The following is a 55924-nucleotide window of genomic DNA, read 5'->3' on the forward strand; positions in this document are numbered from 1 at the left end:
GAACAAGATCGCAATCGCCACCACCTGCAACAGCACGAAGGGCAGGATGCCTTTGTAGATCGCGCTGGTGGGCAGGTCCGCCGGGGCGACGCCGCGCAGGTAAAAGAGCGCGAAGCCAAAGGGCGGCGTCAGGAACGAGGTTTGCAGGTTCACGCCGACAAGCACGCCCAGCCAGATCGGATCGACATCCAGCATCAGCAGCACCGGTGCGGTGATCGGGATCACGATAAAGATGATCTCGAACGTGTCGAGGATGAAGCCCAGGAAGAACATGATCAGCATAACGACTGCAACAGCGGCGAGCGTGCCACCGGGCAGATTGCTGAGGAATTCATGCACCAGATTGTCGCCCCCCATCATGCGGAACACGACAGAGAAAACCGACGCCCCGAGCAGGATCACAAAGACCATGCTGGTGATCGTTGCCGTCGCGATCATGGTTTCCTTGAGCACCCCAAAGGACAATCGCCAACGCAGCGCTGCTAGGATCATGGCACCCACAGCCCCTACGGATGCTGCCTCTGTCGGGGTGGCGATGCCGCCCAGAATAGAGCCTAAAACGGCCATAATCAGAGCCAAAGGCGGTACCAATGCGACAAAGACCTCGCGCAGCAGGGCCGATTTTTCATCTGCCGGAACCGGTGTCGCGGGGCAGGATTCTGGATCGGTTGCGGCTTTGAACAAAACGTATCCAAGGTACAACGATACGAGCAGCAGACCGGGCAGCAAGGCGCCGGCAAAAAGATCGCCGACAGACACGGGCGTCGGGGCATAATTGCCCTTGGCCATCTGCACCTGCGAGTTAATGCCCGACAGCATATCGCCCATGAAGATCAAGACGGTAGAGGGGGGGATGATTTGCCCCAGGGTACCGCTGGCACAGATAACGCCAGTCGCCAGTTTCGGGTCATACCCCGCGCGTAGCATCGCGGGCAGCGAGATCAGCCCCATAGTCACCACTGTCGCGCCCACAACCCCGGTAGAGGCCGCAAGCATGGCACCGACCAGCACGACAGAGATACCAAGCCCGCCACGCATATTGCCGAACATCTTGCCCATCGTAAGCAACAGCTGTTCAGCGATCTGGCTGCGTTCAAGCATCACGCCCATAAAGATGAACAGGGGCACGGCCACAAGGACCTCGTTTGTCATGAAGCCGATATAGCGGTTTGGCAAAGACCCGAAATTCGACGGATCGAACACGCCCAAAGCCATGCCTACACCGCAGAATAGTAACGATGTACCGGCGAGGGTGAAGGCAACCGGAAAGCCCAGAAGCAAAAAGCCGATGACCCCAAAGAACATCAGCGCGGCGAGCATCTCGCCAATCATTATCGGGTCCATCAGGCGGCTCCCTTAGTGGCGGCGGGTTTGATGGCATCGGGGCTGTACTGCATCGCGGCGGGGACAAGATCGACCCTGCCCCGCAACACCAGAATCGACCGGATCGCCATCGCAATACCTTGCGCCGCGATCAGGGCGGCAAAGACGATGATAAAGGTTTTGAGAATATAGAGCCCCGGCATCCCACCAACGTTGGCGGAGCCTTCATGATAGCTCCAGGCGCGCTGCACGAAGGGCATGGAATAGATGTAGACGATCCACGTAAAGGGCAGCAGAAATATAACCACACCGATCAGATCGGTAATGGCACGGGTGCGCAGTTTGGCGGGGCGGTAGAAAATATCGACCCGCACGTGATCGTCGCGCAACAGCGCAAAACCGGCGACGGCGGTAAACATTGCGCCATTGAGCCAGATATACAGGTCCTGCATCCAGACATAGCTGATGGCAAAGAGGTATCTTTGTACCACTACGGTGAAGCAGACAATGACAATGGCCAGCGCGAGCCAGGAAAAGACTTTCCCGATAATCAAGTTAACAGCGCATATGAGTGAGGCTACTCCAGCGAGAAAACGCACATTCCACCCTTTTCTATGGTTTCTATCGTTCTTAACGCACGTCAATCAAAGTGCCACGGGGGAATGTCAAGCGGCGACGGATTCTTGACGGTGTTAAAAGCTGGCAGGTGACGCGGGTGAAGGATCCTTCTAAGGATAGCTTTTGACATTTCGTGCAACTTTAGGTTACAGATTCGCCGTCGTGTGTTTCCGTTGATAAGTTCCCGTAGTTAAAGATAATTTATGAATATGCCAAAATCAGCCCAAGTGCTCCAGTTGAATACAGGCGCTCTGCTTAGAAGAGAGCAAGGGAGGGCGGTGTTCGCGGTGAATGGTGCCGGCGATCTGGTCGCGAAAGTGCCGATCGGGGCGGATGTGTCGGCGCGCAAGCGGCGTGTGAGGCCGTTGGTACACACGCAATTCCCAGTGACGCTGCACCGCGCTTTGGTGCGTGAGGTGTCGCATGAAATGGAAGTGCGCATGCGCAGCTTTGGCACCGCCTTTGTCTCTCCGCTGGCGACGACGCATGGGATGACGCGCACGGACATGGGACTGGGTCTATTGATGCAGCGTGTCGGGCCAAAAGCTGGCGGACTGGGGCTGACGCTGGATGAGTTTATCGCGCGTGACATGCTGGATACCGCCGCGCTGAAGGCTTTGAATGATTTCGCGCGATCGGTTTTTGCGCTCGGTGTCGTTGTGCCAAAGGCAGATTGCCGGAGCATCGTGTGGGGGCAGGAAGACGGTATCTGCCGACCTTTCATTGTAGACGGGTTCGGCGACCCGAGTGTCATCAGGCTGCGTGCGTGGTTCCCATTTCTGCGCAGATATGAATTGCACCGTGGGATGGAGCGTATGGCCGGCGAAATTGGACTGCACTGGTCACGGCGCAAGAAGATGTTTTTGCGCAGCAGGCCCGGTGCCCACCTATAAAGGAATTATTGCTGCGTCAGATTCGATGAAACTGACAGAATTTCAATCTTATTGGAACTTTGTCAAAGTATCTGTGGATTTATCAATAAAATAAGGGGAAACGAGCCGTAGCGTTTTGGGTGCGGGCGGTCTAGTTTACCCCTGTCGAAACAAACTCACACGGCCATGTGACTGGTTCTTGGGAACAGAGGCGCGTTATCGGGGGTTACTTCTTCAAGCACTAACTAAATAGGAGCGTGTCCGCATGCTGACCAAACGACATTTCATCACCAGCACCGCTGCCGCGTTGTTTTCCGCCCCTCTGGCCCCGAACCTTGCCGCTGCTGCCACGACTAACCGGTCGATGTGGGATGCGTGGGACGCACAAGTGACGCCCGCCGGCTTTGACCCTGCAACGACAAACCCGTGGGGTGTCGCACCACGCTTCCTGCCGCGTCTTGTCGAATCGAACCCCGGATTGATACCGGGTGACATTCACGTTGATGCGGTGGCCCGCTATCTTTACCACATTCAGGACAACGGTACGGCCATGAGATATGGTGTGGCGATTGCCCGTGGCGATCTGTACGAACCCGGCACCTATTCGATCAAGCGCAAGGCGAAATGGCCGACGTGGACGCCGACCCAGAATATGATCCGTCGCGATCCTGAGCTTTACGCTCAACACGCTGACGGTATGGATGCCGGACCGCAGAACCCCTTGGGGTCGCGTGCGCTGTATCTGTTTGTGGGCAACCGCGACACCTATCTGCGCATTCACGGCTCGCCGAACCCGCAGTCGATCGGGGGGCGTGCGAGCTCTGGTTGCGTACGGATGATCATGCCGCACATCAACGCCTTATATGAAAACGTGAACACCGGTTCGCGCGCTATTCTTTATCCACCCGAAGAGCGCATCACCGCAACGAGCTAAGCGGAGTTACGGCTTGTAGATACAAAAGGCCGCCGGAAGCATCGAGCTTCCGGCGGCCTTTTTACGTCACGATGCGGGGCGCATTAGCCCGCCGCAGCTGCCGCGATCGTTTGGGTACAGATCGGACGGCCATTGTCGGCGCGCAGGGGCAGGAAGGTCGTTTCGACCGGCCCGCGGTAGCGGTAGACGTAGCATCCGTTGCTGGGGTCGATCTTAACCGCGGTCAGGTCCTGGTTCTTGGCAGCCACCAGGCGCACATTTTCGGGCAGTTCGGTGAAAAACCCTTGGTCGTTGGTCATTTTGTCAGTGGTAGTTGGCACTTCCGCACAAGCAGCCAGCGCCAAAACGGCACAGCCTGCAATCCAAACCCGAACGCTCATCGTTATCTTCCTCATATGAATCTGTTATGCAGCTACGGTATTCCGCCGGAGTTGTAAAACAAGGGCATGTGTTTTCACGTCACAAACTGTTGCATTGCTGCATTGGGTCGATCCTAGTCGTGATCCTCGTAGGTGCCCGCGTGTTTTTCGAGCTTTCGCACCAGTGCGATGATAATGAGGGCAAGGATCACCGTCATACCTGCGATGGTCCATTCGCCCAAACCGCAGGCCACGCCGACAGCGGCGGCGACCCACATGCTGGCACCTGTGGTTAGTCCGCGCACTTTGCCCTGCGAGAAAACGATCAATCCCGCCGCGAGGAAGGCGACGCCGCTCGTAACCGCCTCGATGATGCGCAGCGGGTCCATCTGGATGGTGTCGCCAAATTCAGCGCTGCGGGCAAGGAGGGCGAGCGTCAGCAAACAGTAGATGCAGGACGCAAGACCGATCAGCATATGAGTGCGCAGTCCAGCGGGTCGTTTGGACGTTTCACGCTCCAGCCCAATGAGCCCACAAAACACGACTGTCGCGAGCGTACGCGAGATCACCACCGATAAGGGCAGGCTGGGAGAGAGCGCGAACTGGCCTAAGATATCATCCCACATCAGCACGGCTCCTGCGGGCAGACAGAGAGGCGGGGGGCTGCGGGGGCATGTGGCATGGGCGATCTTCCGGAAGCTTTAACGCGATAAAGTATATGATAAGGCGGCAATCGAAAAAGACCGCCCCCGAAAGGGGGACGGTCGGTGATGTAGCTATTTGCGGGGATCAGATCCAATAGTTGGGGATCATGTAGTGTTCATGCGTCCGGCGTTCCCAGTCCCGATCCGCTTTCCAGCCGTCGTTGCGGTCCGGCGCGCCTTTGACTTGCTCTTCGGTGATGTCGGTTACGAAACCTTCTTTAGCAGTGTCGTAGTCGAGCTTGCCCCACGGCACCGGATGGTGTTCTTCGCCGAGGCCAAGAAACCCGCCAAAGCCCATCACGGCATAAGCGACCTTTCCCGATTGTTTGTCGATCATCAAGTGATCGATGGAGCCAATGTGTGTGCCGTCGCGGCTGTAGACATTCGTCCCGTTCACGTCAGAGGAAGATACGAGGCTAGAGTGTGATGTTGCAGTCATGTCGAAACTCTCCTGTGTTGTGGTTATCTGTAGTTGAAACGAAGGATGCGCGGTTCCGGTTCCGGCGGCTTTCACTGGCGGCCAAGTTCTGCCGATGGGCGAGGTCTGGCCGAGGGGGCCGTTGTCTTGGAACCCTTGCGAAATCGGGCGGGTTGGTCCTTGACCAATCGACCACAGTTGGCCGGTTCAAATCCAAGCATAGAGGGAGATTACCATGAAAATCGCATTTACCACTGCCGTGGCCTGCGGGCTGATGACAAGCGCCGCATTTGCAGCAGAGACCACAGCGACCGTCATGAACAGCGACGGCGCAGAGGTCGGGACCGTTTCGGTAAGCGACACAGAGTCCGGCGTTGCGCTGGCGAAACTGTCGCTGACGAACCTGCCCGAGGGGGGTATCGCAGTGCACTTGCACGAGACCGGGGATTGTTCGGGCGAGGGCTTTAAATCAGCAGGCGGTCATATTGCAGGGGACCGGGAACATGGCGTGCTGGCCGCAGGTGGCCCGCACCCCGGTGACATGCCGAACGTCACCGTAAACAGCGATGGCACAGTCGAGCAGGAGGTATTTCTGCCTTTCCTGAACGTGGAAGAACACCTGATGGACGATGATGGTGCGGCGTTTGTGACACATGGCGGACAGGACGATTACAGCTCGCAGCCATCGGGCGACGCGGGGGATCGTATTGCTTGTGGGACCTTCGGGGCCGACCCTGCTTGATCGCAGCCCACATACAATGATGTGAAGGATCAAGGCCGCGCCTGCACTGGTGCGGCCTTGCGTTTATTGCCATATGCTACCGCGAGCCCCCTGACCGACAGGGATCAAATTGCCGGATGTATCAGCAAGGTTTCCCATGGCTAAAACTCCAAGCCCCTGTATCGACGTGTGCAAGTTCAAACGCGAGGGCCATTGCATCGGTTGTTCGATGACCAAGGCGCAGAAATCTATGTTCAAGTCGCTGAAGAAGGAAAGCCACCGCGTGGGGTTCTTGCACATGCTGACCGCACAGCAGGAACGTCTGGGCAAATATAGTCACTGGGATCTGGCGTATCGCAAAAAGCTCGCTAAACGCAAAATCGCGGCCGAGAAGCTTCTCTAGCCGCGATTTGTTTCGATGTGCTAACGGCGTCAGCGGGCAGGGCGGTTAGCCTGCGAGGTGTGCGCGCAGGAACCACGCGAATTTTTCATGCGCTGTTCCGCGTGCGATACACAGATCTTCGGTTAGCGTGTCGCCGTTGTCGGCGGCCAGCTGGCCTGCGCCCGCGATGGTAGAGGCCAGCGTCTCTTGCGCTTCCATCATCATGCGGATCATTTCCTGATCGGTCGCATGGCCATCATGTTCGCTGATCTTGGACCGTTTGAGCATGCCGGAAAGCATCCCTTCGGCGTGCACATCAAGGGCTCGGATACGCTCTGCCAGATCATCCTGCGCGACAAAGTGGTCTTCGTAGATTTTCTGGAACAGATCGTGCAGCGGACCGAACGACATGCCTTTTACATTCCAGTGAAAGTTCTGCGCGAGCATTGTCGTCACGGCGGTTTCGGCAACGCATTGGTTTAACGCATCGGCGATTGCTGTTTTTGCATCGGTGGTCAATGCAGCGGCTGTCTGGTTCATTTTTACGTCCCCACATGTTTGAAATTGTAACTGGCTGGCACGGTACAAGCTGGCTGTCTTTTAACATAGACGCGGAAAACGGTTTGCCAAGACTTGTTTAGAATAATTCTAATCTTTAGAAAACTGCTCGGATATCTGGCTTAGCAGATAGCCGATATAGCGCCGGTCCGCATGGGATACCCGCGACTTGATCAGGAAATTGAGGTTAGCAAGATCATTGGCGCGGATGCAGGTCAGGCACCGCAGGGTCCAGGATTCGTCGAACGAAAGCGTATCTGTTCCGGGGGTGAACCAGATCACTTGCCGCTGTACTGCGCTTGGCAGGCATTTGACGAGCGTATCGACAAATGTGCGCTTGGCGTCTTCGCCGTCGAGGCTGAGCAGGGCGCAGGCTTCGTAAAGATCCGTGCGCGCGGCGACGCGACATGCCATCGCCGACAGCCGCAAACGGGTCAGGGCGGCGCGTTGGTCGGGGGTAACGTGCGGGGCAGGTGCGTGCAGTGGTGTGTCGTCACGATCCGAGATCGGAAGGGTCGCCAGTGATGCCATATCAAGAGAAGTCCATACATGGGGCGGGGAAGCCCGGTCGATTGAATATCTTACTCTAATTATAAGGTATGTGCGGGGGGCCTCACAAGGGGCAGTGATCCGGCGACACGCGGCGCAGCTTTCCCCGCATCGGATATGTCGTCCAATGGCGGAAAAATGGGGGCGGCATTGCTGCCACCCCGCGCTTTAATAATAAAATTATTTGCAAAACGATGCTGGTTTAGAATGAGGTCAGGCAGCGTGAATATGCCCGATCTCGCCAGCCCGCTTCTAAAAAGTTGTGATGCCGTTCTATGGCCTTAAACTGCCATTGCCGTCAGATTGGAACAAGCGGGGAAAAACCCCCATCTAGGGTTTGATTAGCCCCAGAACCAGCGACTTGGCGACCGCGTGATCGCGGGTGCTGGCGCGCAGTTTGCCCTTGGCCCCTTTGATGTGTTTCTCGAACGTCTTTTCGCTGATCTTGAGGGTCCAGCAGATTTCGGCGGGGCGTAGGCCGATGGCAAGGTAGCTTAGACAATCACGCTCTCTGGGGGTGAGGTTGACGAGCAGGCTCATGTGATCGCGGCGAATCCCTTCGTCCATGGCGAAAGACAGCCGCCGTAACGTGCTGCGATGGGCCTCCCAGTACCGGCTGAATTCGCCGTCCGACGTGGGGTCCCCGACCCAGAGGCCGATGCCTGAAATCGCTTGTCCGGCGTTATTGCGGTTGAGCGAAAGCGAGGCCCCGTATTTCATGCCAAGGTCGCCTTCCAGCTCGGATTGTAGCTGCTGGGGTTCGGTGGCGTGCTCTAGCAGGCTATCGTCGTTCCAAAGGACTTCGGGCATGCCATTGGCAATCAGTTCAACCGATATGTCATCATCAACCAGCGCATTCGCCTCTACGGCTGCAGACCAATCGGAGGAATAGGTGTGGCGAAAGAATCCGGCTTTGGTGAACCCGCGCACTGTGGCGTCGCTGCGGTAGGGGATTATGCCATACCCAACGCCCGTCACGCCGACATCCGACAGTGCTGTCATGCACGAGGCCCAGAAAGCTGCGTCATCCATGCCTGCGCGCGCCGCGCCTGTTAAATCGATCAGCTTTTCCAATGACATGTGCGCCCCCCGACAACGCCGACATATTGGCAACGGTGTCGCCAAGACGCAACAAGTAAACACTGTAGGGCGAATGTTTGTGGTGGAATGGACCCTCAGGTTGTGATCTGGCGCTCGACCTTTGTTAAACCTCTTGTGTTGATTTCGGCGAACGACGTACAAACGAGGCATGAATATCAGCGCGATCACAATGGTTTACAAAGACTACTGGGCGCTGTCCCAGTGGTACCTGCATTACGGGCGCTTGGTGGGCTTTGATAACCTGTATGTTGTCGCACATGGGGCCGACCCCGAGATCGCAAGCCTGTGTCCCCGCGCGACAGTCATTACCGTGCCCCGCGAGACGCTGGAAGGGTTCGACCGACGGCGCGGGCAGGTGCTGAACAGTTTTGCAGATGGGCTGGCCGTGTCTTTCGATTGGGTGATCCGCACTGACGCGGACGAGCTGATCTGCTTTGATCCCGCGGTCTATGCGTCTCTAACGGAAGTATTAGAGACTGTTTCCGGCAAGGCCGTCTTTGCCTTGGGATTGAATGTAGCAGAAACGCTGGACGACAATGTGTTGGCGGAAGGACAGTTGGCTTTGGGTCACCGGCGCACAGCTGTGTTTTCGGGCCATTACAGCAAAGCATGGGCCACCAAACGGGGCACGGGGTTGTGGCGGCACGGGATATGGGTCGGGCCAAGGCGCATCGAGTCCACGCCTTTCGAGCTGCCGCGCGGCGTGTATCTGATGCATCTGAAATACGCGAATATCGCTGCTTTAGAGACGGCAAACCAGCATCGCACGGATGTGGGCAATATGCCGGGGCGGGGTCTGCCGGGGGCAGCGTGGAAAGAAGCAGATCAGACCGCCGCACGGTTCTATGCACGATTGGCAAGCTACCCATCACAAAGCTGGGAGGCGGCGCGCGATCACGCCTATGCGACGATAAACGCGGCCCCAGTGCGTGACACAAAAGAGAATGTCCTGCGGGCGAAATCGACCGTATTCGAACAGCGGGTCACCTTGCCCGATTGGGTGGCCGCGACCTTTGGCGACGCCTAGCCGGCGCCATCTAGCGCTTGTTCACGTCGTCTTCCCGTGGTGGGATGCCCCCGATCTAAACCGTAGATTGCATGGGAGGAGAGCAGGGTGACGGATAAAATCAAGGTAGAACGCCACGGACCGGTGACGGTGTTGCGGCTGGATGATCTAGAGACGATGAACGCGCTGACATCTACCATGGCGCTAGAACTACGCGACCTGCTGCTCCTTGAGGCGCAAACGGCGCGGGCGATTGTCCTTGCGGGGTCGTCACGGGCCTTTTCCGCAGGCGCGAATCTGAAACAAAGTAAACCCGAAAGCCGCACGGAACTGGATGCGGGCGCGGCACTGGAAAATGCGTATAACCCGCTGATGACCACGATCCGTGATCTGCCCGTGCCTGTGGTGTCTGCGGTGCAAGGGGCCGTAGCGGGAATCGGTGCGTCGCTTGCCTTGGCGTGCGACGTGATTGTCGCTGGTCGCGATGCCTATTTCCTCGAAGCCTTTGCACGAATCGGGTTGATCCCCGATGGGGGGGCCACATGGCTGCTGACCCGTGCCGTTGGCCGCGTGCGCGCGATGGAAATGATGCTGCTGGCCGAGAAGATTCCGGCACCCACAGCGTTTGACTGGGGGCTGGTCACGCGGTTGGTCGAGAATGACGAGGTAGAGGCCAAGGCGCTCGAGATCGCGACGAAGCTGGCCAACGGGCCGGTGCGCAGCCTTGCCCTGATCCGAAAAGCCGCATGGAGCGCGGCTGACACTGACTTTGACACCGCGCTGGCGAATGAACGCAAATGGCAGAAAGAGGCGGGCAATACGCCCGACTTCAAGGAAGGCGTGGCCGCATTCCTGGAAAAACGACCACCGCGGTTCAACGGCTGAACCGCGAGCGGAGGTATCAAGGCCCTCGTTTCCCGCCGGTGCAGGCTGGCGGGAACGAAATCGCGATCTGTGCCGTTATCGCAGTGAAGGGTTTTGATCATGTTCCGCCAGCTGCTTGCCGTTGCACTTCTTTTTGGTCTCGCTGCCTGCCAGTTGCCGAAAGACCCGGAAAATACCACCCAGACCGTGCAAGGTGCCGTGTTGAAGGTGGGCCTATTACAAGACCCGCTGCCACAGATTGACCTGACCGCCGTGACACTGATCGCCGATGCGCTGAACGCAAAAGTCGAATGGCACCGCGAGAATACTCACCGGATGCTTGATGCGCTGGAGATTGGCGATCTGCATCTCTTGGCGGGCGGCATTCCTGAGGATTCACCTCTGACCGACCACGCGGGGGCGACGAACCCCATCGGCTACGTCACTATCGGTGCCGATCGGCCAGAACGGGTGTTGCTGCTGCGCCGCGGGGAAAACCAGTTTCTCATGCGGGCAAATATGGCGTTGCGTCCTTTGACGCGGGAGGCCAAGCAATGAACCGTTACCCCCCTTTGCCGCCAGAAATTTCCGACAAGATCGCACAGGCGCGGCGGCTGGAATGGTGGACGCTGTTCTGGCTGATGACGATTATCGTTGTGATGTTTCTAGTGATGGGATCCAGTCAGGCGATGCAGGCGGCATGGATTGAGGACACACTGTCGTTGCTCCCGCCTATCCTGTTTCTTGTCGCGGCGCGGCTAGAGCGGATGCCCCCCAGTGCCAAATATCCGTTTGGGCTGCACCGTATTGGTACGCTGGCCTTTGCCCTATCTGCGGCGGCGTTGACGTTGATGGGCGGGTATCTGGTGTATGACGCGGCGGTGACCCTGATCCGGCAAGAGCATCCGACCATTGGCAGCATGGAGCTATTCGGTACAGAGGTCTGGATGGGTTGGCTGATGGTGGGGGCGTTGGTCTATTCCATTATCCCGCCGGTGATTTTGGGGCGCAAGAAGCTGGCGATTGCGCCTGATATTCAGGACAAGGTGCTGCATGCCGACGCGGATATGAATGCCGCAGACTGGAAGACCGGCGTCGCGGGGATTTTGGGCCTCATTGGCATTTCCATGGGGTTCTGGTGGACAGATGCGGTGGCCGCCGGTTTGATCGGGTTGGATATCCTGAAAGACGGCGGGCGCAATCTGCGTATCTCTGTCGCAGAGCTTTTGGACGGTGCGCCGCGAAAGCTTGGATCGGATGAGATGCAGGATTTGGCGCGCCGCGTCAGAAAAGGGGTGGACGGCGCCCCGATGGTCAAGCTGCGCGAGGCCGGACGATATCTGCACGTGGTCATCGGCGACGATGAAAGTCTTTTGCCCAATCCCGAACGCGCCAAAGAGCTTGTGGGCGAGGAGGATGCATGGCGGGTGGTGACCCTGAGTGTGGCCTCCGGAAAAAAGCCACTTTAAAGACCCGTGGACAATCGGCGCGAGGCGCGGGAGAGGTGAACGAAGGGGGCCTTTGCCCCCTTCATCATCGCATCAGTTGATATGTGTCACCAATGTATCGGCCGACTTACGTACCTTTTTCATCGGGGCCAGCCAGTCGGATCCGGCATCGCGGTAGCCCAATGGCAGCAGGATCACCGACCGTAGGCCGCGTTCTTTCAAACCCAAAATCTCGTCTACTTTGGCGGGGTCGAAGCCTTCCATCGGGGTGCTGTCGACCTCTTGTTCTGCTGCGGCAACAAGCGCCACACCAAGCGCGATATAGGCCTGACGCGCGGCGTGGGCATAGTTGGTTTCAGTGTCGCGGGGCAGGTAGTTGTTTTTCAGGTTCTCGTAATACGCGTTCAGCATGGGCAGGTCGCCACGGGCTTCGACGTTCAGGTTGGTCACGGCGTCGATGCGGTCTGCGGTGTAGGTATCCCACGCTGCAAATACCAGTAGATGCGAGCCTTCGGTGATCTGGGCCTGATCGCCCGCGGCTGTCTGGATTTGCGCCAGCTTGTCGGGGTTGGTCACGACCAGCAATTCAAAGGGCTGGGTACCGCTTGAGGTGGGGGTCATGCGGATCGCTTCGATGATCGTGTCGACTTTTTCCTGAGGGACCTTCTTGGAGGGGTCCATCTTTTTGGTCGCATAGCGCCAGTTCAGCTGCTCTAGAAGGGTGCTGGTCATTGTTGTCTTCCTGTTATTGGCCGCCTCGGGGGTGGCGTGTGTACCGGCGCGATGTAAGAATCCCTGCCCCCTAACGCAAGGAGACCGGCGCATTTAGCGCCGGCCCCTCAGATGGCATTGATGATCGCGCCGGATTAGATCGCGCGACCCGCCCCATCCCAATAGGGGGCGCGCAGACGGGGTTTAAAGATCTTGCCGCTGTCTTCGCGGGGCAGGGCATCGTGGAAATCGACAATCCGTGGCGCTTTGAAACGGGCGAGCTTGCCGTCGAGGAAATCCAGCACTTTTTGCTTGTCGGCGCTGTGGCCCTCGGCCAATTCAACCGCCGCGACGATCTGTTCGCCAAACTCGGGGTCGGGGGCACCAAAGACGGCAACATCGCGGATGAAGGGCGCGCGCATCAGCACCGCTTCGATCTCGGCGGGGAAGATATTGGCCCCGCCCGAGATGATCATGTCTTTCTTGCGATCCGTGATGAACAGGAACCCGTCCTCGTCCACCGACCCCAGATCCCCGACAGAGAAATGCCCGTGCTTTTCAGCCGAGGCGCGGCTTTCGGGGTCATTGGAGTAATCGAACCCGCCGAAGGCGTCCATGCGGGCGTAAATCTCGCCGACCTGGCCGGCGGGCAATTCGTTTCCGTCGGGATCAAGGATCAACAGCGTCCCGCCCATTTGCATACGCCCTGCGGTGCCGGGTCGCGCCAGCGCGTCAGCCGACGACACCATCGTCATGAACCCGATCTCTGTCGCGCCGTAGCTTTCCCAGAACACCGGCCCCCACCAGTCGATCATCGCGACCTTCAGGTCATGAGGCCACGGCGATCCGGTCGAGACGCAGAATTCAACCGAGGACAGGTCGTACCGCGCTTTTACGTCGTGGGGCAGTTTCAACATCCGGCTCATCATGGTGGGCACCAGATAGATATGGGTGATCCGCTGTTTTTCGATGGTGGCAAGAAAGCTTTCGGGATCGAACTTTGGCGCGACAAAGGTCGACACGCCGGGCGTCACCAAGGCGGCAGACGTGAGCGTTGACGGCGCCGAATGGTAAATCGGGGCGGCAGTGAAAAAGCGCGAACCGGGTTTAAGCTGCAACATCTCCGTGCCAACGCGCGACAGCACGTCTTCGAAGTCGCGCTTGGGTCCGCCCCCAAGGCGCCGTACGCCTTTCGGTTTGCCAGTAGAGCCCGAGGTATAGCGCATCAGCGGGCGCATCATCTCGCGCGGGGTGATCGGGCTGGCGGCATCAACAAGCGTCGACCATTCCGGCGTCTCGGGGTCGGTTTGTGCCGCGGCGTCGTCAATGCCGTAAGCTTCGCGGAGAGCGGCGTCGGGGGTGATCGCGATCACGGTGCGCCCTTCAAGGGCGGGGCGTAGCGCATCGATCAGATCACGGTGGATAATCACGAACCGCGCACCGCTGTCGTCGCAGATGGCACCTGCTTCGTCGGCGGCAGCGTGCCAGTTCTGCGCCACGATCACTGTGCCCGCCATTGCAGCAGCGCGCATCACCTCGAGCTGGGTCAGATCATTGCGCATGATGACCGCGACGGGCACATCCGCCCCGGCCCCCAAGCCGGTCAGCGCTGCAGCCCCTTGGGCGGCCCGTCGGTCAAAGACTTCGCGGGTAAGCGTACGATCAAAATCTGCGATCACCGTATCTGACATTATTTGTTCTCCCATAGTGCCAAGCCCACCCGCCGTTTGGGCGCGCAGGTCGTATTGTTCCCTGACGTTAAGGTAACCTTAGTTTGACGCAGCGTCCATCGGGGGTGGCCTTGCGACGTTACGGCAGAACCGATTTCTCATAGGTGAATCGACCCATGGCGGGTACACCGGAAAGCAACTGTAATTTTCTAAGATGTCTTGGGAGGGATCGTCGTGGGAAATCCGATCTTTGGCCTCGTGCCGTTTGGCGGCTGTCGTTTGGCGGGTCGCATCGAGCCTGCTGACATGAAGGACCGCCGTCTAGGTAATCCTGTGGGGGGCTTTGCATGAACACGTCGGATGTTATTATCGTCGGCGGCGGGTTGGCCGGTCTGGTCGCCGCAGCCGAGCTGGCAGATCGCGGTAAAAAGGTCATTATCATCGATCAGGAACCCGAAGCCTTTCTGGGCGGGCAGGCATTCTGGTCTCTTGGCGGGCTGATGTTGATCGACAGTCCCGAACAGCGCCGGATGGGCATTAAAGACAGCCGCGAACTGGCGCTGCAAGACTGGATGGGGTCGGCGCAATTTGACCGGCCCGAAGATGCATGGCCGCGCAAATGGGCCGAAGCCTATGTCGATTTTGCTGCGGGTCCGATGCGCGGCTGGCTGCACGATATGGGCATGCGGTGGTTTCCTGTTGTGGGGTGGGCAGAACGCGGCGGCGGGTTTGGTTCTGGCCACGGTAATTCGGTGCCGCGCTTTCACCTGACGTGGGGCGTTGGGCCCGGAACACAGGCACCGTTTGAACGCCGCGTGCGGGAACACGAACAGGCAGGGCGGATCACTCTGAAGTTCCGGCACCGCTGTTCACATATCATCATGGAGAACGGTGCAGCTGTCGGCGTCTCGGGCGAGGTGCTAGCGGCGGATACGGCTGCGCGCGGGCACAAGACCAACCGTGATATCGTGGGCGATTTTGAACTGCGAGCACCATCGGTCGTGGTGACTTCTGGCGGGATCGGCGGAGATTTCGATCTGGTGCGCAAGTCTTGGCCCATAGACCGGCTTGGCCCTGCCCCCAAAGAGATGATCGCCGGTGTGCCCGCCCATGTCGACGGGCGCATGATCGCCATCAGCGAAGCCGCTGGCGGCAGGCTGATCAACAACGACCGGATGTGGCACTATACCGAAGGGGTGAAAAACTGGGACCCGATCTGGCCCAACCACGGTATCCGCATTCTGCCGGGGCCGTCATCGATGTGGTTCGACGCGAGGGGCAACCGGTTTCCCGCGCCATCGCTGCCGGGGTTCGACAGTCTGGGGTCTTTGAAGATGATCCTCGATACGGGTTTCGATTATTCGTGGTTCATCACGACGCAGAAGATCGTGAAGAAAGAATTTGCCCTCTCGGGATCAGAGCAGAACCCTGATTTCGCGGATAAAAGCTGGGTCAAAGTGGTGCAGCAGCGCATTTTAAACAAGGCCGCGACCCCCGCCGTCGAAGCCTTCAAAGAACACGGCGAGAATTTCGTTGTGGCGCAAACGTTGCCCGAATTAATCGCCAAGATGAACGGTATGGAGGGCAATGATCTGCTTTCGCTTGAAAAGATCGAGGCCGAGATCAAGGCGCGGGATATGCAGGTCGACAACAACTTTAGCAAAGATGCGCAGATCATGGCGATCCATGCGGCGCGGAACTATCGCGGCGACAAACTCCAGCGCACGGCCAAACTGCACAAGATACTCGACCCGGCAAACGGGCCATTGATCGGGGTAAAGCTGAACATCATCACGCGCAAAACTCTGGGCGGGTTGCACACCAATCTGGACAGCCAGATGCTGGATGCCTCGGGGGTGCCGATCCCCGGACTGTTTGCCGCCGGAGAGGTCGCGGGTTTCGGTGGCGGTGGGTATCACGGCTATAATGCGCTTGAAGGAACGTTTCTGGGGGGCTGCATCTTTTCTGGGCGCCAAGCCGGACGGGCAGATACGATCGCTTGATCGCTTGATGGCTTGGATCGGGTGATATCTAAGGGGGTGTAGATACGATACAGGTACCCCATGACCGAAACCTCCCCTTCCGCCCGTGCCCTTGCAAGCCGTCCGACGCAGTCCATCTGGCCCGGCTTGCTGCTGGCCGCCATGATTGCGGGGCTGGCGTTCGTGCTGCGGTTTGTGCCGGGGCTGGGGATGCTTAGCCCGTTGATCCTTGCGATCCTTTTGGGGATGACCCTGCGCAATACCTTGGGCACGCCCGAGGCCGCGCAGGCCGGGATTGCCATCAGCATGCGGCTGGTTTTGCGGGCGGGGATCATCCTGATGGGGCTACAACTGACCTTGGGGCAGGTGGCACAGGTCGGCTGGTTGGGCGTAGCGGTGATCGCGCTGTCGCTGGTGCTGACTTTTGGGTTCACAATCTGGCTGGGGCGCGTGCTGCGCGTGGATGCCAAGCTGACACAGTTGATCGCGGCGGGGACGTCGATCTGCGGGGCATCGGCGGTGATCGCGACCAATACGGTGACCCGTGGCCGCGACGAAGATGTCGCCTATGCGGTGGCCTGCGTCACAATCTTTGGCTCGCTTGCCATGATCTTGCTGCCTTTAACCGAAAGTTGGTTTGCATTGGGTCCGCGCGGCTTTGGCCTATGGGCCGGTGCATCGATCCACGAGGTCGCACAGGTCGTCGCAGCCGCTTTTCAACGCGGTGACGAGGCTGGTCAATTCGGCACCATTGCCAAGCTGACGCGGGTGATGATGTTGGCCCCGATGATCTTATGTCTGGGGGTCTTTGCCGCGCGGCGCCGTGGGGGGCAAAGCGGCGGGGGCAAAGCCCCGATCCCGTGGTTCGTCTTTGGGTTCATCGCGATGGTTGGCGTTGCCTCGACCGGCTGGGTGCCGGAGGCGGTGTTGGACCCCGCGACCGGCGTTACGCAGTTTCTACTGGCGATGGCGCTGGCCGCGATGGGGCTGGAAACCGACCTGCGCAAGCTTGCCGCAGCGGGGCTACGTCCGGCCTTGCTGGGGGCGGGGGCTTGGGTCTTTATCATGGGGATCAGCCTTGGGCTGATTGTTCTGACGGGGGCCGCAGGATGACATTTGATCAGCTACGCATCTTTGTGGCCGTGGCCGAACGCGGGCAGATGCCCCCGCGGTCCTTGCAGCGTATTACTTTTGGGGCGTGAACAGCATCGCGGCGTCATTAAGGATCGTATCGCGGCAGGTCTTGACGAATTGCTTGTCGACAAGGTGATCGCGTGAGATTTTGCTGATGGAGGCCTTGCCTTGCAGCGCCGCGAGCCCGATTTGTGCTTTGAAAGCGGGATCATCCACCGGCGCCTTGGAGACTTTTACCTTTGCCGGAATAGGCGCGTCTTGGGGGACGATCGCGTGCTTCGCGATCAGCCCATCCATAAAGCTGCCGGACTGGGGTGTGTTGTTTTCTTTTTCCTCAAGCCGCGGTTTCATCCGTCGGGCCCAAAAATGCACCCCGCGTGTGCGTTCTGTCAGCCGCTCTTCGATGTTGAACTTGGACAGGATCATGTGATTCCTGTCGGGAAACGAGATCGGGTAAAACGCGGTTTCGGGTTCCGCGTGGTCTATCTCACCGGTTTCTTTCAGGAAATGCGTCACCGAGGCAGGGCCGGTAAAGCCCCATTCCTGCGCTGTCATATGGACGGGTTGGCCGGCGTCACGCTCTTTTTCCAGCTCGCGTTGCTGCCAAGGTTTGAGCCAAGGCGCGATCGCATATTCATCGGTAAAAAAGTCGAGCAGTCCCGCCAGAGTTTTCGAATCCGACGGCAACCCCAGCACTGCGTTGCACACCAGCCCCGGCTTTTCCCAGCCAAAGACAAACGAGCTGTCAAAGTCGAATGGGCGGTGACAATACATATCGGCATCAACCCAGATGCAGTCCGTCTTCAGCAGCAGGTGCAGCCGCCACATATCGGCATGGATCGCGGGGCTGCCGGTGCGCGCATGTCGCAGCATCGGTTCTGCCGGATAAATTTCCTCGGCGTCGCCTGCGTGCACACCGTCCGGCAGGTTATCAATCGGCCCATAGCTATAAAGCGTGACGTGGTGGCCATTGTCCGCAAAGGATTTCAGGCACAGCTGTTCAAGCCAGGACAACCGCCCGCCGATCCAGAGAGACGCGATTTTAGGAAGTGTTTTCATTGGGCAAACATCACATGTTATCCGAGACTTGACTAGGGGTTCGGTATCGTACCGAAAAGGTTCAGAACAAAGGCATAGGTGCGGCGTGATTTAGGCCAGCTTGATGTCAGTGCTGGGTCTCTTCCTCCCGCTCGACGGTAAAGGCCCAGTCGTCGCCCTGTTTGCGCGCTACGACCTCGTCCGGGACAGTGCCGGGGCCCTGCAAAAATACATTGGCCCCGAAATGCGCGTGCAAGGTCGATAGCTTTTCCATGCGCGGGCTGGTCAATTCGGCATAGAATTTCGAATAGTTTTCGGTTGCCCGCAGTTCCGTGATCTTGCGGCGATGGCAGGCTACAGAATGTTCGTGCGCTGCCGCGATGTCCGCATCTTCCAGCAGTCGGGCGAGCTCTTCTTTCATGCGCGGCAAACGGGTCTGGATAGACTGTTCGACCTCGGCGTTGTTATTCATGCGAAACCAGTAGGCAAGACCCTGATCACGGTCGACGTGGTTCACCCTTCCGCGGTCGCGTTTCACCAAGAAGCTTTCGGCAGAGCGCACAGCATAGTGGTTCAACTGCACCAGATCATAGCCGTAGGTGTCGACCGTAGAGCGCCACCCGTTACGGTACATATCGCGCGGCAGTGGTTGACCGGACCCGTTGACCCAGTTGATCTCTTTCCACAGCTGAGATTTCAGCCCCTTGGGGCGATGCACGCCGAGCTTCTTGAAGATGCCGGTATTCTGGAACAGCGTCTTGAAACCCCATGCCTGATGCGGCTTGCGTGTGTGTTCGGGCGCGCATCGCTGGAATTGTTCGGTTATGGGCGTCGGCTGGAACGCGTGCACATCGCCGTTGCCGAACAAGCGCCATGTCATCGCGATCATATTTGCATTTTTGGTCGCGGCAAAAAGCGCATCAAGCGTGCCGTCGCCGCATTTGATGTTCACGAATTCATCCACGTCGATGCAGGTCACCCAAGTGGCGTTCTGAATGATCTTTTCTTGCTCAGCCGCCTGCAGGGCCGCGTGCTGCGGCTTGAGATTCACTTTCTGGAAGGGATTGTCGCGGTGTTGAACGATGCCTTTTTCCTGTAGCAGGTCCAACATCGTGTCGGTCCCATCGGTGCAGTCGTTGGTATAGATAATAAAGTCGTCAAACCCGATAGACCGATGAAAAGCGAGCCATTCAAGGATAAAGGGGCCTTCGTTTTTCATGGTCGTCACGATGGCGCAGCGCCCGCGTGCCTTGGCAGGGGTATCGATTTCTATTTCAGGCATGCGTACGGGGGCGTGGTCCCACAGCTTGGCCGCTTGATCTAGCAACGGGGGATGCTCGACCAGAGACGTTTTGGGCACAATTTTCGAGATAGACGGCGTCGGGTGACGCAACGCCATGTAGCGGTAAAAACGGATCGTGCGCGACAAATCCGGTGTTGCATTGCCCACCCGCACAAGGCGCCATACCGATCCTTCGGGGGCGTGATGCGGTGCGATGCACCAACGGCGACGTCCTGATGCGGTGTCGAATTGTACGCAGGTATGATCGCCAAATGTCGCATCGTCGTCATTGCGCACGCGCCATGGATAGCAATGCTGGCCGATCAATTCGATCAGGCCATTTTCGGCCCCGACGGCCGCATCGAACACTGTGGTCTTGGCGGGGGGGATCAGGTCATGCACATCAATGTTTGCTACTGCACGTGCATCGCCCAGAAACCGGTCGCGGATGATTTCGTATACTGACATCGCGCCCAGGGGGCTGGTCCAGGGGTCTGCCGGCGGCACCTTCATGCGATCTTTGCCGGGGGCTTCGGGCACATTAAAGGGATGCGCCTCGGCGGGGGCGTCGGGTTTGCCAAGCGGTATATCGGTTGTGAGGAGCACCACATCGCAGCCAAGCTGTCGGGCGGTGATGCCAGCCTGCAGGTTTTTGGCGAATGCATCGCCTTTATCGGGGCGACTTCGGTCAAGGATGACCGCCGAAGTCATACGGTGATAGGTTTCATGATGCGCTAACCAGTCGAGAACGACCGCCGCACTTTCGCCATTGCGCACCGCAGCCAGTGCATTGGCATCGCGATATTCTGAGCGTTCGACGGCGCTGCAAGCGAGCAGCACCTGTTTTTGTCCTGCAATATCAAAGCGCGGCTCCGCCCCTCGTGGCAGCGCATAGCTTAACACCGCTGCCCCGCCGACAGATTTCGTGCCCAGCAGGGCCGACCCGTCGGGCGGGGTCACAAGCTTGGGCGAAACGGACGCGTCAAAGAACAAGGTCACATGCTGTGCATCGTCGACGTCTTGAATGACTGCATCAAGCAGGGAGAACTTTTTGAAATGGCACCCTGCCATTTTGCGCCGGATCACTTTGCCAATCACATGAGCACCTGACTTTTCAGCAAAAAATAGCGTCACCGCTACGGAAACCTACTCTAGGCCGGTGCGCAATTCAACCTCGTGCGGGCAGGCGCTCAGCCTGTTTTGTCGGGCCATTGCGCTTTGCAATTGCTGCGTTCGCTCGTAACGTGAAGGCGACGCACGCGGGTAAAGGGGGCCGGCCAAATGACATCCCATGATCACGACCACGACCATTCGCATCTGACAGAGACGGAGGCGCGGGTAAGAGCGCTCGAAAGTCTGTTGAGCGCCAAAGGGTATATCGACAGCGCCGCTGTTGACCGGATTATCCAGACCTACGAGACCAAGATCGGGCCGCGCAACGGGGCGCATGTGGTGGCGAAATCCTGGGTTGAGCCCGAGTTCGAGGCGTGGCTGCGGCGCGATGCCTCTGCGGCGATCCATTCGCTTGGCTATCATTCCCGTCAAGGGGAACACATCGAGGCAGTGTTCAACGCTGACGATGTGCATCATCTGGTCGTGTGCACGCTGTGCTCTTGCTATCCGTGGTCGGTTTTGGGCCTGCCGCCGACGTGGTATAAATCTCCCCCCTTCCGGTCGCGGGCAGTGATCGACCCGCGCGGCGTATTAGCCGAGTTCGGCCTGACCCTCGCCCCGACGACGCGGGTGGAGGTGCACGATTCAACAGCTGAAATACGCTATCTGGTGATCCCGCAGCGGCCTGAGGGGACGGAGGGTTTGACGATGGACCAACTGGCTGAACTGGTGACCCGCAATGCGATGATCGGCACGGGACTGGCACGCGCGCCGCAGGTGGCGTCATGAACGGCGGGGCGGACCTTGGCGGGATGATGGGGTTTGGCCCCGTCGCACCCGAGGCCGATGAGCCGCTGTTCCACGCCCCGTGGGAGGCCCGCGCTTTGGGCATGGTCGTCGCACTTGGGGCCTGCGGGCAGTGGAATATCGATGCTGCGCGATCCGCGCGTGAGGATATGCATCCGGGCGATTATACCCGCACGCCTTATTATGCGATCTGGCTGAAAGCGGCCAAGCGGTTGATGGTGGAAAAGGAGATGCTCACCGAGGCTGAGATCGCCCAAGGCGTACCGCTGATCGCTGCAACCTCGATCAAGCGCAGGCTTGCGGCTGAAGATGTGGACGCGATGCTGTCTGCTGGCGGGCCTGCAGATCGTCCCGAACAGGGAGAGCCCGCTTTTGCCGTGGGCGATCAGGTCAGAACGATCAACGATCATCCCACGACCCACACCCGCATGGCGCGCTATGCCCGTGACAAGGTGGGCACCATCACCAAGGTGCACGGGTTTCACGTCTTTCCCGACAGCAATGCGCAAGGGCAGGGCGAAGATCCGCAGTGGCTGTATCAAGTGGCGTTCTCGGCGCGCACGCTTTGGGGTGCCCAGGGGCGCGAGGGGGACAGCGTCACACTGGATCTGTGGGAACCTTATCTGAGGACCGTATTATGACCTTGCCCGATCTTTCGTTTTTGCCAGACATTGCACTGGCTGGAAACGAGCCGGTCTTTGAGGAACCGTGGCAAGCACAGGCCTTTGCGATGGCTGTCACTTTGCATCAATCCGGTGCCTTCACATGGGCCGAATGGGCAAAAGCGCTGACGGCAGAGGTTCATTCAGGCGTCGAGCGGGATTATTATCAGCATTGGCTGTGCGCATTGGAAAAGATCGTCGCGCAAAAGCAGTTGGCGTCGGCATCAGAGCTGGTGGCCTGTAAGGACGCTTGGCACGAAGCAGCGGCGCGGACACCCCATGGGCAGGCCATTGCACTTTAGCGTCTTGGTCGTCCTCGCTTTTTAACACATCCCGGCGCAGGAAACCCCGCGCCGGGATGTTTGACTTAGCGGCCTACCCAGTCTGGCAGGAACATCACGATATCAGGCATCGCAATCAGCGCTGCAACGATCAGCAGATCGACGATGACGAACCAGAAAACGCCCTTAAAGATCGTGGACAGCGATGCGGTATTGCCGACGACGCCTTTGATCACGAAGACGTTCATCCCCATGGGCGGCGTGATCATCCCGATCTCGAGCAGTTTGACCAGAACCACACCGAACCACAGCAGGCTATAGCCGGTCTCTTCGACGATAGGCAAAACGATGGGCAGGGTCAGCAGCATCGCGCCAACCGGTTCCAGCATCATGCCGAGCGCGAGGTAGACGCAGACGATGCCGATCATAATCAGCAGCGGCGCAGCGCCAAAGCCAAGGATCGCATCCGACAGCGCATCACCGATACCCGACAGCGCCAGAAAGCGTGTCAGCAGGCTGGCACCAACGGCGATGATCAGCAGGGCGGCAGTGGTGGTCAGCGTTTCCGTGATCGCCATGCGCAGGGCTTTGAAGGTCAGCGTTCGGTATAGCAGCGCGACGATGGTCGACAGCATCGCGCCGATAGCGCCCGCTTCGGTGGGGGTGAATGCCCCGCCAAATAGACCCGCAAAGACGCCGATCACGATCAGCAGCACTGGCCAGGTCTGACCTAGGGCTCTGATCTTTTCGGCCCGTGTCGCGCTGATCTGCACCGGAGGGGCCAGTTGAGGGTTCAGTTTAACCCGCACGATGATCAGCAGGATATATGCGATAAGCGTGATCACACCGACGACGAGACCACCAAGAAACAGTGCACTGACCGACTGGCGCGAGATAATGCCATACAAGATCATCAGGATCGAGGGCGGGATAAGCGCACCGATGGTGCCCGCAGCAGCGACAGTTCCCGTTGCGAGTTCAGGGCTGTACCGGTGGCGCACCATCTCTGGCACGGCGATTTTACCCATCGCGGCGGAACAGGCGACCGACGAACCGGTCACAGCAGCAAAGCCCGCGCAACCAAATACCGACGCAATGGCAAGACCACCCGGCAGACCCGAAAGCCATATCTGTGCGGCGTTAAATAGCCCTTGGGTCAGCCGCGTATGGTAGCAGATGAACCCCATAAACAGGAATGCGGGGATTGAGCTGAGCACCCAGGAGTTGGCAAAGCTATAGGGCACGATCCCAAGGCTGCCCCAAGCGATGTTCCAGTTGAACATGGACCAGAGCCCGCCAAAGGACACCGCGATCAGCGAAATGCCAATCGGGATACGCATCAAGATCATCGCCAGCAGGATCGCGATAAATATGCCTGCGATTTGTAGTTCAGTCATTATGCGTCTCCGCCGGCTAGATAGGGGTCTTCAACTTTTAAAGCGTTCAACCCGTGCGGGCGGCCCGTCAGGTGACAAATGAATTTCCACGCGGCGACGATCGACATCAGGCCGAAGCCCAGAGGCAGCGCCAGATAGGTCGGCCATGTGGTCACCTTGCCGCCTGCTTCGATCGAATAGGACCCGCCGATAAACTTCGCCAAAGCTTCGTCTCCGGTGCGGATCGCGACGGTGGCGGTCACGATGCAGGTCAACAGCAGGGCAAGCCCCGCGAGAAAGCTTTGCACTTTGGTTGGGAATTTTTCGACCAGCAGTTCAACCGCGATATGCCCGTCGTTTTGCTCGACAGCGGCAAGCGGTAGAAAGGCGATCGCGACCATATAAAAGGCCGAGACGTAAAGGATGGTAGAGTTCAACGGCGTATCGAACGCAAAGCGCATGACCACGTCAACTGTGACATGGGTGACCAGCATCAGAACAATGATACCAGCCAGCGAAGCGGTCAATGTGATCACCGCAGAGATCACTGACGCGATAAGTTTCATCGGAGTATCCGTTTGCAAGAAGGGGACGTTGGGGGTGCCATGCGCAAGGTGCACGGCACCCCCGTTGTGATCAGCAGACCGAGGTCTACTGCGGCTTACTGAGCGTAAGTCGCAGGGTCCACTTTGGAGATCACTTGATCCCAGATCAGCGTTTGCAGATCGTCCGAGCTTTCGACGTCTTTCACCAGATCGTTCCATTTGGCCAGTAGCGGCTCAAAGTCCGACGCGATCTCGTCTGCACGTGAGACTTCGTAGGTGTCTTTGAACAGGGCCGACACGGTCTTGAGGTCATCGCGCGAGAATTGCTTTACCGCAGCAAGCAGTTCGGCGTCGGGCTTGTGGATGTTGATGCCTGCATTGCGCGAATGTTCAATGGCGGCGCTGTCATCCGTATAGAAGTTCCATGTGGTGTCTGCGGTCATGTGGCTTCCGCCCCACAGCATCGTCTCGCGGGCTGTGTCATCCATGGCTTTCCAACGATCCGCGTTCACGTTCGCCGAGGAAACACCCGCAAAGACCCCACCGGGAACGGCAAGTGTGATGTCGGTGACGACTTCGTGCAGGTTATAGTTCGTCAGTTCAGGTGCGGACAGCATGGCACAATCGATGATGCCCTGATCCAGCGCTTCATATGCTTCGGAGACGGGCAGACGCACACCCTGAGCACCGAAAGCTTCGGCGAAACGTACGAAACCCGCACCACCGGCACGCAGACGCAGACCGTTCAGATCCTCGACCGACGTTACTTTGACGTCTTTACACAGCAGGTTGTACAAGGGCGTCACGCCGCCGCCGGTATAAACTTGGTTTTGCGCTTTATATTCGTCCAGACACTCGGGGCATTTGGTGAAGGTGTATTCGACCATAGCACCGGTAAACGCCAAAGGCTCTTTGCCGGTGGGGTTTTCCACGAGGTTCACCAGCAGGTTCATTTCGTGCAGGAAAAGGTTGGTGGAATATTCCGCAGGATAATAGGGCGGCAGTACAAAGCCCACATCGGCCAGACCGTCGCGTACACCCGGCGATGTTTCAGGCAAGCTGAGCAGAGACATCGCAAAGCCGGTTACGTCGATTTCGCCGTCGGAGCGTTCAGCTACTGCTTCGGCATATGCGTCAACCGCGAGGCCAATGGCAGAGTTGTTCGGATAGCCGTAGGCAAAGTTCAAACGCTCTTTCGCGCTTGCTTGGCCACTGATGGCAACAGCAGCGACCAATGCGGTGACTGCGACGGATGATTTATAAGTCATGTATGTCCTCCCAAACATAATTTTTCAGCTCTCATAGCCCCGCAATGCGTGTGGCCGAGCCCTTGATTTTCGGTACCCTGCAGACCGACCATTCCCGCGATCTGCCCTGCCGCCCCTAGGTTTTATCCGAGCAACATTCTGAGTAGTATGTTACTGTCGTGACAGGGCACGCAGGTGTCAATAGCTGTCGGTGATGTAAGTGTAGCAACAGATAAATCCGTGGCGTCAGACCACGCAACGGCTTGTCAGAATGGATATTTTCGGCTCAGTATTCACGTCAGGCGGGCAGAAAACCCCGATTATAGCCGTCTTTCCCCTGCCAGAGGTCTAAAGTATATGGGCGAACACATCGACGTGACCACAATCGCCGAGGCCTCGGATTCGGCTTCGCACAAGCACGACAGCCGCCGCGAAATCATCGAAGCTGCCGCGCAATGCTTTATGCTCAAGGGGCTCGACAAGGCGACGATGGATGACATCGCAGATGAGCTTGGGGCGACAAAGGGGCGCGTGTACCACCATTTCCGGTCCAAGAATGCGATCTTTTTTGCCGTGTACCGACAGGCGATGCAATATTGCTTTGAAGCGGTCACCCCGCTCGTTTCGATGAAGAAATCGAATGTGAAGAAGCTAGAGCAGATGGCTCACGCCCACGCCCGCGTCATGATGGACACCTTGCCCTATCAACGCAGCATCCGTCTGGGCGTAGAGGTCTATTTGCGTGGCTCTACCACCGAGGCAGAGCGCGGCGTTCTGCGCGAACTTATTACCCTGCGCAACGATTACGAGAATTTGTACCGCGAGGTGCTGCGCGCGGGTGTCGCAGAGGGAGAGCTGGCCGTGCCGAGCATTGAAATTGCCAGCCGCGCCCTGATGGGGGCGTTGAACGGTTTGGTCGACTGGTACCGCATTCGCCCCGATCAGTCAGAGGCAGAACGCGACGCGCTCGCCCGCGCGTTGGCCTATGCCGTGGTGCATGGCCCCACGGCATAATTTGACCCTCTAGACCGGTTTGGCCGCGGCATCCGCCCGCCGTTCTTTTGCAAGATAGGTGTGATACAGCGCCGGCACACCGATCAGCGTCAGCACAGAGGCAAAGCCCAAGCCGCCCATGATCGTCACCGCCATTGCGGCAAAGAACGAATCCGCCAGCAGCGGCACCATCCCCAGAATCGTCGTGACCGCTGCCAGAACCACAGGACGCAGCCGGCTGACGCTTGCCGTGACGATGGCATCATGCTGGTTCAGCCCGTTTTCTTTTTGCACGTCAATCTCTTCGACCAGAACGATCGCGTTCTTGATCAACATGCCGGACAGCGACAGCAGACCCAGCAGCGCGGTAAAGCTGAACGCCAGCCCCGAGAACAGCAGACCCAACGCGGCCCCGTTGATCGCCATGGGCACGATGGTCCAGATCACGGCGGTCTGGCGCAGCTTGCCGAACAGCAGAATGGTGATCAGCAACATGGTCCCGAAACTCAGCGGCATCTGCTTGCCAAGAGACGCTTGGGCATCGCCTGCGTTTTCAAATTCGCCGCCCCATTCAAGGGTATAGCCGACCGGCAGGTCGATCTCTTCGATCAATGGGCGGATTTGTGGGAAAACCGTTGGCGGGGTGACACCTTCGATGACGTTGGCCTGCACCGTGATGGTTTGCACGCGATTGCGGCGCTCGATCACCGCGTTCTCTGACGTGACCTTGAACCCGTCGATCACCTGACTGAGCGGCAGATAGTCCCCGATTGCAGCGGAATAGACGATTTGGTCGGGCAGCTGGCCGTTGCTGGCGGATTCTGACCGCGGCACGCGGACGATGATGTCGATCAGACGGTCCCTTTCGCGGTAGGTGCCGGCAGTGATCCCGTTGGTCGACAGCGCAATCGCATCCGCCACATCGCTGCGGCCGATACCGACAGCCTGCGCACGGTCTTCGGCATAGACGGGGCGGGTGACCAGCACTTTTTCGCGCCAGTCCACGTGCTCGGTATGCAGCAATGGCGTCGCGTCGCGCAGGATATTTTCGGCCTGATCCGCTAGATCGCGCAGCACGGCGGAATCGGGCCCCGAGAATCGCGCCTCGATGTCTGAACCCCCACCGGGGCCAAAGATGATCCGCTTGGTCTGCACCTCTGCCCAAGGCAGCGCATTGATCGCGAACTGGTCAAGCTCGGCGCGTAGGGCGGGGATTGCCTCGGCCGAGGTGGCGCGAACCACCAGCTGCCCGATCGAGGGGTCGCTGTCCCCCGGCGTATAGGTCAGGACATAGCGCGTCAGACCGGCACCGATGGTGGTAGTCACGGTGTCCACATCTTCGCGGGCCAGCAGCCAATCTTCGATCACCGCAAGATCGCGGGAGGTTGACTGGATAGAGCTGCCCTGTTCGGCCTTGTATTCAAAGTAAAACAGCGGCGTGTTCGATGCGGGGAAGAACTGCTGTTTGACCTGCCCAAAGATCATGACGCAGGCCACCGTGGTGCCGATCAGACCGGCAAACACAAGCCAGCGGAACCGCAAAACCTGCCGCACAAGATTGCCATAGGCGCGGAAAATCGGACCATTATAGCCGCTGTCATCATCCGCCAGCCCGCCGATCTTCAGCATATAGTGCCCCAACAGCGGTGTGACGGTCACCGCCACGATCCACGACAGCAGCAACGAAATGCCGATCACCGCAAACAAGGAGAACATGAATTCACCCGTCGCGTCTGGCGATAGCCCGATCCCGGCAAACGCCATGATCCCGATCACGGTCGCGCCCAAAAGCGGAATCTGGGTGTTCTGCGCGGCAGTATCTGCTGCAGCGACCGAAGGCCGCCCCTTGCGCATTTCTTGTTGCATGCCTTCGGCGACCACGATGGCATTATCCACCAGCATCCCCATGGCAATAATCAAAGCACCAAGGCTGATCCGTTCTACCTTGACCCCGAAAAGATACATGAAAAAGAACGTTGCCAGCACCGTCAGCAACAGCGACGCGCCCACAACGACAGACGCACGCACCCCCATAAAAAGCGCAAGCACCCCGATCACCACGGCGACGGACATGGCAAGAGACAGCAGGAAGCTGTTGTTTGCCTCGTCCACCACGCGGTGCTGTTCATAGATCGGTGTGATCTCTACCCCGACGGGCAGAAAGGCTTGCAACGTTTTTAGCTGCGCTTCGACGCGTTTGCCGACCTCGACGATATTTTCTGACAGCAGACCCGAAACGCCAAGGGTGAACACCTCTTGGCCGTCCTGCCGTAGGATGTGATCTGGCGCGTCCACACGGCCGCGCGTGACGGTGGCCACATCCAGCAGATTCAACACCTCGCCCTGAAAGCCGAAGGTCAGCGCACTGATATCGTTGACGCTATCCTCGCCCGACGGCCCGTCGATGCGCAGATTGGTATCACCGGTTTCGACAAAACCCGTGGGGTTAATCGCGGTAGATTCGTTGATTGCGCCGATGATCACACTGGGATCAATCCCGAGCTGTGACAGCTCTTGCGACGACGGTTCGACAAAAATCGCCTCTTGCGGCAGCCCGTCAATATCGACGTTTGCCACCCCATCCACGGTCAGCAAGTCGCGGCGGATGAAAGTCGCGATCTCCCATATCTCTGAATCAGAAAAACCGGGGGCGGAGACGGCATAAAGGATACCAAAAACATCGCCGAAATCGTCGTTCACCTGCGACGGACGGGCACCAGAGGGAAGCGACGCACCCGCATCGGACACGCGGTCGCGCAGATCGTCCCAAACCTGTGGCAGCTCGGTCCCATCATATTCATCCTGCATCTCGACTTCGATCACCGACAGGCCATGGGTGTTGCGCGAGGTGACCGTCTTCACTTCGTCCATCTGCTGGATTTCGGCTTCTAACACCTCGGATATCTCGGTCGCCACTTCGGCGGCACTCGCACCAGGATAAGCCGTCGCCACGATGGCCGATTTGAGGGTGAATGTCGGGTCTTCAAGCTTGCCAACCGAAAGGTAGCCAAACACACCACCGAACAATGCAAAGAGAATGAAAATCCACGTATAAAGCGGATTTTCAATGGAGAAACGTGCGATTTTCATAGTTTACTCGATGCTCAACCCGTTGAAGGGGCGCACGGTGTCGCCCTCGCGCAGCAGCTGTGTGCCAGCACCTACGACCAATGTGCCCGGCTCAAGTCCCGTGGCGACGATATCTGTTCCCGTGCTGGACGAGACTTCGACCGGGACCCAAGCTACCTGCCCCTGCTTGCCGCTTTTATCGGGGGTATAGACCATGACACGCGCCTGATCCTCCGCCATCATCACGGCAGAAGGGGGGAGGGTGGTTGCCGTATCGTCGCCCGCAGCGACGCGCGCGGTCACGCTCATTGAGGCCCCGGGGATCAGCTTGGGGGTGACGCGGTCGGCAGGCAGCGCCAGTGTCACGCGGTAGCTTTGCCCGATGCTTTGGGTTTCGGCGTTGAACTCGCGTAGTTCAAGAGGGACACCGCCGGAGAACACCGGCGACGTGCCGGTGAATTCGATGCCGGCGGCGTTTGAATACATCTGGAACATCTGTTCGGGGACATCGATTTCCACCCGCACTTCCGACATATCATGCAGGCGCACGATGGCCTGACCGGGGGCGATGTTGGCGTAATTGGGCGTCAGCCGCGACGCAACCAATGCACGGAAAGGGGCAATCAGCGTCGCGTGGTCCAACGCCTCGCGGGCTTCGGTCAAAGCGAGCCGCGCCAGATCACGGGCGGTTTGCGTATCCTGCGCCTGCGCGGTGGAGACTGCATTGCTTTTGGCCAAGGTTTGCGACCGCTCAAAATCCCGTTCCGCCTGGGTCAGTTGCACTTCGGCGCGCTGGACGGCGCGCTCAAACGGCGCGGCATCCAGCGCTGCGATCTGCGCGCCTTCTTGCAAAAACTGCCCCTCTTGTGCGTCGAACATCACCATACGGCCACCGACTTCGAAAGACAGATCGACCGTCTCTCGCGCAGCGATCTGCCCAAAGAAGACCCGCTTTACCTGCGCTGCGGCCCCGCCTGCTTCTATCAGTTTGACCGACCGAATGGGGGCCTGTATGCCCGAGGGTGTAAGGTCGTCAGCGCTTTGGGCAATAAGCGGCGTCGCAAGGGTCGCGCATAATAGAACGGAAATTAGCTGCTTCATTTTAATGGCCTTTTGAGTACTGAGCGGTACTTACGCTCAGTGACGCACAGTTCAACCCCTCTTAGATGCCCTTCAGCACTTTTATTTCGCCGATACACGCCCTAGTTCAGGGGGATGAATGAAAATGCATCAAAGTCACGGATATTGTCGACGGCCCGCGCCCTGTTCTTTGTCAACGGCTTTGACAAGGTCACGACGGACCTTCTGGCGCGTGAAGCATCCGTGTCCAAGGCGACGATCTATCGCTATTTCGACAATATGTCGGATATTTTGCAGCATGTGCTTGAGGCGGAGGCAGACGTGTTCCGCGCCGAGGTGTTGGGCGATATTTCCAGTCATCCCGATCTGCGTACTGCGCTGACATCGTTCGGACGTAAGTTCCTGAGTTTCCTGAGTGAGCAGGATTCGGTTAAATTTACCTGTCTGATTCACGAAGTTGCGCGGGACTATCCGCAGGTAGGGCGAATTTTCTATACTGCCGCCTTCGAGGCAGTCTGCACGGCTGTCTCCGGCCTGCTGGCGCAGGGGCAAGAGACCGGCGAACTGCGGGGCGATTTTGATCCGGCGGATGTGGCCGAGGATCTTATTTCGCTGTTGAAAGGCTTTGGGACGGTCCGCGCGCAACTGGGGCTGACCACCCGTCCGTACAAAGACATCGACCAGCACGTCGCACGCGGGGTCGACACTATCTTGATCGCCTACCGTGCGTCAGATGGGCCCGCGCTGGCGTAATTGGCCACATGCATGATCGCGGCCTGCGTATTGTCGCCGCTGATGTTCAGCTTGGGCCCCATGGGCAGGGCGCTCATGCCCAGACGGTTCATCCAGCGCTGGAACACCGCGGGGACAATTCCGATCACATGGGTCGCGCCTTGTTGGGTGGCCGCACGGGCCATGGCCTTGATCAGCTTGGTCTGGATCGCCAGCCGCCGGTGCGCGGGCTCGTTCTTTGACAAAAACAGGCGCGTTGCTTCCCAGACATGGGGCATCACGGGGGCCTCTTCGTAAAGCACATATTCAGGAATATCCTGCAACATCCCGCGCTGCGCATCCTTGAGCATATAGGTGTAGCACCCGCACTGCGCCGTGGTCGGCAACAACCGGACACCCGCCAGCACGCGCCCGTATTCATGAATGACGACAGACCGGCTTTGTGGTGTGTCGTACTGGTCGAATTCCATCCCTTCGGTATGGGGCAGATCCCATTCTTTTTGGTCAATGAATACCGATTTACGGGCTTTCAGAAAATCTGAATACAGCTGGCCATAGCGGTACTGGTTGCCAATATGCACCACAGTTTCCTCTAGGCGTGTCGCGTAGGAAGGCACGCTATCTTCGACAGGTCGCGACGTGAGAGCGGGTTGCACCAAAGGCTCAAGCGTCTCTGCGTTTCGATGTGAATATGCGTTCTGGATTCCCATTGATATTGCCCCGAGCCCACTGAAATCACGAAAAAGTTAACTAAATGCATACAGTCACGGTTCTGCCTTAATCGCAACAAATTTTCCACTAATAGTTGAGGTGTATCATGGTGATATAGAAATAGATTCGTTTGGCACCTTACAGTGCGCCAAGCAGACGGAGAAAGCGCAACATGCAAGCAATCGACAATGTTAACTTGCCCCAGACCCGCCCGGTGTTAAGCCGGCTGCGGGACTATGCGCTTGTCGGCAGCCGTGCCTTTGCGCAGCGCGCGATCATCTACACCGTCGCGATCGGACTGGCAGGGTATTATTACGATCTCTATGTGGCGCTGTTCTTTTTCGCCGCCATCGGCATCTGTGAAGTATATGATATTCTTGTGCTGCGTTCTATCCTGCGCAACACCCGTTCCAAGACGCTCAAGATCCGCAAGTCACTGTTCCATATCTATATGACCACGGCGCTTAGCGCGACGACCATATCGTTGTTCTGCATCGCGATTGCGATCCAGCAGGGCGTGGGAAATAGCCATTTTCTGCCGCTTTTCCTGTTGATTTCCGCCTCTATATTTGCGGCGATGAACAACCATCAGTTTCTCTACGTGCTGGGGTTTCGCCTGGCGATTTACATCGGGGCGATCCTTTACATCCCGATCCGCGATGTGGTGATTGCCCGACCCTCACTGGACTCTGAGATTTGGTTGAACCTCTTTACTGCGCTCTTTGTCTTAGGCTTCGTGCTCGAACTCGCGCGGACCTTCATCAAGGGGTATTCCGCGCTGATGAAGAACCGTCTGGCGCTTCAGATAGAAGCCAAGAATGCCCTTGCAGCAAGCGAAGCCAAGACCCGTTTCCTGTCAACAGTCAGCCATGAATTACGCACGCCTCTAACGTCGATCCGAGGGGCGCTTGATCTGATTAATGCGGGTTCTGCGGGGGAGGTGCCGGACAAAATGTCGCGGCTTCTCGATATCGCCACACGCAACGCGCATCGTCTGGGCGAACTGGTCGGGGATTTGCTGCTGTTGCAATCAGCCGATGTGGGGAAATTCTCGCTCGATCTTGGCAATGTGGATTTGGCAGAAGTGGTGAACACAGCGGCTCATTCGTTCCAACCCTATGCCAGCCGTTTTGGTGTGGCTGTCAAAATCGATGTGACAACCGAAAACCCCATCGTCCGTGGGGACCGGAAGCGACTGGATCAAGTCGTCGTGAACCTTCTGTCCAACGCTGCCAAATTCTCTCAGGCGGGCGGAACCATTTCTGTCGGGCTAGGGCGGGACGGCGAAAATCTGGTCATCTCGGTTGCCGATCAGGGCATCGGGATTCCCGAAGGCAGCGAAAGCGTTATTTTCGAAGAGTTCGGCCAGCTTGACTCCAGCGATCAGCGCAAGTTCCAAGGCACCGGTTTGGGGCTGTCGATATCAAAGCGTATCGTCGATGCCCACAGCGGCAGCATCGCCTACACAAGCAAACTTGGCTACGGCACGACCTTCAACGTGTCGCTCAAGGCGGCGGATGCGGCCGATGGCACCAAGCCCCAAAGCTATTCCGACGCGGCCTGACCCACTGGCACGGCGCGCAGCATCAGCGGCCCGTCGGGGCGCATGGTAAAGGTTAGGTTCGGCGGTGCGACAGGGTGTTCCGTCAGTTCGAACGACGCCCCTCGCAGGGCCGAGGCAAGCAGCACCATAATCTCGGTCTCGGCGTATTGCGCACCGATACAGATACGTGGCCCGTCGCCAAAGGGAATATACTGGCCACGCGGGTATTTGCGGTTCAAAAACCGGTCGTGCTGATACAGCGCCGCATTCTCCCACAGCAGTTCATTCCGGTGCAGCGCATAGACCGGAAACATGATCACATCGCCTTTCCTAAAGGTCACATCCTTTATCGTAACCTCCTCTGACGCATCGCGGGCGAATAGGGCACCGGCGGGATACATCCGCAGGGTTTCGCGCACATGAGCGTGTAGTTTCGGCATCTTGGGCAGGTCAGCAAACCCGATCGGGCCCGCACCGCACGCCTCTATCACCTCGGCGCGCAGATCCGCTTGCACCTGCGGATGCATCGCCAGCAGATACAGCCCCCAAGCAACCGTATTGGCCGAGGTTTCATAGCCCGCCGCGACGAAGGTCAGCAGGTTATCGACGGTGGTTTCAATGTCTTCCTTGTCAGTCTCGAGCGCCTCGATCAACAGATCAAGAAAATCGACCGCCTCGGCATGGCGCGCGGCGCGGCGGTTGGTGATCACGTCATGGGTCAGCTGTCGTAGATCACGGATCGCTTTCTTGCTGCGCAGCCATTTCAAGCGCGGCATCCATTTTGGCAGTCCCATCAGATCAAACAGCGACATATAGCTGATGTAATCGGTAAACCGTCGCATCCCGAGGCGGACATCCTCTTTCGACACTGCCTCGTTGCCCGAAAACATCACGCGCGAGATATTGGTCAGCGTCGCCTCTTGCGCGGCATCCGACACATCGACCTCGCCCTGCGCCCGCGCAAAAAACGCCGCCAGCTCGTCGCCGGTCTGGGCAAAGTGGCGGGTCAGTACAGGCAGGTTGCGCGCCGCAAAAAGGGGCGCATACCGATGACGCTGGCTGCGCCACTTCTCGCCCTCCGACAGGATCATACCGTTGCCGACCACCGGGCCGATCACATTATGGGTAAACGCAGCCTTGGGAAACCGGCGCCCGGCTCCGGCCAGCAGTTCGGTTACCATTTCGGGGTCGCAGACATAATGGATTCTGGCGGGACCCTTCAGATAGCTTTGCTTTCGCGTCGCGTCGGGGATCACAGAAAAGATGTTTTTGCCGGCCTTTTTGGCGAAGTCGATCAAACCGACATCGGCGGTGGCCAAATCCGCTTGAACCGGGATCGGTTGCACAAGTGGCATACTATCCTGTGCGGGCATATTGGGTGAACTCATTGTCGTCTCCTTGCCGGCGCAACGGTGGCGGCTGCCACATCGCTGTTTCTAGCAGGGAAACAATACCACATACTACCTAAAGTTACCCGCGCGGGCGGAACGTCAGCCTTCACGGCGCGCGGGCGGAATGTGCTTCTCCTTGGTATTTGCGCGTGCAAAATAGCCAGAACAGCAGTCCACCCAACTGGCAAACATCCATGTGCCACGCGGCGATTTGACCTAGGGCAAGACCAGCTCTTCGCCGTTTTGCCAGCTTTGTGCCAGTGCTTTTGCCTCGCCCTTTTGCTGGGGTGCCAGTTGTTGGCCCATTTGCATCAGGCGTTCTTCGGGCGCATCGAGCTCTCCATCTGCGGCATAGGCCATCGCAGTATGTTGTAGGGCCCAAGCCGCTACAGGGTCTCGCTTGACGCTTATGCCATCGGCATAGAAATGCGCGAGCTTTGCGAGCGATCTTGGCTCTCTGCGTTCGGCGGCGGCGTGGTACCAGCGGGCGGCCTCTGCCGGATCGGCGGGGCGCCCCTGTCCGTTCTCGTACAGCAAACCGACATTCAGATAGGCGACGGGTTCGCCGTATTCCGCGGCCTGCTGGTACCAGACCATTGCCTCGTCAAAATCCTGCTGTACACCGCGTCCCAAGGCGTAATGCTTGCCCATGTTCACTTGCGCTGCAGGCACTCCGTTTCGCGCGGCCTCGTAGTACCAGCCAACGGCTTTTTCATCATCCTGCGAGGTGCCAAGCCCGTCAGCATAGAGGTTACCCAGATTGATCTGGGCTGCAGCGTATCCCTGCTCTGCCGCGAGGCGATACCATTCAAGCGCCTCGCCATAGTCCTGTTTCACTCCGATGCCGTGATGGGACAACCACCCTAAGGAATACTGCGCCTCTGCCAGTTCCTGTGCTGCCGCGGCGCGCAATAGCTGCTGCGCTTCTTTGGGCGCCGCGGCACCGCCACGACCTTCTAGCAGCAGGACCGCCAAGCGGTACTGGCCCATGGCATATCCCTGGTCTGCCGCTTTTCGGTACCAGGCGCGGGCCTCTGCATCACTTTGCACCGTGCCTTCGCCCAACTCGTGCATATTGCCCAGACTGAATTGCGCCTTGTCGAAGCCCTGCGCCGCGGCGCGGGTGAAATAGTCAAAGGCGGTATTGGCATCGGCATCGACGCTGTGACCAAAGCGGTAGGAGACCCCCAATGAATTCAGACCGCAGGGATTATTCTGCTCGGCGGATTTTTCAGCCCATTCGACCGATTTGCTGAAATTTTGCGGGATTCCGTCGCCCCCCCGATAGTACAGCCGGCCCATCTGACACTGCGCCTCAGCATCCCCCTTTTCGGCAAGCGGCAGCAAAAGCTCTAGCGCGTGGGCATAATTGCCCTGTTCGAACGCGGCCAAGCCGTCCTGTACGGTTTGCGCCTGTGCGACCATGGGCATGATCGCGGCCAGAATGGTGCGACCAATCCAGCTTCTTTTGGTTTTACCTGCCATGGGAGGGTCCTTCTTGTCGGGCGGGCAGCATGCTGCCTTTTCGCGTTGGCGTAACGCTAATCACCTGACGATGCACGCCGCCGACCCGTCAAACCTCGGCGGAAATTTGCGTGTTCCTGCTATGGCTTAGGCGGCTCATGGCAAACCGGCAAAGACCCGCCCGCGCGGGGGCGGGGAACTGGCGGAAAAGATACCCATGGGTAACTTAGCTCGGCGCGGCACCGGCGCGGCGGGACGCCCGCTGCGAGACAAAGGCACAGACCAGAAGCTGCGAGATGTGGTAGATCATCAGCGGCAAAACAATGGCCCCGACCAGATCGGGCGCAAACAGCGCCGTTGCAATGGGCAGGCCGCTGGCAAGGCTTTTGGTCGATCCGCAGTAGAACAGCACCGCGCGGTCAGGATCCGGCATCCCCGTCGCTTTGCCAAGCGCGATCATCGACCACATACCCACGGCCAGAAACAACCAGACCACAGCAAACAGCAGCACAAGGGTCGTCAAGGGAATGGCGGACCAAAGCCCAGACACCGTGCCTGCGCTGAAGGCCGAATAGATGATCAACATGATCGACCCACGGTCGACTATCATGGTCAGCAGCTTGTGGCGTTGCACAAACCCGCCAACCAGCGGACGCATAAGCTGGCCGACGACAAAGGGCAGCAAAATCTGCACGCCGATCTTGCCGATTGCATCAAGGCTGACGCCGCCGTCGCCTTGTTGTAGCAGAAGGGTCACCAACACCGGCGTCAGAATAACCCCGATGATGTTAGAGACTGAGGCCGCGCAAATCGCCGCCGGCACATTGCCCCCTGCGATAGAGGTAAAGGCGATGGATGATTGCACGGTAGACGGCAGAACCGACAGAAACAGCAGCCCCATGGTCACAGTCGCGCCCAGTATCGGGCTGAACAGCGTGGCAAGGACCAGTCCGATCAACGGAAACAAAATATAGGTCGCGCCAAAGGTCATGCCTTGAAGCCGCCAGTTTGTGATGCCCGCCTTCACCGCACTGGGATCAAGCTTGGCCCCGTACAAAAAGAACAGCAGCGAGACCGCCCAGAACGTCACCCCGCGCAGCCCTTCGGCGGCAAGGCCAGTGGCAGGCAGCACTATGCCCGCGATCACAGTGGCCAGCAGCAAAAGCATATAGGCATCGATACCGATACGTTTGATATAATTCATGAGAAAACCCGCCTTGTCGCAGAAATCGGTATAGGGGCGCTGCCCGCCCGTAAAGAGCGAGCGGAAGAAAAGCTTCCTCCGCTCGTTCTGCTTTTAAGCGTGCTTAGAACCCTGCGGCCTGCCCATCCTTGCGCGGATCAGAGCCAGCGGCATAGCCACCGTTGTCAGTGCGCTGCACCAGTTGAGCGCCGCCAAAGCCGAATGCATTATCAGGTGCCTCGATCTGGATCGCATGGCCAAGCGCCTTGAGCCCGTCCAGCAAATCGGCAGACATCGACGGCTCGCAGGCCACTGCCAGCCCCTTGATCGCGCGCCAGCGAGGGGCGTCGGCGGCGGTCTGGGGGTCTTGATCCCACAGCTGCGTGCGCAGCAATAGTTGCATATGCCCTTGCGCCTGAATTGGGCCGCCCATCATGCCAAAGGCCATCAGCGGTGCGCCGTTCTTCATCGCAAAGCCCGGAATAATCGTGTGGAAGGGGCGTTTGCCCGGCGCGACCTGATTTTGATGGCCTTCTTGCGTTGTGAAGCCAAAGCCCCGGTTCTGCATCGATACGCCCGTGCCCGGCACAACCACACCAGAGCCGAAGCCCGCATAGTTCGACTGGATAAAGCTGACCATCATGCCCGACGCATCGCCCACGTTGAGCAAAACGGTCCCGCCTTGCTTAGGGGCGCCGGTGCCAAAGTTTTGTGCATGGTTCGCATCAATCAGCGCCGCGCGGGATTCGAGGTAAGCGGGGTCAAGCAATGCGCTCTCGTCCACATCTGTCATGTGATCGCGGTCGGCGACATAGGCGTGCAGATCGGCATAGGCGAGCTTGACCGCTTCGATTTGCAAATGCACAGCGGCCAGATCGTCGGGGCCGTGGTCGCGAATGTCTGTATGTTGCAATATGCCAAGCGCCATCAGCGCGGCGATGCCCTGACCGTTTGGCGGGATCTCGTGCAGTTCGACGTCGTCAAAGCTTTGGCTGATGGTGCCGCACCAGTCGTTGTAATGCGCGGCAAGATCGTCAACCGTCATCGCCCCGCCATTGGCCTTTGCAAAAGCAGCGATCTCTTGCGCGATCTCGCCCTCATAGAACGCGCGGCCTTTGGTTTCTGCGATCGCCCGTAGGGTGCGCGCGGCGCCGGGGTTGCGAAAGCGTTCGCCGGGTTTGGGCGCACGGCCATCGGGCATAAAGGTCTCGGCAAAGCCGGGTTGGTCCTTTAGCACTGCGGCCCCTTTGGCCCATGCTGTGCCCACGACAGGCGACACGATGAACCCGTCTTCGGCATAGCGGATCGCGGGGGCGAGCACGGTGGACAGGCCGAGGCTGCCGAATTTCTCGGACAGTTCGACCCACGCGCTGACAGCACCCGGAACGGTCACGGCGTCCCAGCCATGTTCGGGAATGCCATCCTTGAAATACTCGGGCGTCCAAGCCGCCGGCGCGCGGCCAGAGGCATTGAGCCCGTGCAGTTGCTTGCCGTCCCACAGGATGCAGAAAGCGTCAGAGCCAAGGCCGCAGCCCGTAGGTTCGACGATTGTTAGCACAGCCGCCGTGGCGATGGCCGCATCCACAGCGTTGCCGCCTTGTTGCAGGATGGACAGACCGGCTTGGGTCGCCAGCGGTTGCGAGGTGGCGACGACATTCTCGGCCAGGATGGGCGAGCGGCGCGAAGGGTAGACGGGATCATGACGTAGGCGCATGGGATGGCCTTTCTGTAGATGTACGGTTTTTAAGGTGACTGCGGATGGCCCAGACAATGGACACGAAAGCCGCAATCAAGAAAATCAGGCTGATGGGGCGGGTGAAGAACAGTGTCGGGTCTTCATCCGTCATCAGCGCGCGCCGCAGATTGGTTTCGGCGATCGGGCCCAGAATGACCCCCAGCACCAAGGGTGCCAGCGCATAGCCAAGGGCGCGCAGCGTATAGCCGGTAATGCCGATAAAGATCAGCAGGTAAAGGTCGGTCACGCGGTTGTTCAGCGCAAAGGTCCCCACGACACAGCAGGTCATCACCACGGGCACGATCAGCCATTTGGGGACCTCGGTCACCCGCAGGAACAGGCGCATGGAAAAGATCGACACGATCAGCATCATGAAAGACGCCACAACCATCGCGATGAACATGCCATAGACAAGGTCGCCGTGATCCAGAATCAGACGGGGACCGACGGAAATGCCGTGCACCATCAAAGACGCCATAAGGATCGCGTCAACAGCAGAACCGGGGATGCCCAGACCAATAAGCGGGATCAGCCCGCCGCCGGCAGTGGCGGAGTTGCCCGCTTCGGAGGCGACGATGCCGTCAGGTTCACCAGTGCCGAATTTCTCGCTGTTCTTCGATCCGCGTTTGGCTTGGTCATAGGCGACGAGGTTGGCGATGGACCCCCCCGCGCCGGGCAGGGCACCGATCAGCACCCCAATGATTGACGATCGCAGCAGGTTGACCGGACGCATCAACACTTCTTTCATCACCGTCCATGTCTGAAAGTCGATAGCCCCTGTGACCAGCGCATTGCCTGACCGGACGCTGTCGGCATTCTCTACCTCTGACACAAGCTGCGAGATGGCAAAGATGCCGATGAGCACCACCAGAAACGGCAGGCCGGCCTGCAACATCTCTATGCCAAAATCAAAGCGCGGGCGGCCCATGATCGGGTCTGTCCCCACGGTAGAGATTGCGAGCCCGATCAGCCCCGCCAAGATGCCGCGCATTGCGGATGTGCCCACGAGGCTGGCCACGATGGTCAGGGCAAACACGATAAGCGAGAAATACTCCCACGGGCCAAGGCGCACAGCAAATAGCGCGAGCGGCGGTGCAGCAAAGATCAGCACGATGGTCGAGATCACGGTGCCAAAGAACGACGCCCACACCCCGATGGAAAGCGCGCGCCCTGGTTCACCGTTGCGGGCCATGGGGAAAGCGTCAAAGGTCGTGGCGACCGACGATGGTGTGCCGGGGATGCCCAGCAATGCCGCCGAGATCAGCCCGCCGGTGTAGCCACCCACATAGACCGACAACATCACCGCGATGCCTTGCAACGGCTCCATCGTGAAGGTCAGCGGCAAGGTCAGCACAATCGCCATGGTCACGGTGAAACCGGGGATCGCGGCGGCGACGATGCCCGCGACGGACCCCGCCAGCATATAGGCGAGCGTGGCCAGCGTGAAAATCTGCGCGGCCCCTGTCATGAAATCAGTCATTCAAAGCACTCCGCGCGGCAGGAAGACGGTGAACACTTCGGCAAAAAGCCAGTTCAGCCCGAAGGAAAACACCACAGCCACCACAGCGGCGAGGGCGATTGACTTGGGCGTGCGTGGCATCAGGATCACTTGAAGCACGAAAAGGAAGATCAGGCTGGCGATGGAAAACCCCAGCAAAGGAATGGTCAGCAGATAGGCTGTGAGCGCGCCAAGGCAGACAAACACCAGATAGCAGCGTTTGGCCCATGCCACGGCCTGCGCCGCGAAATCACCGTAAGCGCGGCGGGGGATCTGGCGCAGCGCGTCGATGATCGCGATGGCTGAAACGATGGCCATGGTGGCAAAGATAATCTTGGGGAAGGCACCGGCGCCGAGTTTTTCAAAGCGCGAGGTGGCAATGCCGCTGGCCGAGATGAACAGCCCGACCGAAGCCAACAGCAAGAAGACATAGCTCAGAAGGCGGGCAACCAAGCCCGCCTCCTGTGACTTCATGGGGTCGTGCCCGTTCATGGGGCCAGAACCGACGACAGCGATTTCACTGTCTCGTCCAGTTTGGTCAGATAGGCACGGTAGTCCTCTTGACCGCGGAACCCGACATCTGCACCCGCATTGTTGGTCTGCTCGATATAGGTTGGGTCTTGTGCCATTTCTTTCAGCGCGGCTTCCAGTGTGTCGCGTACCTCTTGTGGGGCACCTTTGGGCATGACGATGCCGCGGGTCACGTTCAGTTCGAGGTCCTGACCCAGCTCTTTGAAGGTCGGCACATCTGCGGCGGCGGCCACACGTTCGGTCGCACCGACAGCAAGGAATGTCAGATCGCCATTGTCGACGAATTGCTTGGAGGAGCTGATGTCGCCGATGGCTACGTCAAGGTTGCCGCCAACCAGCGCGCGCACGCGCTCTCCGGTGCCTTCATAGCCGACGTATTTAAACTCAAGCCCGAACGCCTGTTCGATCATCGCAGCGTGCAGGTGCGGTACGCCCGCCAGTGTCACCCCCATGGAGATTTCGCCGGGATGCGCCTTGGCATAGGTCACGAATTCTTCGAAATTGCTGTAGTGGTCGGATTTGCCCGCCACCAGATACTGGGGCGATGCCGTCATCAGCGCGATCGGGTCAAAGTCGTCCCATGCCAGATCGGTGATGCCGGTTTCGGTAGCGACCAACAGACCTTCGTGGACCTGGCTGATGGTATAGCCGTCCGCTGCGCGGCGCGACGCCTCGCGCAGACCAACGGTGCCGCCAACGCCGGGCATGTTGATGACGGGCATTTCAGCGCCAAGGAACGGCTGCACGTTGTTGGCCACAAGGCGCATCAGCGTGTCAGACCCACCACCGGGCGACCATGGTACGATGAATTCTACAGCCCGTTCAGGGTAGGTTTCGGCAGTGGCGGGAACTGCAAGCAGGCTCGCAGCGGTGAAAAGGGCGGCTAGGCCCGAACGAAACGTCATAGGAGGACTCCCTGTGAGAGAAGCAGCGGTTTTTCCGCCGCGGGTTTGGTGTCAGTTTCGTGAATAACACAAGAACAACCCAGACAAAGCGCGTAATTCTTGCCATTATGTTTAGCATTGCTTACCTTAAGGGATGGATACACGTCAGCTCGAGACTTTATTGGCCATTAGCCAGCGCGGCGGCTTTGCAGCAGCGGCGCAGGCGGTGAATTTGACCGCCTCTGCCGTGAGCCAGCAGATCGCTGCACTTGAGGCCGAGATCGGTACGCAACTGTTTGACCGCACGCGACGCCCGCCCGCCTTGACCACCAAAGGTGCCGAGATGGTGCGCGCCGCCCAGTCGATCCTGCAGATCGTGTCGGACACCAAAGCGTCCGTCGCAGGCGAGCAAATGCGCGGCACCGTGGCGCTTGGGTCGTTGCGCACGGGGGCGAATTCGCTGGTGCCACAAGCCCTTGCAACTCTGAGCGCCAGCTTTCCGCATCTTAACTTTCGCCTGCGCGTTGGCGTCTCTGAGGAGTTAATGAGCGAAGTTGTGTCGGGCCAGCTGGATGCTGCCGTTGTGGCCGATCACGTTGCCGTCCCCAGCAGCTTGCGGTGGACACCCGTGCTGACCGAGCCGCTGATCGTGCTGACGCCGCCGGGGACAGGGACGGTGAGCATTGATGATCTGATCCGCGATATGCCCTATATCCGGTATCGTACGCAGGTGCCGCTGGCGCGTCAGATAGATACAGAGATCGCCCGCCTTGGGGCTGCGCCGCGCCAGATCGTGTCGGTCAACACAATGCCTGCCGTGGTGGGCTGCGTGCGGGCAGGGCTGGGGTTCGCGATTATCCCGCAGATCGCGCTGCATGACGCGGAGTCAGCCTCGCTTGATTGGTTTCCCTTTGGGGCACCGCCTATCCATCGTCGTCTGGGGCTGGTGCAACGGGTCGCTTCGCGGCGGGCAGAGGTGCTGGCAGCACTTGTGGCGGCACTGATTCAGCAGGGCTTGTCGGGCGATGTCCATGACTAGGGGGCAAAACACCTAGGCTGCCCTAGACATTAGCCCCCGACAGGCTATTTCCAACCACGCAGCATTTTGAAAATCTAGGAATTACGATGCCGACACAGTCCCCCGATAAGATGGCGACAGAGCTTTTGCATCTGCATGATGAGCTGGCGGCAAACAATTCTAACACGGACGCGCGTAAAAAGAAGAAGGCGCAACACGCATTGAACCGGTTGAACTTCCTTGAAGCTGTGATGGAAACGGTCCCCGTCGGGGTCGTTATGGCGGATGCGGATGGCCAGATCGTCTATGGCAACAGCCATGTCGAGAAAATGGTCGGCCACAAAGTCATTCTTTCCGATGATGTCACGTCCTATGGTGAATGGATCTCGTATCATGCCGATGGGCGGCGTGTTGAAAGCCACGAATATCCATTGGCGCGCGTCATCGAGGGCAACCAGGATCACGCTGAAATCGACGTTCACTACCAGCGGGGCGATGGCACACGGTTTTGGTTGCGGATTATCGGCGAGCCGGTGTTGAACGGTGATGGCGAACGCATTGGGGCCACCGTCGCCCTGATCGACATCGACGAAGAGCGCCGATTGCGCGAGGCACAGAACATCCTCATTGCAGAGCTTAACCACCGCGTGAAGAACGCCTTTAGTGTGGTGAAGTCTATTGTCAGCCAATCCCTGCGCAAGATGAGTATTCACCGCAATATTCGCGAAACGATCGATCAACGTCTGAACGCCTATGCCACGGCGCATTCGAAACTGGTCGGCACCACGTGGGACCGCGCCGGTATCGAAGAGGTGGCCAACGATGTATTGGAACCCATTGGCAGTGGGCGCATTAAGACCTCGGGCCCTGCGACAGAGCTGCCTTCGCGTCAGGCCTTGTCGTTGTCGATGGCATTTTACGAGCTGGCGACGAACGCCGTAAAATACGGTGCGTTGTCGGTTCCTGACGGAATAGTGAAACTAACTTGGGAACAGCATGATACCCCTGAGGGTTCCACCCTTGAGCTTCACTGGGTAGAAAGCGGCGGCCCCGCGGCCGAGAAACCGAGCGAAACCGGATTTGGCAGTTTTATCACCGGACGGGCCCTTGAGGCTGAAACTGGCGGCAAGATCGAAACGATCTTTGGTCCAGGCGGATACGAATGGCATTTAACGATGCTGCAACAGATGGAAGAACAGGCACCACAATGACAGATACACCTCAAAATATTTTCATCGTCGAAGATGAGGTCGTTGTCGCCTTCGAGATGACCGACCTTTTGGAAGACATCGGCTTTAACGTTGTTGGGCCCAGTATCCATCTTGAAGATGCAAAAGAGAAAGCCCGTAAGGGCGATATCGACATCGCGTTTCTGGATGTGAACCTCGGTCCGAATAAGACCTCCAAGCCCGTGGCCGATATCCTGCGCGAACGTGGCATCCCGTTCGTGTTCATCACAGCCTATGATGCGGATCAGATCAGCTTTCTCGGGCCAGAAGACCGCGTCGTTAAAAAGCCGGTCAGCAGTGAAAAACTGGTTGAGACCCTGCGGCGCCTCTATCCCACGTTGGAAACCTAAAACGCGAAGTATAAGCAGAATCCCGCGCGCCGCGACACTGCGGCGCAGGGGTGGACCCATCAAGGGCCGTGACATCGGCCAAACGTGAACATATAGTGAACGTATGGCTAAACAAACTGTAGAACAAAAACTGGCGATCCTCAGCGACGCGGCGAAATACGATGCGTCTTGTGCCTCTTCGGGGTCGACGAAGCGCGACTCGCGCGATGGTAAGGGGCTTGGCTCGAACGAGGGGGCGGGCATTTGTCACGCCTATGCGCCGGATGGGCGCTGTATCTCGTTGCTGAAAATCCTGATGACGAACTTCTGCATCTATGATTGCAGCTATTGCATCAACCGTGCCTCGTCGAACGTGACGCGGGCGCGGTTTAGTGTCGATGAGGTGGTGAAGCTGACCATCGAGTTTTACCGTCGAAACTATATCGAAGGGTTATTCCTGTCCTCAGGCGTGATCCGGTCGCCGGACGCCACCATTTCGGACATGGTGCAAATCGCGCGCAAGCTGCGCCACGAGGAAAACTTTCGCGGCTATATCCACCTTAAAACCATCCCTGATGCGGCCCCCGAGCTGATCGCCGAAGCGGGGCTGTTGGCGGACCGGTTGTCGATCAATGTCGAGCTGCCAACGGATGCTGCCGTTCAACAATATGCGCCGGAAAAGAAGCCTGAGCAGATCCGCAAGGCGATGGCGGATTTCCGGCTGCGCAAGGAAGTGTCGAAGGACAAATCCCACACCGGTAAACGCCCCCCACGGTTTGCGCCGGCGGGCCAATCGACGCAGATGATCATCGGGGCAGACGGGTCAAATGATGCCGCCATTCTGGGCCAGTCAACACGGCTCTATTCCAGCTATAAACTCAAGCGCGTATATTATTCGGCTTTCTCACCGATCCCGGACAGTTCGTCCAAGCTCCCGCTGATCCGACCGCCCTTGCAGCGCGAACATCGGCTCTATCAAGCGGATTGGTTGCTGCGTTTCTATGATTTCCAACTGGACGAAATCACGTCGGTCACGGCGGACGGGAACCTTGATCTTGAAGTAGATCCAAAACTGGCCTGGGCTTTGGTGCACCGCGAGGTGTTTCCGCTGGATGTGAACCGTGCCACTCGCGAAATGCTGCTGCGCGTACCGGGGTTCGGGGTGAAGACGGTGAACCGGATCCTGTCAACGCGCTGCCACCGCGCCCTGCGCTACGAAGATCTGATCCGCATGGGTGCGTCGATGAAAAAGGCGCGCAGTTTTATCACAGCGGGCGGCTGGTCTCCCGGTGGGTTGACCGACAGCCTTGACCTGCGTGCGCGTTTTGCGCCGCCGCCCGAACAGCTGACATTGTTCTGATGCACCGCGCAGTGATGCCCCCGATTGGCACGGCGCAGGCGTGGCGTGATGCGGCGCGTCAGTTTCTAGCAGCGGGCATCCCGCCCGAAGCGATCCTGTGGGGCGATACCACCACTGCACCCGATCTGTTTGGTGAGGTTGGGCCGGTCCGACCGGCAGGGCACGTCACTGTACCGCGTAGCTTTATTTCGATGGCGAGCACCGTCGTCTGGCATAGCGATCCTGAACGCTTTGCGCGGCTCTATGCATTTTTGTGGCGTTTGAAAGATGCCCCGCATCTCATGACGGACCGCGGCGACGCCGATCTGTCACGCCTGCGGTCAATGGAAAAGAACGTGCATCGCTGCCAACATAAGATGAAAGCATTCGTGCGCTTTCGCGAGATCGGGGCTGAATATGCGCCGCGGCGGTCCTTTGCCGCGTGGTTCGAGCCCACGTATCACACGGTAGAGCCTACCGCCGATTTCTTTGTCCGCCGTTTCAGCGATATGGATTGGCGTATCCTCACGCCGGATGTGTCTGCCGTGTTCGAAAATGGATCGCTGTCATTCCGCGAAGGACAGAAAAAGCCAGCGCTGCCCGAAGACGCAAGCGAGCAGCTGTGGATCACCTATTTCCAGAACATCTTTAATCCTGCGCGGTTGATGGTCAAAGCCATGCAGTCAGAGATGCCAAAGAAATACTGGAAGAACATGCCCGAAGCGGCGTTTATTCCCCAGATGATTGCCGAAGCCCCCGCCCGCGCGCGGGCGATGGCAGAGGCCGCACCCTCGCTGCCACCTGCGCGCATGGCACAAGTACAAGCGCAGCTTGCCGCGCATCAATCGGCGTGGGAGGGGCCGAAAGACGCATTGGCCAAAGATATCGCGGCCTGCACCCGTTGCCCCCTGCATTGCAACGCAACACAAGCTGTACCGGGCGAGGGGGCGATGGACGCTGACCTGATGATCGTAGGGGAGCAGCCCGGCGATCAGGAGGACCTTAGCGGGCGGCCCTTCGTCGGTCCGGCGGGGCAGCTGTTTGACAAAATTGCAGGGCAGGCGGGGCTGGAGCGACACAAGGCGTTTGTCACCAATGCCGTAAAGCACTTTAAGTTCACCCCGCGCGGTAAGCGGCGCTTGCACCAATCTCCCAACGGGTCAGAGATTCAGCATTGCCGGTGGTGGCTGAACGCAGAGATCGCGCAGGTACGTCCCAAATTGCTGCTTGGGATGGGGGCCACCGCCGCCGAAGGGCTAACGGGGCGCCGCGCGGGTATCTTGTCGCGGCGGGGCACGGTCGAACAAACCGCATCCGGCACGCCTATTTTGTTAACCCTACACCCGTCTTATCTGCTGCGCCTTCCAGATCCTAAAGCCAAAGCCGATGCAACGGCCCAGTTTAGGGACGATCTAGCCATGGCGGTAAAACTGCTGGATTGAAGCGGCCAGAAAGATCGGGCACCCATTGCAATCTGCGTATCGGATGCCATATACCATCCACATGGATGGAGAATCGATATGAACAACGTCAGGCAGCTACGAGACAAACAGCCCGAAAACGAGAAAATTACCATTAACCTGGGCTTTGTTGATCTGGGTCGGATCGATCTGCTGGTACAGGAGGGGTTCTATTCCAACCGCAGCGATTTTATCCGTACAGCGATCCGCAAGCAGTTGGACCACCAGTCCGATACGGTCACACGGTCGATAGAACGGCACACGATGGAGATGGGCCTGCGCGACTACACCCTCGCAGATCTTGAAGCCGTGCAAGCCGCGAATGAGGTCCTGCACATCAAAGTCGTGGGGCTTGCGCGTATCGCACGTGACGTCACACCGGAACTCGCACGCGCCACGATTGGTTCCATTCATGTGCTGGGGGCGCTTCAAGCCAGCACAGACGTCAAAAAAGCACTCGGCGACCGGATCAGTTAAGACCGGCTTAATCCTTTAAAGGAATGCGACATGACAGATGATTTCAACGCGGCCATGCGCCGTGCCGGGAAACTTGTGCGCGGGGGAAACCCCAAAGCGGCAACCGAAACGATCCAGAATGCGCTCGGCGTAGGGGGTGGTATTGCGACTAAAACCGCTAAAAATCCCTTTGCTAGAGCTAAAGTTGGCCGCGGCCTGCGCGACACACTCGCTGGATTGGCGCAATCGGCTTTGACCGGCGGCGACACGACAGAACCCGAACTCCCCCAAGGTGCGACATTCGACAGCGGTACTTTCAGCTGTACCGCGGGCAGCCGAGAGTATCGGATTTATGTCCCCAACCTCAACGGGTCAACGCCGAAAGGGGCGGTGATGATGCTGCACGGCTGCAAGCAGTCCCCGATTGATTTCGCCAAGGGTACAGGCATGAACCAGCTGGCGGATGAGCACGGGCTGATCCTTGTGTATCCGGCACAATCGCGGATCGCGAATATGCAAAACTGCTGGAAGTGGTTCGATCCGGGCGACCAGATGCGCGGCGCGGGTGAACCCGTGATCCTTGCAGGGCTGATGCAACAGGTGCAGCGGGATCACGCCATTCCAAAGGGGCGTAACTTTGTGGCAGGGCTTTCTGCGGGGGCCGCGATGGCCGTCGTGCTGGGGCAGACTTACCCCGATGTATTCGACGCGGTCGGGGCGCATTCGGGGCTGCCCTATCAGGCGGCCCGCGATGTGCCATCGGCTTTCGCAGCGATGGGGCAGGGGGCAACAGGCTCTAACACGGGCGATTTCATTCCGACCATCATCTTTCAGGGCGACGCTGACACCACCGTTCACGCAGCCAATGCAGATGCGATTGCCAATACGCCTCCCGCGGGGACAGAGGTGATGGACGATGGCAAAACTGACGGGCGCAGCTTTACCCGTCGCACGATCTTGGCCCCGAAAGGCCACGCGGTAAGAGAGCAGTGGACCATCACGGGCCTTGCTCATGCGTGGTCGGGGGGCGACAGCGCAGGGTCGTACACGGACCCGACAGGGCCAGACGCCAGCCGCGAGATGATAAGGTTTTTCCTCGAGTTGCCGTCGAAAGGCGCTTGATATGACGCACTCCCTTACGTTTGACGCAATCAGCGAAGCCACCCCGGGAGCAAAGTGGGCCGCCCGCTGGGACCGTTCATGGCCTGCCTACGAGGCGTGGTTCACCGCACGTGGCGGCGATACCGGCCCCGACCGCACTGCCTGCGAAGCCGCGTTACAGCAGTATATGCCCGAGTTAGTCCCTGTTCACGCAAAGCTTACGGATTTGGCTGGAGGATCAGATCGCGCTGCGCGTTTTTTGTCGACATGGTGCCCTCCTAGCTATCTGGGGGGCTGCTCGCTGGCGGTTGCCACATCGCGGGACGACATCCGGCTTGTGCGTAATTACGATCTATCGCCAGACTTAAACGAAGGGTTGCTGTTGCACAGTGCCTGGACCGGCCGCCCCGTCATGGGCATGGTCGAGTTCCTCTGGGGGCTGTCTGACGGTATCAACGACGCAGGCCTCAGCATCGCGCTGGCCTATGGTGGGCGACAAGAAACCGGCCGTGGTTTTGGCATCACGACGATCCTGCGCTATGTCCTGGAGACCTGTAAAACAGTCCCTGAGGCCCTGCGGGTGTTGCAGCGGGTGCCGTCCCATATGCCCTATAACGTAGTGGTTGCGGATGCCGATGGAGCCGCCGCGAGCGTCGAGCTATACGCGGGCGGAGGTGCCAAAGTGCAGCCGCGTCTTGTTGCGACGAACCATCAGACTGACGGCAGTACCCCCGATCGCGGCGGTTTTACGCGAACGTTTGAGCGGTCAAAACGCCTTATTAGTCTCTTATCCGAGGGACCTGGTCCCGCCGGTCTTGCGCAGCAATTCACCCAAGCGCCCCTAAAGCAGGATCGGTATGCCGATGGGTTTGGCACGCTGTTCACAGCTGAATACGAGCCAAAACGCCGACATCTGACGCTGCATTGGGACAATGATACCTGGGTACAATCAATTGACGCCTTCCAAGAAGGCAGCCGCGACGTCATCTATTCTAACGGTGCTACACCGCAGCAGCGTGAAGGTGATATCGACTGGGTGAAGGTGGGTATGGACTACGCCGCGGGTCATGGGTGCGATTGGCAAAGATATGTCCCGAAATGGAGCTACGGGGCGTAAAGCTAAGTGGATTCTCAAGGGTCGTTGCGACGGTTACCGCTATCTTAGTTTCATGAGTTCTTCCCTGAATGCTTCCGTTGGTGTGCGCCATCCCAGACACTTTCTGGGCGTGCCGTTCAAGCGGTCGCAAATCGACTTCATATCTTGATTTGAGAGCGCGGCCACAGGCGCATCTCTTGGTAAGTAGCGCCGCGCACGCTTGTTCAGGTTTTCGACGGAACCCTTTTGCCACGGGGCTTGCGGATCACAGAACCATGCCTCGGTTCCGATTCCAGGTTCCAGCTTGCGCCAATTCCTAAACTCAATACCTCTATCAAAGGTGATCGATTTACGGGCCGTTTGGGGCAGGGGTTCCATCACAGTCATTAGCTTGTCCATCAGATGCGTTGTGCTGCGGTCGTTGTTACGGAACAGGACGGCGAAGCGGGTTTTCCGCTCAATGAGCGAGGCGACGTTCATCTTACCCTGAGCACGCTCGAAAATCATCAAATCGCCCTCCCATTCGCCAAAAGTCTCACGCGTATCAACGTAGTCGGGTCGTTCATGGATGGACCGATCTGGCGGGAAAACAAGGCCACGGGACCTGCGTGAATGGTGCGGTCTCCGTTTCTTGCGCCGGTTTGGGAGGTATCGGGCCAGCTCTTTGGATTGACCGTCTGGACTGTAGACATAAGCATAAATTGTCTCGTGGCTCACACGAACTTTCTGGCCTTCAAAGAACAATCGACCCGCGATCTGTTCGGGAGACCAACCTTCTTTGAGCTGTTTGATCACAGCCTTTCGCAGGCCGACAAGGCGCACCAATTTTTGACGGCGTGCACGCCTTTGAACCGCAGCGCGTTGAGCAACAACACCATAGTATCCGTTCAATTCCGGCAGGTCTTCGTCGGCATAGCGGTTGCGCTTGATGTCACGATAAATCGTCGAAACATGCCTGCCGATCTCCGCTGCTATCTCTCGTACGGGTATCTTAGCATTCAACATATCTTCAATCGTGCGCCGTTCACGCAGGTTTAGCTCTGTATGGGCCATCTTTCATTCTCCTTGCTTTCCAGCAAGATAGGGGAAATTTCGCAACCCAGTTTAGAATGTGCCGCGCTACAACGCTAGACCGGATAATGAACGTTATGTTATATGTCCAAGACACCCTGCGCTGCGATCGCAATGGGCAGCACTAAAAGGTGGCACCCCAGTTCGGATGCCACCTTAGAAATCAAATCACCCGGTTCTGCGTGCCGCGTCGGGATCGGACGACCCCCCTTGCGGCACCAAAGAACGTACCAGATCGGCCATTTCCAAGGTACCAACCTGCTGGCCGTCTTTCATCACACGATAGCGGTTGGTCGTGTCGCCGCCGGACTTCTCGATAAGCGATTCCAGATTGTCGTTGTGATCAACTTCGCCGCTAATGTTGCCGGTTGTTTCCGTGGTCTTACGCATGACCGACCGGACGCGTAAAACGCGCGCGCGGTTGATGTCGCTGACAAAGTCTTCGATGTACGGGTCGCAGGGGTTCAAAAGAATATGCTGCGGCTCGCCTTGCTGGACGACAAAACCGTCTTTCAAAATAACCAGATGGTCCGCCAGCTTGAGGGACTCGTCGAGATCGTGGGTGATGAAGACGATGGTCTTTTGCAGCTCGCCCTGAAGTTCGATCAATAGGTTTTGCATATCCGTGCGGATCAGCGGATCCAGCGCCGAGAATGCCTCGTCCATCAGCATAATGTCGGAATTGCTGGTCAGTGCGCGGGCAATGCCGACACGCTGCTGCATCCCGCCGGACAGCTGATGGGGATATTGATCGCCCTGCCCCTCTAGGCCGACGCGGGCGAGCCATTTTTGTGCTTCGCTTTCGTACTTCTTCAGGCTTTGACCTTCGATTGACGGGGCTAGGCCAGTGTTCTCTAGAACGGTCCGGTGGGGGAACAGCGCGAACTTCTGGAACACCATCGACATCCGGTGTTGCCGTAAATCGCGCAGCTGCTTGTCATTGTAAGACAAGATATCCTCGCCATCGACCAACACCTCGCCGGAGGTGGGGTCAATCAGGCGGTTCAAATGTCGGATCAGGGTAGATTTCCCCGATCCCGACAGGCCCATGATCACCGTGGTCTTACCGGCGGGTATATCGACGTTGATATCATTGAGCCCCAGCACGTGGTTATGCTCGGCCAGCAGCTCCGTCTTTCCCATGCCATTTTTTACATGCTCTAGCGCCGATTTCGGGTCGTCGCCGAAGATTTTATACAGGTTCCGGATTTTGATTTTAATATCGTCTGACATGTCCGTCTCCTTAATCTGACTGGCCGGCATTGATGCGGGCAAGCGCTGCTTTGGTTACCCGATCAAGGATGATCGCAAGCAGTACAATCCCCAAGCCCGAAAGCAGACCAACGCCCAGTTCCAGACTGCGAATACCGCGCAGGACCAGCACCCCAAGCCCTGGTGCGGACACCAGCGAGGCGATCACGACCATTGCGAGGCTCATCATGATTGTTTGGTTCACGCCGGCCATAATATTGGGCAACGCCAGCGGTATTTGCACCCCGAATAGTTTTTGGCGGCTCGTCATACCGAAGGCGTCGGCTGCCTCGATCACATCCTTGTCGACAAGGCGGATACCAAGGTCGGTTAAGCGGACGACGGGCACGATGGCATAAAGAATAATCGCGATCCCATACAGTTTTGGTTCGGTGACCGAAAAAAGGAAGATCAGCGGAATCAGATACACAAAGGGCGGCAATGTTTGCAGCATATCAAGGATCGGGATCATAATTCGTTGGGTGCGGTCACTGCGTGACATCGCAATCCCTATCGGCACCCCGAGAAGCACGCATATGAAGGCACAGACGAAGATAATCGCCAGCGTTTGCATTGTGTAATCGTAATAATCGACAAAGGCGAGAAACCCGAAACAAAGCGCTACAAGCCCGACCAGCTTGAGCGACCGCCCAACCACAAAGGTGATCAGCATCAACAGTGGGATCATGATCCACCACGGCACTGCTTGCATCACCCAGAGCATTTCGTTCAGCGCCCAGCTAAGGGGTTGTGTCAGAGGGTCGACAACGACTTTCAGACTGTCTTTGATGTTCAAAAACCCGCTTTCAAGACCGGTGGTCAGATCGCGCGACTGCGGGATTGCGTTGCAGGCATCGTGCAGATTGTCGAGCGATGGAAAGGGTGTGTCCCATGCCGAAATCTCGTCTGCAGTGCCGGTTGTTTTGCCAAGCAGTTCAGCCATCGACATCGGGGCGCTGTCGCCACCACCCCCGCCGCCGCACCAATCGCGCAAGCCGAGCTTGTCAAAGATAAAATCGTATGTTGCCATGCATCCCCCGTGAGGGCGATTGCATCTGCCCTTCGTTCTTTAAAGTCGATTACCTAGAAAGGGCGGCCCGGTGCTTGATGCACCGGGCCGCCCGAAAGTGTCGTTTCAGATCAATCGCCAAGAAGCGCGGACAGCTTTGTGCGCGCGTCATCGTTGATCCAGTCTTTCCAGATTTCGGTGTTGTTTGTCAGGAAGTAGACAGCGGCTTCTTCGCTGCTGGCGTTGTTCTCGTCCATCCAAGCCAACAGGCTGCTCATCTGGTCCGTCTCGAACTGTACGTTGGACATCAGCTCGGAAACCTCGGGGTGAGAGGTTTGAAAATCCTTGGTGACAACTGTCAAGACGGGCGCTGTGGCAAATTCGGTAACGGCTGCGTCGGCGGAATCAGCATTCGCGTTGGCATTTTGTGCCGCCTCGATCTCTTCGCCCAGGCTGACCTTGGTCATGTCAAACTTGCCCAGTGGCGTGGTGGGGCCCCAATAGTAGCCGAACCAAGGCTCTTCGCTTTGCACGGCCGATGCCATCGACGTGGCCAGCGTTTCGCCCGAGCCGTGGTTGAAGACTTCGATGCCCGAGCCTTCCAGATCCATCGCGCGGATTAGGTTGTCGTTCACAATCCGGCAGCCCCAGCCATCGGGGCAGTTATTGAACATGCCGCCGACCAGCTCGGGGTTCGCCATCACACCTTCGATGGTCTTCAACTCGGGGTGCGCTTCGGCCAGATACGTCGGGATCCACCAGCCTTCGACACCGCCGGGTTCAAGAACGCTGGTCAATTCAACGATCTTACCGTCGGCCTTGATTTTCTTATAAGCGTCACCGGCTGAGTTTGGCCAAAGCTCCGGCACGATATCAGGCTCGTTGTTCTCTGAAAGCGAGGTGACGGCGGGCGTGGTGTCAGAGGGCACGACTGTCACATCACAGCCATACCCTTGCTCGAGCAGGAAGTTGGACACAGCCACAACAACACCGGCAGAGGCCCAGTTCATCTCGGCGATGGTGATCTCGCCGCAATCTTCGTTCGCCAATGCGGCACCGGGGACGGCGACAGCTGCCAGCGCAGCACTAAGGATGTAGCGGTTCATAATGGAAACTCCTGTTCGTTCATTCAGTTCAGCGGCCGCGATTTTATCGCGAAGCCCGGCAAAGCGTCGTCGCTCGCATATGCACCGGGCCGACCTTTGCATCAGGTACAAGATCCGGTGCCCCTTACGGCTTGCAAGGGGATGATATGTCGCGTCAATTTGTGCTTCAGCCGGACCCTACTACAGCGATCTTGGTTTGCAACCCGATCCCAAAGAGAGTTCTGCCAAGATTCATATTCTCAACGCAAAACGCTGCGGAATTTCGAATAGTGCAGGACAAATGCAAAAGCTGCCCTATTACAGCCGTCAAAAATACTGCGCCTCCAAGTTTAAACTCCCCGTTTCTGACCGGTCGTTCAAAAAAAATGAAACACCTGTTTGACATCTCCTGAAACTAAGCTCTTAGTGAGCGTTGCTGGGAATTGACCTTGGGAGGGGAGCAATGACTATCGCGCTACAAGCGAAGGGTTTGACCAAAGAGTTCAAAGGCTTCATTGCTGTCAACAATGTCGATCTGTCGGTCAAAAAAGGCACGATCCATGCGCTGATTGGCCCCAACGGTGCTGGCAAAACCACGTGCTTTAACCTGCTGACGAAATTCCTGCAGCCTACCCATGGTCAGATAACCTATGAGGGGCGCGACATCACCCGGATGAAGCCGTCAGAGATTGCGCGTTTGGGCATGGTGCGGTCCTTCCAGATTTCGGCGATCTTTCCCGATCTTACTGTTTTGCAGAATGTCCGTGTGGCGTTGCAGCGGGCCCGCGGGGAAAGCTACGATTTCTGGCGGTCTGATCGTGTGTTGTCAAAATTCGACGACCAAGCCCGCGAATACATTGCCGAGGTCGGTCTGAGCGATCTTACAGACGAACGGGCCGCATCATTGCCTTATGGCCGAAAGCGCGCGCTAGAGATTGCGACCACACTGGCGCTTAGCCCA

At 58.3% G+C, this 55924-nt stretch carries 54 protein-coding genes (1 of these 54 cut by a window edge); 25 read left to right on the forward strand and 29 right to left on the reverse strand.

Annotation, left to right across the window (positions count from 1 at the left end; all coding sequences use genetic code 11):
• Both GLP52_RS18180 and GLP52_RS18185 read right to left on the reverse strand, forming a co-directional pair.
• A partial coding sequence (locus tag GLP52_RS18180; RefSeq protein WP_237273938.1) for a TRAP transporter large permease occupies window positions 1-1344 on the reverse strand: 1344 nt, incomplete at its 3' end.
• Window positions 1344-1922, reverse strand: a complete 579-nt coding sequence (locus tag GLP52_RS18185) for a TRAP transporter small permease subunit (RefSeq protein WP_208596071.1) — start codon at window positions 1920-1922, stop codon at window positions 1344-1346. The genes GLP52_RS18185 and GLP52_RS18180, both read right to left, overlap by 1 nt.
• A 222-nt stretch (window positions 1923-2144) precedes the next feature.
• Between GLP52_RS18185 and GLP52_RS18190 the strand changes: the two genes are divergently transcribed.
• Window positions 2145-2834: a YrbL family protein gene (locus tag GLP52_RS18190; RefSeq protein ID WP_237273161.1), complete on the forward strand. Its 690-nt coding sequence runs from the start codon at window positions 2145-2147 to the stop codon at window positions 2832-2834.
• 244 nt (window positions 2835-3078) lie between these two features.
• Window positions 3079-3747, forward strand: a complete 669-nt coding sequence (locus GLP52_RS18195) for a L,D-transpeptidase (RefSeq protein WP_093734007.1) — start codon at window positions 3079-3081, stop codon at window positions 3745-3747.
• A gap of 83 nt (window positions 3748-3830) precedes the next feature.
• On the opposite strand, the gene GLP52_RS18200 is transcribed toward GLP52_RS18195, so the two are convergent.
• The 3 genes from GLP52_RS18200 to GLP52_RS18210 all read right to left on the reverse strand — a co-directional run bounded on the left by GLP52_RS18200 (window position 3831) and on the right by GLP52_RS18210 (window position 5249).
• Window positions 3831-4127: a hypothetical protein gene (locus GLP52_RS18200; RefSeq protein ID WP_237273162.1), complete on the reverse strand. Its 297-nt coding sequence runs from the start codon at window positions 4125-4127 to the stop codon at window positions 3831-3833.
• Window positions 4128-4240: 113 nt separating this feature from the next.
• Window positions 4241-4732, reverse strand: coding sequence for an MgtC/SapB family protein (locus tag GLP52_RS18205; RefSeq protein ID WP_093734005.1), 492 nt, complete (start codon window positions 4730-4732; stop codon window positions 4241-4243).
• A 163-nt stretch (window positions 4733-4895) separates the two neighbouring features.
• Window positions 4896-5249, reverse strand: coding sequence for a PRC-barrel domain-containing protein (locus GLP52_RS18210; RefSeq protein ID WP_237273163.1), 354 nt, complete (start codon window positions 5247-5249; stop codon window positions 4896-4898).
• Window positions 5250-5463: 214 nt separating this feature from the next.
• Between GLP52_RS18210 and GLP52_RS18215 the strand changes: the two genes are divergently transcribed.
• Window positions 5464-5970 carry a superoxide dismutase family protein gene (locus GLP52_RS18215; RefSeq protein WP_237273164.1) on the forward strand — a complete coding sequence of 169 codons (507 nt, stop codon included), beginning with the start codon at window positions 5464-5466 and terminating at the stop codon, window positions 5968-5970.
• Window positions 5971-6106: 136 nt separating this feature from the next.
• Window positions 6107-6352 (forward strand): DUF1289 domain-containing protein, encoded by a 246-nt coding sequence (locus tag GLP52_RS18220; RefSeq protein WP_237273165.1) that lies wholly within the window; start codon window positions 6107-6109, stop codon window positions 6350-6352.
• 45 nt (window positions 6353-6397) lie between these two features.
• On the opposite strand, the gene GLP52_RS18225 is transcribed toward GLP52_RS18220, so the two are convergent.
• The 3 genes from GLP52_RS18225 to GLP52_RS18235 form a co-directional block, all read right to left on the reverse strand.
• Window positions 6398-6871, reverse strand: coding sequence for a Dps family protein (locus GLP52_RS18225; protein ID WP_237273166.1), 474 nt, complete (start codon window positions 6869-6871; stop codon window positions 6398-6400).
• A 108-nt stretch (window positions 6872-6979) separates the two neighbouring features.
• A complete protein-coding gene (locus tag GLP52_RS18230) occupies window positions 6980-7420 on the reverse strand; it encodes a hypothetical protein (RefSeq protein WP_237273167.1) in 441 nt (146 codons plus the stop codon).
• 348 nt (window positions 7421-7768) lie between these two features.
• On the reverse strand, window positions 7769-8518 hold the full coding sequence (locus GLP52_RS18235) for a helix-turn-helix transcriptional regulator (protein ID WP_237273168.1): 750 nt from the start codon (window positions 8516-8518) through the stop codon (window positions 7769-7771).
• A gap of 169 nt (window positions 8519-8687) precedes the next feature.
• Here GLP52_RS18235 and GLP52_RS18240 point away from each other — a divergent pair, with 169 nt between their 5' ends.
• From GLP52_RS18240 to GLP52_RS18255, 4 genes are all read left to right on the forward strand, one after another.
• Complete coding sequence (locus tag GLP52_RS18240) at window positions 8688-9566, forward strand: glycosyltransferase family 2 protein (RefSeq protein WP_237273169.1); 879 nt, start codon at window positions 8688-8690, stop codon at window positions 9564-9566.
• 87 nt (window positions 9567-9653) lie between these two features.
• Window positions 9654-10430: an enoyl-CoA hydratase-related protein gene (locus GLP52_RS18245; RefSeq protein WP_093733998.1), complete on the forward strand. Its 777-nt coding sequence runs from the start codon at window positions 9654-9656 to the stop codon at window positions 10428-10430.
• A 99-nt stretch (window positions 10431-10529) separates the two neighbouring features.
• Window positions 10530-10967, forward strand: a complete 438-nt coding sequence (locus GLP52_RS18250; protein ID WP_237273170.1) for an enoyl-CoA hydratase — start codon at window positions 10530-10532, stop codon at window positions 10965-10967.
• Window positions 10964-11878 (forward strand): cation transporter, encoded by a 915-nt coding sequence (locus GLP52_RS18255; RefSeq protein ID WP_237273171.1) that lies wholly within the window; start codon window positions 10964-10966, stop codon window positions 11876-11878. Before GLP52_RS18250 ends, GLP52_RS18255 begins: the two co-directional genes overlap by 4 nt.
• A gap of 72 nt (window positions 11879-11950) precedes the next feature.
• On the opposite strand, the gene GLP52_RS18260 is transcribed toward GLP52_RS18255, so the two are convergent.
• Both GLP52_RS18260 and GLP52_RS18265 read right to left on the reverse strand, forming a co-directional pair.
• Window positions 11951-12589 carry an NAD(P)H-dependent oxidoreductase gene (locus GLP52_RS18260; protein WP_237273172.1) on the reverse strand — a complete coding sequence of 213 codons (639 nt, stop codon included), beginning with the start codon at window positions 12587-12589 and terminating at the stop codon, window positions 11951-11953.
• A gap of 134 nt (window positions 12590-12723) precedes the next feature.
• Window positions 12724-14259 (reverse strand): AMP-binding protein, encoded by a 1536-nt coding sequence (locus GLP52_RS18265; protein ID WP_237273173.1) that lies wholly within the window; start codon window positions 14257-14259, stop codon window positions 12724-12726.
• Window positions 14260-14585: 326 nt separating this feature from the next.
• Between GLP52_RS18265 and GLP52_RS18270 the strand changes: the two genes are divergently transcribed.
• Together GLP52_RS18270 and GLP52_RS18275 are read left to right on the forward strand one after the other, a co-directional pair.
• A complete protein-coding gene (locus tag GLP52_RS18270; protein WP_237273174.1) occupies window positions 14586-16241 on the forward strand; it encodes an FAD-binding dehydrogenase in 1656 nt (551 codons plus the stop codon).
• A 60-nt stretch (window positions 16242-16301) separates the two neighbouring features.
• On the forward strand, window positions 16302-17333 hold the full coding sequence (locus tag GLP52_RS18275) for a YeiH family protein (RefSeq protein ID WP_093733992.1): 1032 nt from the start codon (window positions 16302-16304) through the stop codon (window positions 17331-17333).
• Window positions 17334-17405: 72 nt separating this feature from the next.
• Here the strand turns inward: GLP52_RS18275 and GLP52_RS18280 are convergent, their stop codons facing one another.
• A complete protein-coding gene (locus tag GLP52_RS18280) occupies window positions 17406-18413 on the reverse strand; it encodes a hypothetical protein (RefSeq protein WP_093733991.1) in 1008 nt (335 codons plus the stop codon).
• Window positions 18414-18519: 106 nt separating this feature from the next.
• Window positions 18520-20808 carry a glycosyltransferase family 2 protein gene (locus GLP52_RS18285; protein WP_336885936.1) on the reverse strand — a complete coding sequence of 763 codons (2289 nt, stop codon included), beginning with the start codon at window positions 20806-20808 and terminating at the stop codon, window positions 18520-18522.
• A 147-nt stretch (window positions 20809-20955) separates the two neighbouring features.
• Between GLP52_RS18285 and nthA the strand changes: the two genes are divergently transcribed.
• From nthA to GLP52_RS18300, 3 genes are read left to right on the forward strand one after another with little or no spacing between them, the layout of a single operon-like run.
• On the forward strand, window positions 20956-21576 hold the full coding sequence (nthA, locus tag GLP52_RS18290) for a nitrile hydratase subunit alpha (RefSeq protein ID WP_093733990.1): 621 nt from the start codon (window positions 20956-20958) through the stop codon (window positions 21574-21576).
• Entirely contained in the window at window positions 21573-22235 is a 663-nt protein-coding gene (gene nthB / locus GLP52_RS18295) for a nitrile hydratase subunit beta (RefSeq protein ID WP_237273175.1), read from the forward strand. Before nthA ends, nthB begins: the two co-directional genes overlap by 4 nt.
• Entirely contained in the window at window positions 22232-22558 is a 327-nt protein-coding gene (locus GLP52_RS18300; RefSeq protein WP_237273176.1) for a nitrile hydratase accessory protein, read from the forward strand. The genes nthB and GLP52_RS18300 overlap by 4 nt, the downstream gene beginning before the upstream one ends.
• Window positions 22559-22623: 65 nt before the next feature.
• Here GLP52_RS18300 and GLP52_RS18305 read toward each other — a convergent pair whose 3' ends face one another.
• The 3 genes from GLP52_RS18305 to GLP52_RS18315 all read right to left on the reverse strand — a co-directional run bounded on the left by GLP52_RS18305 (window position 22624) and on the right by GLP52_RS18315 (window position 25726).
• Complete coding sequence (locus GLP52_RS18305; protein ID WP_093733987.1) at window positions 22624-23934, reverse strand: TRAP transporter large permease; 1311 nt, start codon at window positions 23932-23934, stop codon at window positions 22624-22626.
• Window positions 23934-24479 carry a TRAP transporter small permease gene (locus GLP52_RS18310; protein ID WP_093733986.1) on the reverse strand — a complete coding sequence of 182 codons (546 nt, stop codon included), beginning with the start codon at window positions 24477-24479 and terminating at the stop codon, window positions 23934-23936. Before GLP52_RS18310 ends, GLP52_RS18305 begins: the two co-directional genes overlap by 1 nt.
• Window positions 24480-24574: 95 nt before the next feature.
• Window positions 24575-25726 (reverse strand): C4-dicarboxylate TRAP transporter substrate-binding protein, encoded by a 1152-nt coding sequence (locus GLP52_RS18315; protein ID WP_093733985.1) that lies wholly within the window; start codon window positions 25724-25726, stop codon window positions 24575-24577.
• Window positions 25727-26062: 336 nt separating this feature from the next.
• Between GLP52_RS18315 and GLP52_RS18320 the strand changes: the two genes are divergently transcribed.
• Window positions 26063-26719: a TetR/AcrR family transcriptional regulator gene (locus GLP52_RS18320; protein ID WP_237273177.1), complete on the forward strand. Its 657-nt coding sequence runs from the start codon at window positions 26063-26065 to the stop codon at window positions 26717-26719.
• A gap of 9 nt (window positions 26720-26728) precedes the next feature.
• Here the strand turns inward: GLP52_RS18320 and GLP52_RS18325 are convergent, their stop codons facing one another.
• Together GLP52_RS18325 and GLP52_RS18330 are read right to left on the reverse strand one after the other, a co-directional pair.
• Entirely contained in the window at window positions 26729-29788 is a 3060-nt protein-coding gene (locus GLP52_RS18325; protein ID WP_237273178.1) for an efflux RND transporter permease subunit, read from the reverse strand.
• Window positions 29789-29791: 3 nt separating this feature from the next.
• Window positions 29792-30868: an efflux RND transporter periplasmic adaptor subunit gene (locus GLP52_RS18330; RefSeq protein ID WP_237273179.1), complete on the reverse strand. Its 1077-nt coding sequence runs from the start codon at window positions 30866-30868 to the stop codon at window positions 29792-29794.
• 144 nt (window positions 30869-31012) lie between these two features.
• On the opposite strand from GLP52_RS18330, the gene GLP52_RS18335 reads away from it, so the two are divergent.
• Complete coding sequence (locus tag GLP52_RS18335) at window positions 31013-31600, forward strand: TetR/AcrR family transcriptional regulator (RefSeq protein WP_237273180.1); 588 nt, start codon at window positions 31013-31015, stop codon at window positions 31598-31600.
• Here the strand turns inward: GLP52_RS18335 and GLP52_RS18340 are convergent.
• Window positions 31567-32289 carry an acyl-homoserine-lactone synthase gene (locus GLP52_RS18340; protein WP_237273181.1) on the reverse strand — a complete coding sequence of 241 codons (723 nt, stop codon included), beginning with the start codon at window positions 32287-32289 and terminating at the stop codon, window positions 31567-31569. The genes GLP52_RS18335 and GLP52_RS18340 overlap by 34 nt on opposite strands.
• A gap of 197 nt (window positions 32290-32486) precedes the next feature.
• Between GLP52_RS18340 and GLP52_RS18345 the strand changes: the two genes are divergently transcribed.
• The gene (locus GLP52_RS18345) at window positions 32487-33854 is read left to right on the forward strand and encodes a sensor histidine kinase (RefSeq protein ID WP_237273939.1); all 1368 of its coding nucleotides are present in this window, start codon (window positions 32487-32489) and stop codon (window positions 33852-33854) included.
• Here the strand turns inward: GLP52_RS18345 and GLP52_RS18350 are convergent.
• The 7 genes from GLP52_RS18350 to GLP52_RS18380 all read right to left on the reverse strand — a co-directional run bounded on the left by GLP52_RS18350 (window position 33836) and on the right by GLP52_RS18380 (window position 42540).
• Window positions 33836-35221 carry a cytochrome P450 gene (locus GLP52_RS18350; RefSeq protein ID WP_237273183.1) on the reverse strand — a complete coding sequence of 462 codons (1386 nt, stop codon included), beginning with the start codon at window positions 35219-35221 and terminating at the stop codon, window positions 33836-33838. The genes GLP52_RS18345 and GLP52_RS18350 overlap by 19 nt on opposite strands.
• 219 nt (window positions 35222-35440) lie before the next feature.
• The gene (locus tag GLP52_RS18355; RefSeq protein ID WP_237273184.1) at window positions 35441-36709 is read right to left on the reverse strand and encodes an SEL1-like repeat protein; all 1269 of its coding nucleotides are present in this window, start codon (window positions 36707-36709) and stop codon (window positions 35441-35443) included.
• A 205-nt stretch (window positions 36710-36914) separates the two neighbouring features.
• Window positions 36915-37892: a bile acid:sodium symporter family protein gene (locus GLP52_RS18360; RefSeq protein ID WP_093733976.1), complete on the reverse strand. Its 978-nt coding sequence runs from the start codon at window positions 37890-37892 to the stop codon at window positions 36915-36917.
• 103 nt (window positions 37893-37995) lie between these two features.
• A complete protein-coding gene (locus GLP52_RS18365) occupies window positions 37996-39585 on the reverse strand; it encodes a gamma-glutamyltransferase family protein (RefSeq protein WP_237273940.1) in 1590 nt (529 codons plus the stop codon).
• Window positions 39569-41086 carry a tripartite tricarboxylate transporter permease gene (locus GLP52_RS18370; RefSeq protein ID WP_237273138.1) on the reverse strand — a complete coding sequence of 506 codons (1518 nt, stop codon included), beginning with the start codon at window positions 41084-41086 and terminating at the stop codon, window positions 39569-39571. Before GLP52_RS18370 ends, GLP52_RS18365 begins: the two co-directional genes overlap by 17 nt.
• A complete protein-coding gene (locus GLP52_RS18375) occupies window positions 41087-41578 on the reverse strand; it encodes a tripartite tricarboxylate transporter TctB family protein (protein WP_237273139.1) in 492 nt (163 codons plus the stop codon). It abuts the gene before it with no gap.
• Window positions 41579-41592: 14 nt separating this feature from the next.
• A complete protein-coding gene (locus GLP52_RS18380; protein WP_237273140.1) occupies window positions 41593-42540 on the reverse strand; it encodes a Bug family tripartite tricarboxylate transporter substrate binding protein in 948 nt (315 codons plus the stop codon).
• A gap of 133 nt (window positions 42541-42673) precedes the next feature.
• On the opposite strand from GLP52_RS18380, the gene GLP52_RS18385 reads away from it, so the two are divergent.
• The 8 genes from GLP52_RS18385 to GLP52_RS18420 all read left to right on the forward strand — a co-directional run bounded on the left by GLP52_RS18385 (window position 42674) and on the right by GLP52_RS18420 (window position 50568).
• A complete protein-coding gene (locus GLP52_RS18385; RefSeq protein ID WP_237273141.1) occupies window positions 42674-43558 on the forward strand; it encodes a LysR family transcriptional regulator in 885 nt (294 codons plus the stop codon).
• A gap of 86 nt (window positions 43559-43644) precedes the next feature.
• Window positions 43645-44748 carry an HWE histidine kinase domain-containing protein gene (locus tag GLP52_RS18390; RefSeq protein ID WP_237273142.1) on the forward strand — a complete coding sequence of 368 codons (1104 nt, stop codon included), beginning with the start codon at window positions 43645-43647 and terminating at the stop codon, window positions 44746-44748.
• Window positions 44745-45116 (forward strand): response regulator, encoded by a 372-nt coding sequence (locus GLP52_RS18395; RefSeq protein ID WP_093733969.1) that lies wholly within the window; start codon window positions 44745-44747, stop codon window positions 45114-45116. The genes GLP52_RS18390 and GLP52_RS18395 overlap by 4 nt, the downstream gene beginning before the upstream one ends.
• 103 nt (window positions 45117-45219) lie before the next feature.
• Entirely contained in the window at window positions 45220-46455 is a 1236-nt protein-coding gene (locus tag GLP52_RS18400; protein ID WP_237273143.1) for a putative DNA modification/repair radical SAM protein, read from the forward strand.
• Entirely contained in the window at window positions 46455-47876 is a 1422-nt protein-coding gene (locus GLP52_RS18405; RefSeq protein WP_237273144.1) for a UdgX family uracil-DNA binding protein, read from the forward strand. The genes GLP52_RS18400 and GLP52_RS18405 overlap by 1 nt, the downstream gene beginning before the upstream one ends.
• A gap of 78 nt (window positions 47877-47954) precedes the next feature.
• Window positions 47955-48371, forward strand: a complete 417-nt coding sequence (locus GLP52_RS18410; RefSeq protein WP_093733966.1) for a CopG family transcriptional regulator — start codon at window positions 47955-47957, stop codon at window positions 48369-48371.
• Window positions 48372-48401: 30 nt separating this feature from the next.
• Window positions 48402-49472, forward strand: a complete 1071-nt coding sequence (locus GLP52_RS18415; RefSeq protein WP_237273145.1) for an extracellular catalytic domain type 1 short-chain-length polyhydroxyalkanoate depolymerase — start codon at window positions 48402-48404, stop codon at window positions 49470-49472.
• A gap of 1 nt (window position 49473) precedes the next feature.
• Window positions 49474-50568: a C45 family peptidase gene (locus GLP52_RS18420; protein WP_237273146.1), complete on the forward strand. Its 1095-nt coding sequence runs from the start codon at window positions 49474-49476 to the stop codon at window positions 50566-50568.
• A gap of 39 nt (window positions 50569-50607) precedes the next feature.
• Here GLP52_RS18420 and GLP52_RS18425 read toward each other — a convergent pair whose 3' ends face one another.
• The 4 genes from GLP52_RS18425 to GLP52_RS18440 form a co-directional block, all read right to left on the reverse strand.
• Window positions 50608-51600 (reverse strand): IS30 family transposase, encoded by a 993-nt coding sequence (locus tag GLP52_RS18425; protein WP_237273147.1) that lies wholly within the window; start codon window positions 51598-51600, stop codon window positions 50608-50610.
• 186 nt (window positions 51601-51786) lie between these two features.
• Entirely contained in the window at window positions 51787-52851 is a 1065-nt protein-coding gene (locus tag GLP52_RS18430) for a quaternary amine ABC transporter ATP-binding protein (RefSeq protein WP_093734367.1), read from the reverse strand.
• A gap of 10 nt (window positions 52852-52861) precedes the next feature.
• Window positions 52862-53899 carry an ABC transporter permease gene (locus GLP52_RS18435; RefSeq protein ID WP_093734366.1) on the reverse strand — a complete coding sequence of 346 codons (1038 nt, stop codon included), beginning with the start codon at window positions 53897-53899 and terminating at the stop codon, window positions 52862-52864.
• A 110-nt stretch (window positions 53900-54009) separates the two neighbouring features.
• A complete protein-coding gene (locus GLP52_RS18440; RefSeq protein WP_093734365.1) occupies window positions 54010-54984 on the reverse strand; it encodes an ABC transporter substrate-binding protein in 975 nt (324 codons plus the stop codon).
• Window positions 54985-55426: 442 nt separating this feature from the next.
• On the opposite strand from GLP52_RS18440, the gene GLP52_RS18445 reads away from it, so the two are divergent.
• A protein-coding gene (locus GLP52_RS18445; RefSeq protein WP_237273148.1) for an ABC transporter ATP-binding protein crosses the window boundary here: on the forward strand, window positions 55427-55924 show its 5' portion. The gene runs 252 nt beyond the window's last position; the window shows 498 of its 750 coding nt (coding positions 1-498); it begins with the start codon at window positions 55427-55429; its stop codon lies beyond the right edge, outside the window.

This window comes from Sulfitobacter sp. M22 (assembly GCF_021736025.1).
GTDB classification, from domain to species: Bacteria; Pseudomonadota; Alphaproteobacteria; order Rhodobacterales; family Rhodobacteraceae; genus Sulfitobacter; species Sulfitobacter litoralis.

Excerpts from the sequence above, each read along its gene's own strand:
- GLP52_RS18365 (WP_237273940.1), bottom strand. The coding sequence starts at position 39,585 with ATGCGCCTACGTCATGATCCCGTCTACCCTTCGCGCCGCTCGCCCATC.
- GLP52_RS18215 (WP_237273164.1), top strand. The coding sequence starts at position 5,464 with ATGAAAATCGCATTTACCACTGCCGTGGCCTGCGGGCTGATGACAAGC.
- GLP52_RS18340 (WP_237273181.1), bottom strand. The coding sequence starts at position 32,289 with ATGGGAATCCAGAACGCATATTCACATCGAAACGCAGAGACGCTTGAG.
- GLP52_RS18400 (WP_237273143.1), top strand. The coding sequence starts at position 45,220 with ATGGCTAAACAAACTGTAGAACAAAAACTGGCGATCCTCAGCGACGCG.
- GLP52_RS18265 (WP_237273173.1), bottom strand. The coding sequence starts at position 14,259 with ATGTCAGATACGGTGATCGCAGATTTTGATCGTACGCTTACCCGCGAA.
- GLP52_RS18405 (WP_237273144.1), top strand. The coding sequence starts at position 46,455 with ATGCACCGCGCAGTGATGCCCCCGATTGGCACGGCGCAGGCGTGGCGT.
- GLP52_RS18205 (WP_093734005.1), bottom strand. The coding sequence starts at position 4,732 with ATGTGGGATGATATCTTAGGCCAGTTCGCGCTCTCTCCCAGCCTGCCC.
- GLP52_RS18190 (WP_237273161.1), top strand. The coding sequence starts at position 2,145 with ATGAATATGCCAAAATCAGCCCAAGTGCTCCAGTTGAATACAGGCGCT.
- GLP52_RS18350 (WP_237273183.1), bottom strand. The coding sequence starts at position 35,221 with ATGAGTTCACCCAATATGCCCGCACAGGATAGTATGCCACTTGTGCAA.
- GLP52_RS18320 (WP_237273177.1), top strand. The coding sequence starts at position 26,063 with ATGGGCGAACACATCGACGTGACCACAATCGCCGAGGCCTCGGATTCG.
- GLP52_RS18355 (WP_237273184.1), bottom strand. The coding sequence starts at position 36,709 with ATGGCAGGTAAAACCAAAAGAAGCTGGATTGGTCGCACCATTCTGGCC.
- GLP52_RS18425 (WP_237273147.1), bottom strand. The coding sequence starts at position 51,600 with ATGGCCCATACAGAGCTAAACCTGCGTGAACGGCGCACGATTGAAGAT.
- GLP52_RS18325 (WP_237273178.1), bottom strand. The coding sequence starts at position 29,788 with ATGAAAATCGCACGTTTCTCCATTGAAAATCCGCTTTATACGTGGATT.
- GLP52_RS18395 (WP_093733969.1), top strand. The coding sequence starts at position 44,745 with ATGACAGATACACCTCAAAATATTTTCATCGTCGAAGATGAGGTCGTT.
- nthA (WP_093733990.1), top strand. The coding sequence starts at position 20,956 with ATGACATCCCATGATCACGACCACGACCATTCGCATCTGACAGAGACG.
- GLP52_RS18330 (WP_237273179.1), bottom strand. The coding sequence starts at position 30,868 with ATGAAGCAGCTAATTTCCGTTCTATTATGCGCGACCCTTGCGACGCCG.
- GLP52_RS18240 (WP_237273169.1), top strand. The coding sequence starts at position 8,688 with ATGAATATCAGCGCGATCACAATGGTTTACAAAGACTACTGGGCGCTG.
- GLP52_RS18435 (WP_093734366.1), bottom strand. The coding sequence starts at position 53,899 with ATGGCAACATACGATTTTATCTTTGACAAGCTCGGCTTGCGCGATTGG.
- GLP52_RS18300 (WP_237273176.1), top strand. The coding sequence starts at position 22,232 with ATGACCTTGCCCGATCTTTCGTTTTTGCCAGACATTGCACTGGCTGGA.
- GLP52_RS18260 (WP_237273172.1), bottom strand. The coding sequence starts at position 12,589 with ATGACCAGCACCCTTCTAGAGCAGCTGAACTGGCGCTATGCGACCAAA.
- GLP52_RS18270 (WP_237273174.1), top strand. The coding sequence starts at position 14,586 with ATGAACACGTCGGATGTTATTATCGTCGGCGGCGGGTTGGCCGGTCTG.
- GLP52_RS18440 (WP_093734365.1), bottom strand. The coding sequence starts at position 54,984 with ATGAACCGCTACATCCTTAGTGCTGCGCTGGCAGCTGTCGCCGTCCCC.
- nthB (WP_237273175.1), top strand. The coding sequence starts at position 21,573 with ATGAACGGCGGGGCGGACCTTGGCGGGATGATGGGGTTTGGCCCCGTC.
- GLP52_RS18250 (WP_237273170.1), top strand. The coding sequence starts at position 10,530 with ATGTTCCGCCAGCTGCTTGCCGTTGCACTTCTTTTTGGTCTCGCTGCC.
- GLP52_RS18275 (WP_093733992.1), top strand. The coding sequence starts at position 16,302 with ATGACCGAAACCTCCCCTTCCGCCCGTGCCCTTGCAAGCCGTCCGACG.
- GLP52_RS18255 (WP_237273171.1), top strand. The coding sequence starts at position 10,964 with ATGAACCGTTACCCCCCTTTGCCGCCAGAAATTTCCGACAAGATCGCA.
- GLP52_RS18280 (WP_093733991.1), bottom strand. The coding sequence starts at position 18,413 with ATGAAAACACTTCCTAAAATCGCGTCTCTCTGGATCGGCGGGCGGTTG.
- GLP52_RS18390 (WP_237273142.1), top strand. The coding sequence starts at position 43,645 with ATGCCGACACAGTCCCCCGATAAGATGGCGACAGAGCTTTTGCATCTG.
- GLP52_RS18220 (WP_237273165.1), top strand. The coding sequence starts at position 6,107 with ATGGCTAAAACTCCAAGCCCCTGTATCGACGTGTGCAAGTTCAAACGC.
- GLP52_RS18410 (WP_093733966.1), top strand. The coding sequence starts at position 47,955 with ATGAACAACGTCAGGCAGCTACGAGACAAACAGCCCGAAAACGAGAAA.
- GLP52_RS18380 (WP_237273140.1), bottom strand. The coding sequence starts at position 42,540 with ATGACGTTTCGTTCGGGCCTAGCCGCCCTTTTCACCGCTGCGAGCCTG.
- GLP52_RS18195 (WP_093734007.1), top strand. The coding sequence starts at position 3,079 with ATGCTGACCAAACGACATTTCATCACCAGCACCGCTGCCGCGTTGTTT.
- GLP52_RS18210 (WP_237273163.1), bottom strand. The coding sequence starts at position 5,249 with ATGACTGCAACATCACACTCTAGCCTCGTATCTTCCTCTGACGTGAAC.
- GLP52_RS18315 (WP_093733985.1), bottom strand. The coding sequence starts at position 25,726 with ATGACTTATAAATCATCCGTCGCAGTCACCGCATTGGTCGCTGCTGTT.
- GLP52_RS18235 (WP_237273168.1), bottom strand. The coding sequence starts at position 8,518 with ATGTCATTGGAAAAGCTGATCGATTTAACAGGCGCGGCGCGCGCAGGC.
- GLP52_RS18430 (WP_093734367.1), bottom strand. The coding sequence starts at position 52,851 with ATGTCAGACGATATTAAAATCAAAATCCGGAACCTGTATAAAATCTTC.
- GLP52_RS18305 (WP_093733987.1), bottom strand. The coding sequence starts at position 23,934 with ATGACTGAACTACAAATCGCAGGCATATTTATCGCGATCCTGCTGGCG.
- GLP52_RS18230 (WP_237273167.1), bottom strand. The coding sequence starts at position 7,420 with ATGGCATCACTGGCGACCCTTCCGATCTCGGATCGTGACGACACACCA.
- GLP52_RS18360 (WP_093733976.1), bottom strand. The coding sequence starts at position 37,892 with ATGAATTATATCAAACGTATCGGTATCGATGCCTATATGCTTTTGCTG.
- GLP52_RS18375 (WP_237273139.1), bottom strand. The coding sequence starts at position 41,578 with ATGAAGTCACAGGAGGCGGGCTTGGTTGCCCGCCTTCTGAGCTATGTC.
- GLP52_RS18225 (WP_237273166.1), bottom strand. The coding sequence starts at position 6,871 with ATGAACCAGACAGCCGCTGCATTGACCACCGATGCAAAAACAGCAATC.
- GLP52_RS18385 (WP_237273141.1), top strand. The coding sequence starts at position 42,674 with ATGGATACACGTCAGCTCGAGACTTTATTGGCCATTAGCCAGCGCGGC.
- GLP52_RS18415 (WP_237273145.1), top strand. The coding sequence starts at position 48,402 with ATGACAGATGATTTCAACGCGGCCATGCGCCGTGCCGGGAAACTTGTG.
- GLP52_RS18200 (WP_237273162.1), bottom strand. The coding sequence starts at position 4,127 with ATGAGCGTTCGGGTTTGGATTGCAGGCTGTGCCGTTTTGGCGCTGGCT.
- GLP52_RS18310 (WP_093733986.1), bottom strand. The coding sequence starts at position 24,479 with ATGAAACTTATCGCGTCAGTGATCTCTGCGGTGATCACATTGACCGCT.
- GLP52_RS18370 (WP_237273138.1), bottom strand. The coding sequence starts at position 41,086 with ATGACTGATTTCATGACAGGGGCCGCGCAGATTTTCACGCTGGCCACG.
- GLP52_RS18420 (WP_237273146.1), top strand. The coding sequence starts at position 49,474 with ATGACGCACTCCCTTACGTTTGACGCAATCAGCGAAGCCACCCCGGGA.